Raw genomic sequence first — 57,671 nt, 5'->3', positions numbered from 1 at the left:
GGGATTCCATTCCTACTTTTTTCAAAGCAGCTCCTTTATGCCCAATAATGATTCCTTTTTGAGTTTCACGTTCCACCATAATCAAAGAACGGATTCTGATTATGTTCTCGTCTTCAAAAAACTCTTCTGTAACAATTTCTACAGCGTATGGAATTTCTTTGCTGTAATTCAATAATATTTTCTCACGGATTGTTTCATTAACAAAGAAACGTTCCGGTTTATCTGTTAACTGATCTTTTGGGTAATACGCAGGAGATTCCGGTAACAATTCTATTATTCTTCCAAAAACTTCTGGTACATTAAAATTCTGTAAGGCTGATATTGGGAAAATTTCTGCATTAGGCACTTTCGCCGCCCAAAAAGCAACTTGCTCCTCTAATTGCACTTGGTTTGAAGTATCAATTTTGTTCAATAAAAGAAGAACTGGGATTGTAGCGTGAATAATTTTATTAAAAAAAGCTTCGTCTTTCAAGTCCTGCTCCCCTATTTCAACCATATAAATCAAGACATCAGCATCTTCAAAAGCTGATTTAACGAAATTCATCATCGATTCCTGCATTTCATACGCAGGTTTGATGATTCCTGGCGTATCCGATAAGATCATTTGAAAATCTTCACCGTTTACAATTCCAAGAATTCTATGACGAGTTGTTTGTGCTTTAGATGTAATAATTGACAATCGTTCTCCGACAAATGCATTCATTAATGTTGATTTCCCAACGTTTGGATTCCCTATGATATTTACAAAACCTGCTTTATGTGACATTTTTATTATAATTTATTGTGCAAAGGTAGTTATATCAAGTCAATAGATGAAATAAAACATTTTTAAAAAAATTTATTGGAAATACAGAAATTCGTTGTACATTTGCACCCGAAACAACGCGGGATAGAGCAGTAGGCAGCTCGTCGGGCTCATAACCCGAAGGTCACAGGTTCGAGTCCTGTTCCCGCTACTAAGAATTTTATTGAAATTACAAACGCACATCGCGGGATAGAGCAGTAGGCAGCTCGTCGGGCTCATAACCCGAAGGTCACAGGTTCGAGTCCTGTTCCCGCTACTAGAAAAGCTTCAGAGAAATCTGAAGCTTTTTTTATGCAACAAACTTAAGGTTGAGACGTTACTAATAATTGAACGGTACAAAACATATAAAATGAAATTACCTCCCTACGACTTTTATCCAAGCATTTCAGACGAAAAAATAGTGTTGCGTCAAATTCTGGCTTCAGACATTCAAGACGTTATAGAACTTTCATTTTACAACTCCATTCAAGCAAAGACAATTGAAGAAGCAACTGAAATGCAAAAGAAAATTGACATAGATTATGAGTCCGGTAATTCTATTCACTGGGGCATTGTAGAAAAATCGACAAATAATATTGTAGTGACTTGTGGTTATTATCGTGGCCTTGATAAAGGAATTGGTGAACTTGGTTGCGTTTTATTACCTCAATATAGAGGAAAAGGTTTTATGTCACTTGCTATGCAATTGGCTCTTAACTTCGGACTGGACACAATAGGGATAAAATGCGTTAAGGCAATTACAACTAAACAAAACGAGAAAGCAAAACAACTTCTTAAAAGACTAAACTTTATTAAAATTGCTAACTTACAAGACAACGAGATTGAATATGAACTAAAGTTGAAAGTATAATAGCAGAAATTTGGATCTTATCAAATTATAATTAGTCTGCATTCTGTTCAAAACCTGTTATAAAAACAAAGCTACTTTTAACTATTATTCAACAAAAAAGCCTGTAAGGCATAAATACTTTACAGGCTTCAAACAACTAAATTAATTAAAACTTACTTAAAAAAACTAAAAATTATTAAATCTAATTACTACGAAAACAAGGTTATTTTAACTTCTATTAATCTTCGGAAACTATCGCTTTATCTTTATCTTGATTTACATCTAATAAAACTGTAGCGCCATTATTATTCAACATAGTCATGTTTAGCGTATCTAACTGTACCAAGTTTTTGGACACTTTTCCGTAAAACAAATTATACGAAATATTCATTTCCTTCAAATTATTCAATTTCCCAAGCTCCACTGGAACTTCGCCAATCATTTTATTGTCAAATAAACTTAGGTTCTCAAGAGACTTCAAATTTGCAACTTCAGGTCCCAATTCACCAATAAGTTTATTACTGTTTAAAAGCAATGTTTTCAATGATTTCACACTATATAATGAACTTGGTATTTGACCGGTAATTTCATTATTAAATAAAGAAAGAACTTCTAAATTTTTCAAGTTTCCTATTTGTTCAGGCAATTCACCTGAAAGACCGTTCATATATAGCGCTAACTCTTGTAATTTATTCATTTTACAAACAGAGACCGGAATAGCTCCTGTTAAACTATTAAACGAGATATCTAGTATTTTAAGTTCTTTTAAATTCCCAACAATTGAAGGTATTTCTCCAGATAAATGATTTTTATGCAAATCTAATTCTTGCAAACTAACAAGCTCAGCAATATCATAAGGAATTTCACCAACCAAATTATTATTGGCCAAATTTAGTGAAACCACTTTTTCATCTTGTAATTTAACTCCATACCAAGTAGAAACGGGCTTTGATAAATCCCATTTTGTTACCCATTGACTTCCATTTGTTTTTTCGTATAATTTCACTAATGCATTTCTCTCTGAAGGAGCAACATTAGCCAATATTGAAAAGGAAAACAAAAGGGTTAAAAATAGAGTAGTTATATTTTTCATAAGTAGAAATTTTAACTTTTTACATATCTAAATTTACATACTATTCTCATCAACGACAAATATAATCGACGAAATACATGTAATCATAAGTTACATACCTTAATTTCCTACAAAATTATAAAAATTTTTCTATAATAAAATTTATTATATTTGATTAACTAACCTTTAAAATTAATTTTATGGAAATGAATTTTTATGCTCTATTAGTTGCGGCTTTTTCAACGCTTGTTATTGGATTTATTTGGTATAACCCAAAAGTGTTTGGAACAATCTGGATGAAAGAATCTGGAATGACCGAAGAAAAAATGAAAGGAAGCAATATGCTTCTTACTTTTGGAGTATCATTTATTTATGCCTTGTTAATCAGTTTTATGCTGCAAATCATTACAATCCATCAAACGGGTGCTTTAGGAATGGTGGGAGGAGATGCCAGCATTGCCAAACCCTCTTATGTCGCTTTTATGGCCGATTATGGAATGGCTTTTAGAACCTTTAAACATGGTGCTTTGCACGGATTTTTGGCAGGATTATTTTTAGCCTTACCATTAATTGGAACAAATGCATTGTACGAAAGAAGAAGTTTTAAATATACGCTGGTAACCGGAGGTTTCTGGATAGTATGTTTTATGATTATGGGCGGAATCATATGTGCCTGGAAATAGAAAAATAGTTAAAGTAATCTCGTGCTCTTTTTACAAGAGGACGAGATTTTTTATTTGTACTACTCATAGTTTTGTTGATCAAAAATCATATATCAGCAATTTTTATTATCTTAATGCTTTATATAAAATCTCCACAGGATGCAGAGCCTCTCTACCTGTACCATCAGAAATTTGATGACGGCAACTGGTACCTGACGCAGAAATTAAAGTTGTTTTTTCTTCGGATCTAATTGTAGGGAACAAAACGAGTTCTCCAATATTCATAGAAATTTCATAATGCTCTTTTTCATACCCAAAAGACCCCGCCATACCACAACAGCCGCTTGGAATATTTAAAACTTTATAATTTACAGGAAGAGATAATATTTTTTTTAATGGCACCAATGATGACAATGCTTTTTGAAAACAATGTCCATGCATCCTAATACGCTCTTCATTGTCAGTAAACAAATTTGATGTAATTCTGCCTGCTTCTGTTTCGTTTGCTAAAAACTCCTCTATCAAAAACGTACGCTTCGCTATTTCTTGCGCTTTTATTTTTAAATTTCCTCTACATAAATCTGGATATTCATCTCTAAAAGTTAAAATAGCCGACGGTTCTATTCCTATCAAAAAAGCATTATCGGGCAAATTTTGACTAACGGAGACCACGTTTTTCTCGGCAATTTCTCGAGCTTTTTTTACCATACCTTTAGATAAGTACGTTCTTCCGCTGATTCCTATTGATGGTATTTCTACCTTATAACCTAACCGATTTAGTAATTTAACTGCAGTCTGACCAATAGCAACATCGTAAAAATTCAAAAATTCATCGTTGTACAAGTACACGGTTGGTTTATCAAAATTTCCTACCTGTGAATAGGTTTTCATCCATTTTGAAAAGGTGATTTTGTGCATCATTGGCAAATTACGTTCGTTAGAAAAACCGGTCATTTTCTTTATTACAGTTCCAACAAAACCTTTTGTAGAAAAATTATAAGCTGCCGGAATACTAGAAAATAATTTATTAATCACTGGTGTATTACCAATTAATCTTGAACGGAATTTTATTCCGTTTTTATCATAATATTGCTGCAGGGTTTCCGCTTTTAATTTTGCCATATCTACATTCGAAGGACATTCAGACTTGCAACCTTTACAACTTAAACACAAATCTAAAACTTCCAACAACGCTTCACTATCAAATTTATTTTCCTTGTCAGAATGGGTTATCGTTTCGCGTAACATATTGGCTCGAGCGCGCGTAGTGTGTTTTTCGTTGCGCGTTGCCATATAACTCGGACACATCGTTCCGCCGCTCTTTTCGGTTTTTCGACAATCACCTGATCCGTTGCACATTTCAGCCGCTCGAAGTATCCCATTGTTTTCCGAAAAATCAAAATATGTTTCAGGCATAGGCGTTTCCTGCCCTGCAGTATAGCGCAATGAAGTATCCATAGGCGGAGTGTCAACAATTTTACCCGGATTAAAGACACCCCATGGATCCCATGTGAATTTTACCTCTTTAAACAGTTGGTAGATTTCGTCTCCCAGTATCAATGAGATAAACTCCCCTCGCAATCGTCCGTCCCCGTGTTCGCCACTCAACGACCCTTTGTATTTCTTAACTAAATGGGCAATATCTGTGGCAATGGTTCTAAAAAGCGCCGTTCCTTCTTGTGTCTTCAAATCAAGAATTGGGCGTAAATGAAGTTCACCCGTTGCTGCATGCGCATAATGTACGCAATGCAAATTTCGCTGTTTTAAAATGGCGTTAAAATCTTCAATAAAACCCGGCAAATCATTTACATCAACGGCTGTATCTTCTATTACCGCAACCGCTTTTGCGTCACCGGGAATATTAGACAATAATCCTAATCCTGCTTTTCTTAAATTCCAAACCTTAACCGTATCTTCTCCAAAAACAATTGGAAAATAATTACCCAAATTTTTGGTTCTCATTTGAGCCTCCATTTTGTGGGCTATTTCAATAATTTCTTCTTTAGAATCTCGCAAAAATTCTACAACCAAGATTGCTTTTGGATCGCCTTGCACAAAAAATCTGTTTTTGCTTTGTTCGATATTTTCTTTGGTACAGTCTAAAATATAGTGGTCTATCAACTCAATACTATCAGGTTGAAATTTTAAAGCTTCCAGATTTGCTATTAAAGATTCGTTGATACTATCAAAATGTATACAAACCAAGCCAGAAAAAGGTTTTAGTGCAGCAACAAGATTCAACTTAATCGCAGTAGAAAAAAACAAGGTCCCCTCCGATCCTGCAATTAATTTACAAAAATTAAATTTTTCCGTAAAGTTCCCAAATGGCATACTGTCTCCCAATAAATCAAGCGCATAACCTGTATTGCGACGTGGAATAGATTTTTTGGGATAGTTCTCATCAAATAATTTTCTGTTCTCTTCATTTGACAATATCGTTTTGGCCTGAAGGTAAATATTCTGCTCCAGCTGGCTTATTACATTAATACCATTGCATTTATCTTCAAATTCTTTGTTTGTCAAAGAATTAAATGTAACTTCATTTCCGTCAGCCAAAAAACCTTTAATTTCCAACAAATGTTCTCGTGTTGAACCATAAATTATTGACCGGGCACCACATGCATTATTCCCAACCATTCCGCCAATCATGCAGCGATTACTAGTTGAAGTTTCAGGTCCAAAAAATAATTGGTAGGGCTTCAAATAAAGATTCAACTCATCACGAATGACACCCGGTTGAACCCATACTGTTTTATTCGTTTCGTCTAAGGAAATAATTTTTGTGAAATGTTGCGAAATATCTACCACAATTCCGCTGCCCACCACTTGCCCAGCGAGTGATGTACCGGCAGCGCGAGGAATAACACTGACTTTATTTTCTCTGGCAAATTGAATTATCTTCTGAATGTCGTTTTGGGTTGATGGCATTGCCACTGCTAATGGCATTTCCCGATAAGCACTAGCATCTGTAGCGTATAGCGTGCGCATTGTTTTATCAAAAAATAATTCCCCTTCTAATTGACTCGCTAAACTTTGAAGATTCATTTGGTATTCTTTTTAATTTTCATATCACCTTTTTAGCGCTATGGCTAAAACTGGATAATTGAGTTTTATAATCAAAAAAGTTCTCTTGTAACGAAAAATTTTTACTATATCTTTTTAAATACAAGCAAAATATAAGGTTTTAACTCTGCAATTTGACATCCGTACTTTCAAATATTTTATCGGCAGAAGACGCAACAAATCCTTGATATAAATCTCCGTTTTTCATTGGATAGCGAAGTGCAAATTCATAATAACAAGAAGGTATTTCTTTAGTCCCTTCATCAAATTTGATAGCATTTAAATCGGCTAAAGTACTTGATTGTTCTAATAATTGCGCTGGAGTTCCTTTTATTTCTCCACCAGAAGCATTCATTCTCCAATTGCTTTCTTTTAAAAATGAATTTAATCCTTCTAAGTTGGAAAAATTTGTCAATGCATTTACATTAATTGTAAAATGGTTTGCTCTATAACCATATACATACATCCAAGCAGCATACTCCGATTCATCCAATAACGTGTTATAGGTTTCAAATGAATTTGCATTCCAAACCGCGCCACTTAACACTAAATCTTCCTTTTCAAAAACACTTTGATCGCAAGAATCCAAAAGTTCTTTAACAGATAATTGCAACTTCTGTGAACATTTTTCTAATTCTAACTCCGAAATAAAAATCCTAGGAGCAGATTTATCTGTCTCATGTTCATAATGCCTTGCAAACAATTTTTTTGATTCAAAAACATATTCACCTTTCGATACATATCCAGCTTTTACAAATGGTTTTTCTAGTACGGCAATATTCACGCGCGCATCATTAAACGTCCTGATCGCAATATGATCGTTTTCAATTTTCTCTCCTTTTTCTTCTAATAGGGAATGAATTTTCTTGGCTGACGGGGTAATACTAGTGTACTGTTCCCATAATTTCGATAGTAAAATATCTTTATTCATGATGCTAATATTGATTAGTAAATATGACACAAATTTACCTAGTATAGAATTACATTTACACTATATTAGCATTTTTATAAATTATATGACTATATAACCTGTTTAAAGTGTAAATTTGACAGTGAATTTATATTTTTTTTAATGGATTATAATCAAAACGTTTTTTTCTGTTTTAAAAGGCATACATTCGTTGGTAAAATATGCCGTTTTAAAACAGATAATTAATCAATATAAAGTCAATTTCAATTTTAATTTTCTAATAAAAAACAGTGTTATGGCTCGAAATAACCGCAATGAAAACATTGATTACATTAACCAACAGATCATTAAGATGCTAAGTGCAGATGGTAGAATTGCTTATTCTGAAATTGCCAAAGAATTAAAAATCTCCAATTCATTAGTACATCAGCGCATTCGAAAATTACAAGATTCAGGAATCATCAGCGGCTTTTCGGTTCAATTAAACCCTAAGGAAATTGGATACGAAACTATTACATATACCGGAATAGCCACTAAAGAAGCTCGATTTGCTTATTCAATAGCTGAAAAACTAAAAGAAATTCCAGAAGTAGTAGAATGTCATTTTGTATCTGGAAAATACGCACTATTTTTAAAAATTGTAGCTGCCAACAACGAAGAATTCAGAAAGGTACTTTATGAACAAATACACAATATTGAAGGTGTTGGCAGCACTGATTCATTCATTTCTTTTGGATCAGCTTTCCAAAAAAATATTTCATTATTCTAAAATATAGCTTACGATATCTTGTCAATCGCTTTTGCTAAGTCAAAATCTTTTTCAGTAACTCCATCGGCGTCGTGTGTATTCAATCGAATTGACACTTTATTATAAACATTGAATAATTCCGGATGGTGATTTCTTTTCTCAGCCATCAATCCCACTTGAACGATGAATCCCAAAGCTTGCGTAAAATCTAAAAATTTGAATTTTTTTTCGATTGCATTATCAATAAATTGCCAATCGTTCAGGTCTTTTAATTGGGATTGAATCTTTTCATCTGTATACTTTTCCATACTATTTTTATTTAGTATCTAAAGTTAGTTAATTTCAAATCATATAAAAATACTTTAACTTTATTAACTATTTTTGACAAAATATTAAAATTCAATTTGAATCCATCTTACTCTTATAAAATTTACTCTTTAATAGATGAACTTCCTGTAAATTGGGATGATTTAGCTGCATCAACTATATTTTTATCCAAAAGATATCTGCAAGTATTAGAAAAATCATCTCCTGAAAATATGATTTGTCATTTTATAGGGATTTTTAAAAATGAGCTCTTGGTTGGTATTGCCGTTTCTCAATTTTTAGATTTAAATAAACTGGAATCTTTTGGAGAACGGGACAAATGTATAAAAACCGCCCTAAGAAATTTTGCTTTCAAGAATTTCTGCTCCAATGTTTTATTGATTGGGAACAATATGCTAACGGGACAAAATGCTTTCGCTTTTTCAGAAAAAATTGACAAAAAGCAAGCTATTAAAACCTTAAAAATAGCATCCTCTGCATTAAAAAGAATTTTTGAAACAAAAGGAAAAAAAATACATATCACTTCGTTTAAAGATTTTAACCAAGCGGAACTGAAAAACTTTGACATTTCCAAATTCAAAAACAACTATCAATTTTCTACACAGCCCAATATGGTTTTTACCATAGATAAAGCATGGAAATCAGAGCAAGATTATATTAATTCCCTTTCAAAAAAATACAGGGATCAATATAAAAGAGCAAGGAAAAAAGCGGATGTGATTGAGAAAAGAAAAATGAACCTTGAGGATATTATCGAATATCAAGAAACCATTTATGACTTGTACATTCATGTAGCAAAAAATGCTCCTTTTAACACTTTCTTTCTACCCAAAAATCACTTTAGAACCTTTAAAGAAATCTTTAAGGATAAATTCCTTTTTTATGGTTATTTTATGGATGAAAAACTAATAGGATTCAATACTCTAATTAAAAATGGAGATGTAATGGACACCTATTTTTTAGGTTACGACGAAAGTATTCAGCGTGAAAAAATGTTGTATTTAAACATGTTGTACGATATGATTGCTTATTCAATTAATAAAGGTTTCAAGGAAATTATTTTTGCAAGAACGGCACTGGAGATCAAAAGTTCAGTAGGCGCAAAACCAGTAAAAATGTATGGATTTATAGCTCATAGTAATCCTATCATTAATTCTCAGATGTCTAAAATATTCAGATATTTAGAACCGGAGACTATTTGGCAGGAACGAAATCCTTTTAAATAAAACAAGCTACTAAAACTATTGAATTGCCACTTTCATTTGTTTGTGTAAAATTTCGACATTGTATTCCGTTTCTTTGCCGCAATATTCCCCATCCATTTGAAAACTTACTGGAAAATTAGTTTTTATAAATGCTTGATTGGTTGATATAATTTCTACATCATTAGATTCAATCGGCATATTTCCCGTTATAATTTGTCCAAAAACGTACAGATCCAAGTTTTTCAAAATTACCAATTCAAACATTCCGTCGTTCATTACGCCAAAAGGGTTAATAACAACTCCCGTACCATATTTTTTAGAATTAGCAATAACAATCATTCTAGCAACACAATTTATAGTTTCATTATTGGCGGTTATTGTTGCCGTAAAAGGCCCCTCAAAATCTATTAAAGTGTTTACTGCCTGCAGTGCATAACCCAATTTGCCTCGGACTGTTGCGTTCTCGTAGTTTTTAACGAGCTCTGCATTAAGCCCTAAATCACTCAAATGCAAGCTGATTTTATCATTTATAGTAATAACGTCAATTTCTATATAATCATTGAGAAACGCGATTTTAAGGTTTTCTTCCAGGGTTAAATTCAAATCTAAATCAACTGCCAGACCATTTGCTGAACCTGCAGGCAAAATTCCAAGAATAACATTCTCTTTTTCCATTGCCTCGGCAACCATTTTTATAGTTCCGTCTCCACCAACAACGATGATTCTTTCCGGTGTATATGTATTGTAAAGTGTTTTTATATTTACAATATCATTTGCTCCTGAAGTATTATAAATTACAAGGTTAAGATTTTCTTTTTCAGCAAAAAACAAAGCCCCTTCTGTTAATTCCGCTTTATCAATATCTCCCGAAATAGGATTTACAACCATAATGATATTTTTTCTCAAAATTTAGCTACATTTAGTGATTAAAAAATCCAAGTTACAATCCCATCAAAAGTACAATAAATGAAGCCTATTTTAAAATTATATCGAGGATATGCAAATGAGCAGGAATTAATTGTGATGGGGCATGTTTTTAGACCAACAAGTAACAAAGATTACAATTTTCAGAAAAAAAATTTTAAAAATGCTGCTTCGGTAATCCGAATGTTTCGGATAAAAACACAGGCAAACGCTGATGTGTATTTAGAACACAATAATGTAAAAATCCATACCAAAACGTTGAATGACGGTTATTTTAAATTTTGTGTCCCGTTAGACCAGTACACAAAATATGGATGGATTGATTACACCGTAAGTATCCTTCACGAAAATGAAACTATAGCAACTACAGAAAGCTACATACGCCCACATAAAGGGAATTTAGGAATTATATCTGATATTGACGACACTTTTTTAGTTTCTAATACTGAAAATCCGTTGATGAAATTATACATTCTATTATTTAAAAATATTGACAACAGGAAGGTTTTTGAAGATGTTGTGCCTCATTACCAAGCTTTGAGTTCCGCCGGAAGAAACAATAAAGAAGAGCAGAATGCCTTTTTTTATGTGTCTAGCAGTGAATGGAATTTGTATCGTTTCATCGTAAAATTTACCGAAATTCATCAATTGCCACGCGCGGTATTATTATTAAAGGATATTAAAACCAGCCTTACTGATTTTTTTATGACCGGAAGGGGCAATCATAATCATAAGTTTGATAAAATAAAACACATTTTAGAATTCTATCCTAATTTAGAATATGTACTCCTGGGGGATGATTCGCAACACGATCCTTTCCTGTACGAAGCAATTTGCAAAATATTTCCAGTTACTGTAAAAGCAGTTTATATACGACAAACAGGACTTCACAAAAAAGAAAAAGTGGAAGTCATATTAAAAAACCTAGAGAGCTTAAAAGTATCTGTTTGTTATTTCAAAAACAGTAAAGAAGCCATTGCTCACTCAGAGATGATGGGTTTGATTTAATTGAGAGGCGTCTGATATTGCGATGTATTTCATCATAACGATTACCACACAATGATTTTATTTTAACGAAATACGGTAACAAAAAAGTCAGGTTTCCTGTTTTTAAAAAGAGACCTAAAGAAGCTCTCTTATAAACATTAGAAACGTGACTTTTTTGTAGTTGTGAAATCTCAAAATTAAAACATAAAACTGAATTATCTAAAATTATCAATTTCTTCTTGAACGAGTTCCCAATCCAACAGCAATTTATCTAATTCTGCTTTTTTCTTATTGTACGCCATGAAAAATTTAGCATCTTCAATATGTTTATCATAGTTAGAAGCTAACATTTTATCGTCGTTCTGAATGTCTTTTTCCAATTGCTTGATTTGACTTTCTACTTTGCTCAATTTATTTTGCAATGCTTTCCCCTTTTTCTGATCTTCGTACGACGCCTTATTGCTTTCTTTTGGACCAGAAGCCTTTAGTGCATCTTTTTTCTCAACTTCACGCATATTTTCCATATTACGTTGTTCCAAGAAATAGTTGATGTCGCCTAAATATTCTTTTATTTTTTGATCTTTAAATTCGTAAACTAAATTTGACATCCCTTGCAAGAAATCTCTATCGTGCGAAACCAGCAATAAGGTTCCTCCAAATTTTTGCAAAGCAGCTTTCAAAACATTCTTGGATTTAATGTCTAAGTGGTTCGTAGGCTCATCCATCAATAAAACGTTGATGGGCTGCAAAAGCAATTTACATAGCGCTAAACGATTTCTTTCGCCCCCGGAAAGGACTTTTACCTTTTTATCTACATCATCACCACGAAACAAGAAAGAACCCAGCATATCGCGCACTTTCATTCGGTTTGTATCAACAGCAGCATCTTCCATGGTTTGTAACAAGGTAATTTCACCATCCAAATATTCCGCTTGATTTTGCGCAAAATAACCTAACTGTACGTTATGACCCAACTTTATCGTTCCTTGGTATTCAAATTCGTTTACAATTGCTTTGATAAATGTTGATTTCCCTTGGCCATTTTGTCCCACGAAAGCAATTTTGCTTCCACGCTCGACTAAGAGATTAATATCTTTCAAAATGGTTTTATCACCATAACTTTTGGTTACATTTTCAGCCTCGACAACTACCCTGCCCGGTTCTTTTGAAACAGGAAAAGTGATATTCATCACAGAATTGTCATCTTCATCGACTTCGATGCGTTCTATTTTATCGAGTTTCTTAATCATCGATTGTGCCATCGAAGCTTTAGACGCTTTAGCACGGAATTTCTCGATTAATTTCTCGGTTTCTTCAATTTTTTTTGCTTGATTTTTCTGCGTTGCTAATTGTTTCTCTCTGATTTCATGACGCAACTCTAAATATTGCGAATAGGGTTTATTGAAATCGTATGCTTTCCCAAGTGAAATCTCAATAGTCCTATTAGTCACATTATCCAAAAACATTTTATCGTGTGAAACAATCACCACTACACCAGGATAATTTCGCAAGAAACTTTCCAACCAAATGATACTCTCGATATCCAAGTGATTCGTAGGCTCATCTAGCAGCAATACATCGTTTGCCTGCAACAATAGTTTGGCCAGTTCAATACGCATTCTCCAACCTCCTGAGAAAGTTTCGGTTTGATTGTCAAACACTTCTCTTTTAAAACCTAGACCAAGAAGAATTTTTTCAGTATCTCCAACGTAATTGTAACCGCCTAATAATTCAAAACGGTGGGTGTAGTCAGACAGATCTTCTATGATTTGGCTATACTCTTCGCTTTCATAATCCGTACGAGTGACTAATAAATGATTAATTTCAGCCAGTTTATTTTCTACAATTTTAATATCTGTAAAAGCTTCATAAGCTTCTTCAAGCACCGTTCTCCCTTGCTCAAAATCTATATCCTGACGTAGGAAACCCATTCGAACTTCTTTCTCCTGAGCGATGCTTCCAGAGTCTGGAAGAAAATCTTTGGCTAAAATTTTAAGCATGGTGGATTTCCCAGCACCGTTTTTTCCAACGAGACCAACTCGATCACCAGCACCCAAACGAAAGGTGACTTCTTCAAACAAATAAGAACCTCCAAAAGAAACAGATAAATTGTGTATATTAAGCATAATTTGTGATAATGTTACATTGGTACCTTTTCTAAAAATGTACCTTTGTTAAAAATTTTTGCAAATGTTAAAAAAAGGATCCAAACTAAATAGTATTTTAACAGGAACTTGTCCTAAATGTCAGAATGAGAGTATGTATTTGGATAAAAATCCACTACATCTGAATAAAATTTTAGATATGCATGAAAATTGCAGCCATTGTGGTTTTAAATATCAAATTGAACCTTCCTTTTTTTATGGCGCAATGTATGTGAGTTACGGATTGAATGTCGGCATTGGAATTGCAGCTTTTATTATTTCTTATGTGTTTTTTAGCGCTTCGATAAAAGTGGCTTTTATTTCCATTATTGTATCACTTATTGTACTATTTCCATTCGTTTTACGATGGTCACGAAATATCTACATCAATATGTTCGTTTCTTATGATCCCCAAACAAATCTGAAATAAAACTATTTCTTGCCTTTAGGCAGAAACCGGTTGATATCAATTTCCTTGTCTAAGGGAATTTTCAATTCGATAAATTCAAATAGTGCTTTGGCCATTGCGGGACCTAGCATCACTCCTCTTGTGCCTAACCCATTAAGAATATGAACCCTGTCATAATCAGAATGTGTTCCCACCAATGGCCTTCTGTCTTTGACTGTTGGTCGAACTCCGGCAAAATGTTCCACAATTTCAAAATCACAGGTGATAATCTCTTTAATTCTTTCGATTAATTCTGCTTTTCCTTCTTGCGTTGGAAAATCTGTTTTGTCTTTCCAGTTATATGTCGCACCAACTTTGAATAAATTATTACCCAGAGGAAGAATAAATACACTTGTATTAACGATTACATCCAAATCAAGTCCCGCAGCTTTAATAATAAAAAGTTCTCCCTTTGTACCGTCTAATGGAAAATTTTTGAAGTAGGGATTAGAATGCATTCCAAAACCTTCCGCAAAAACAATATGCCTTGCCTCTATATTTTTATATCTAATACTAATGTCGCCAACCTCCAAAGCATCATAATCAAAAGCTTCTTCTTCAATTAATTTCTCATTATTTAAATATTCTTTGTACTTATCAAGCAGCATCGCCGTATCCACGTAGCCAGTCTGCAGAACTTCACCATAACCATAAGGAGAATCAATTCCCGGAAATTTTTTATGAATCAATTCAGTTGCAAGGAAAGGAGCTAGAGCCACTTTATCGGAGGCAGCAAACCAATTATTTTGTTCTTCAACTGAGAAAAATTTTCTTAAAATTGGCTTCTTAAAATCTATTTTACTTTTCAATTTCTCTTCTAAAACAGAATAAAAATCATTCATGAGTACTAATTGCTCCTGAGCAAGCCATACTTCACTAAAGCGCTTTAAAATAACAGGATTGTATAACCCCCCTGCAATCCTTGAGGAATTTTGTGAATTATTATCAAATACAAAAATAGATTTATCATGTTGCAAAGCTGTTTCTGCAAATGAAATTCCTGCTAATCCCGAACCTATTAATAAATAATCAATCATTTGTAGAGGTACCTTATAAAAGACACAAAGGTAAGATTATTAAAATAAAAAAACTCTTACCGTTATAGCAAGAGTTCCTTTAATATTAAAATATGACAATTAGTAATTCCACATATCTTGTTCAAAATTTCGAATTTTTTCTTTTACTCTTTCCGATTCTAGTAATTGATTCTGAGCATTATCTTTCATGTAATCTTTAATCGCTCTATCTCCATAGATGTTTTCCTCTTTGTAGATTGTACTATTAAAACGCCTTGAATTCAAAATTTGATCGAAAGAAACCGGCATAGCAGAATTTTTATCATTGAAAGCTTTCGCTTCATGCAAAACTTCTCTAGCCGCAGGGAAAAATATCCAAAACAATTCGATATAATCTTTCTCATCGCTATTCATAGTATAAACATCCGGTGTAACAGGACAAATACCTAACAAACGATATTTCAATTCACTTTGACGTTTATCAAAATACCAATATCCTTTGATTTTATATTGAGTAACATCCTGTGCGGTTAAATCTTGTTTCAAGATATTCTCAGCCGCTACTGCTTGACCAGCATTTATTTGTTCTCTACCAACATCGGTAGTGTCAATACGGGAAAGAGAACCTTGAATGTCTTTAAGTGATTTTTTAGTATTAAAATAACTATCGGTATAAACTTCAGTAATTTTACCATTTTTCATTGCTTTTGTCAATACATCGTATAAAGAACGTCTATCAGAACCAATATTTGCGGTATCAATTGGGAAATACAATGAAAAATTAATCTTCTCACTTAAATCAATAATTTCCCAAGTTGTTTTACCCATCAATACATCTCTATCGTGAACATAACCGTATGCCAAAGGCTTGTCATTATCCGAAATAAGTTGCGCAGCGGTTTTTAGGCCAATTTGATCTGGTGTTTTAGCATTCAGCAAATTAGATTGTGCTACAGATGTAAAACTCCACGTGACAGAGATAATAGCTATTAAAAAATTTCTTACATTCATCATTATATCATAATAAGTTATTGAAGTATGTTTTGCTTAAAACGTACTTGCTATTGTATTTCAAAAATTACCGGAGCCGTTCTAGGCAATAAATAACTACCTGCTCCAACAAGTTTAGTTTTAATTTCAGAAATAGTTACCTGATCACCTCTTCCTACTTTAGAAAGAACTGCTTTACATTGCGCATTTAACTTGTTACCGGGAACTACTACAGTAGGTTGACCAGTAACTTTAAAATTAAATCCAACTACATTTAATCCAACTTCAAAATCAAAATCTACCAATTTGGCTCCGATTGTTGCAATTTCTAAGTTTGATTTAGGACCTTTGACCACTCCCATTTCTCCTCTGATTGTTCCAGCAGGACCCGGAATACCTTTAATTCTAAACGATTTTTTATCCGATACTTTAGAACCGTCAGGAAGCGTAGCAGTAACATTAATAACTGTTTCTGTTCCTCCGCCTGGACTCATGTTATATTTTCCTCCACCAGCAGAACTTAAACCTGGCGCAGAAGCTGATACTTTATCAGCTGAAACCCCGGCAAAAGAAATTGTCATAGGATTTACAACACCTCTATAAACCACATTCATTTTATCAGCAGAGATTGTAGCTGATTTTGGTCTTGCTACAACAACGTATTTATCTTTGATCGGTAAACTTACAACCTTACCGTTTTCGTCAAAATTGAAAGAACCGCCTATTGGATGCTCGCCAATGCTTCCCGCTCCGAAAGAGAAATTAGCCTGACCTGCTTGAGCCGCAACACTTGAACCATTTACAATTACTGATTTAGCTTTTAACGATGGATCAAATTTACCTAAAATAATTTTTCCTTTAACTGCTTCACCTTGAAAGAAAACAGATTTTTCAAGAACTACTATCGGTTGGTACGCTGTAAGAGAAGCTGCCGCAACCAAGTCTGATTGAAACATCCCTGTCATAACATCACTTTCAGTAGTTTTTATATCTGCCTGTAATTGAGACAATTTTGTAATTGTAGCAATAAGTGGGTATCCTTTGTAATTGTAATCTATCCAATCTAATTTCGCACCTGCTTTTTCAGAATAAACTGGCTTTGTCGCAAATCTAGCTTCGATTTTTTTCATCTCTGATTCGGCAACTGAGCTTCCTCCAATTTGTTTGATTTGAACAGAATAATTATTTACTTTATCCAAAAACTCCTGACCTTGCTTAGAAACTCTGTCTCCTGTAAAAAACATTCTGTCAATTAAATCTCCCTTATCCATTTGTTCGTAAGGCAAATTTCCTTCTGCATCTCTCACGAATTTTTTAGTAACGGTCGTTTTAATGTTTTCTATGTAATCATTAAACTCTTTAGATACTGCTCTAATCTTCTCTACTTTAGCTTTTTTATCGCCAAATTGACCAGGCTGATCCACCGCTTTTTGAGACAATTGCTCAAAAGAAGATTGATTTCTTGTATCTGTTATAGAGTTAGACTCTACTATTTTATTATTCAAAATTCCAAAGGCGGATAACACTTCTTTGGACATATTTAATGCTAACATCGCGATAAAAACCAAGTACATTAGGTTTATCATCTTCTGTCTAGGGGTTAGTTTTCCTCCTGCCATATTTTCTACTAATTAGTTTATTATTTTATATAGTTTGAAACTAATTATCCTTTGTTATTCATTGCAGAAAGCATTCCGCCGTATACATTATTTAATGATGACAGGTTAGATGTCAAAGACTGCATTTGGTCTTTCAATTTTAAATTATTCTCAGCAACTTCTTCATTTATTTGTGCATTTCTTGAAGCGCTTTGTAACTGAATTTTATATAAACTATTTAAAGATTCCATTTGGGCTGCTGCCAAAGTCAACTCTTCACTGTATTTTTTAGTTGAATTAATCGAATCTACAGTTGGAGCAATCCCTTTTGCAGCTGATTCGAAATTTTTAATACTGCTACCTAAACTAGCCATTAATTCACCATCAATTTTAGCGTCTTTTAGCATTGCATCTAATTTTTGAGATAACAATCCTTGAGCATCAGAAGGAGTTTCTATTTTAGCTTTTTTTGGACCTGCAGATTTACCATTTGCAAGTTCCGGATATACTAAAGTCCAGTCTAAATCGTCATCAACTGGCTCAAATGCAGAAAGTGCAAAAATCGCTGCCTCAACTACCAATCCAATGGTTAACATTAAATTTCCTGTTATAACTCCAAATTCGATATGAGTTATTTTAAATAATGCACCAATGATAACAACTGCTGCTCCCATCCCGTATGCGAAATTCATTTGTTTTTTGCTTAGTAATCCCATGATATTGTTTTTTAGGTTTATTTGATAGATCGATTTGGTCTCTTTATTTTATTTTGCTTTTTTACCGTTTCCAGTAGTCTGTAATCCCATGTAATCTTGAACAGTTCTAAATCCGATAAAACTTCTTGCAGAATCTGCATATTCAAAATCTCTAGTACTTACTTGTAGGAAGTAAGAAACATCTTTCCATGAACCGCCACGAACAACTTTACGTTTATTCGAAGCATCTAATACATTTGGATTCATTGAAGAAACATATTCGTAGGCGTTTGGATCATAAGATGAATCGGTCCATTCAGAAACATTTCCTGCCATGTTATACAAATTATAACCATTTGGCTCGTATGATTTTGCTTCTACAGTATACAAAGCTTGATCTGCTGCGTAATCTCCTCTGTTTGGTTTAAAATTAGCAAGAAAACAACCCCTGTCATTTTTAGTATAAGGACCTCCCCAAGGATAGGTAGCAGACTCTAATCCACCTCTTGCCGAATATTCCCATTCTGCTTCAGTAGGTAATCTAAAAGAATTTATCAAATCATGACCTTTCTTTTTAGATTTTATGTAGGTGTTTTTATTTAGGGTTCTCCAAGCGCAAAAAGCTTTTGCCTGTGTCCATTTAACTCCTACAACTGGATAATCGCCATATGCTTTATGCCAAAAATAGTCATTGTGCATTGGTTCATTGTATGAGTAAGCAAAATCTTTGATCCAAACAGTTGTGTCTGGGTACACATTCACTTCTTCCGTTTTTATAAAATCTTTTCTTTTTCCAACTTTTGCTTTGGCAGCAGCCTGAATATCCATCCAAGAATAGCGGAATTTTAATTTATTCACGTCAATGGTACGCAATCCATTATAAGAAGCTTCTATAGGCAAATACATAGAATCCATCACTTCAGTATAGTACTCATCCGGATACAACTTAGTATCTTTAATTAGTTTTACTTTTTTGTTCAGTTTTCTACCGGCGTAGGGATCATCAGCAGTACCGACACTATAATAGTTATCATACATGTATTTATCATAAGCCGTCATTTTTTCAGGATCTGAATCGTTAAAAGCAAAATCACCAATACTACCGGCATTTTTACCTTTTCCTTTTCCATCACCTGCTTTTTGCCCACTTTCGTCAGCAAGAATTGCCAAACGAACTCTCATCGTTGAATCTTTTACCCATTCTACAAATTGGCGGTATTCACTATTGGTGATTTCAGTTTCGTCCATGTAAAAAGAGCGAACAGTAACTGTTTTTGTTGGAGCATCTTCAACATCAGCTAAATCATCATCTGATTTACCCATAATAAAAGCGCCTCCTGGAACTAAAGTCATTCCATAAGGTTTTTCAGGATGCCATTTTCCTCCATTAACACCAACTAGTTCTCCTTTGTCGCCTGATTTACCACAGCCAATTAATAGGGTCAATATTGCCGTAAATGCAATGAACTTCTTCATATAAATTTGGATTATCTATTCATTATTTTTAAGTGTGTAAACCTATTTATTATTTATTTAAAAAACAATCTTTTCTTACTAAACAACATGTTTTTTATAAAATATCATTAATAAAGCCCCAAAAAACCTATAATATATTTTTCCTTTGTGCTTTCCACCACCTTTCTGGTAATTCTTGATTGCATGCCAATAAATACTCATCGTAGGAACATGGTAATAACGTATTTCTTTTTAGTTTATTATTACCGTTTGAAATAAAAGGAATCTCTATCCACCAGCGGTCCGTTTTGTCACTTTTGTAAAAAACAAGTTCTTCCTCTTCTAATGGAACTATGTATTTAATGTACTTCTCTCTGCTTCCATAAGGATACTCATTGGAACGATAATGAAACCCTTCAATAAAATACCAAATTATTTGCGCTATTATAACCGATTCCTGCGTTGAATTATTATGATTAAATATTCCAAAAGAAGTCACTTTATCACTTATTCCTGCATATCTGGATAACGAACAAATCTCTTTTCCATTAAAACCATTCGGTGCAAACGAAATAAAATTCCCTGAATCAGATGATTTAACAGAATGCAAATCAATACTCACTAAATCTGCGTCCCTAAAAACAGGTTCCGAAAGAGAAATATTATTAGAAATCTCTCCCAACCTGTACGCATCAAAAAATAATTTTTCTATCAAATCTATTTCTTCTTGCGAATTGAAATAGGTTTGATAACCGATATTACAATAGTTAAAAAGATTATTAGGTTCGTCAACTATTATTTTAGTCAAATAAGAAGAAGCTGAAACCTCCTCTTCATCCTTGCCAAAATCAAATCTATTGTCGATAGAAACTAAATTGACCATCTGTTCTAAATCATCATAAGCTCTATAAAGTGCATAAGTCAAATCTTGAGAACCCCCAATAACTATAGGAGTAATTTTTTTCTTGATTAAACTTGCCACAACTTTCTTTAGTGCAAAATAAGTATCAGCAGATGAATTCCCTGCAAGAATATCACCTAAATCAGCAATTGAGGCAGCCCAGTTCCCTGGAAATAATCCGTACAACTCTTTCCTCAGTGGTATTAAATCAACATCAGAAATAGCATTTCTCTCTCCTCTATTTTCTAAAACGCCTATTACGGCAATTTTAATCTTGTTTAAATCCGGAAATTGCTCTTTTGTATGCAAAACAATTTTGCTTCCCAATTGCTGAGAAGTCAATCCACTTATGTAATCAAGGATTTCATTATCTACTGGTTTTAGAAAATCAAATTCCATTTTATTTCTTTTTATCCGCTCCCTGACTCTTTCGCCTAGGCAAAAGAGAAATGAAAATGGAATTAGTTATTGTTTATTACTTTTTTACCGCTGGTTTCTTAACTGCTGGTTTCTTTGCTACAGCTTTCTTTGCTGGCGTTTTTTTAGCTGCTACTTTTTTAGCAGGCGTTTTCTTAGCAATCATTTCCTGAACCTCAGCTAATGTCAATTTTGTTGCATCAACATCCTTACTCAATTCAATTTTGATTTTTCCTTTGGTGATTACTGAACGTCCCCAACGGGCTTTTTCAACTAAGATTCCTTCGTCTTTCCAATTGTGTAAAACCTTATCAATATTTTTCTGCAATTTATCTTCAATCAAAGCTTCAATATCAGCTTGAGACAAATTATCAAAATCATATTTCTTACTTACATTTATAAACAATCCGTCCCATTTGATAAAAGGACCAAAACGACCTACCCCTTTTTGAACGCCTTCACCTTTATAAACCGCAATCGGAGCATCAGCTAATGCTTTTTCGTCGATTAATTCTTTTGCTCTTTCTAAATCTACATCCAAAGGGTTTTCGCCTTTTGGCAAAGAAACAAAAGCCGCTCCGTGCCGAATGTAAGGACCAAAACGACCATTACTTACCTCAACTTCGTCTCCTTTATATTCTCCAAGATTTTTTGGCAACAAAAATAAATTTAAAGTTTCCTCTAAAGTTATATTTCCAATATTTTGATCCGCCATTAAACTGGCAAATTTTTTCTCTTCATCATCTGCAGCCCCAATTTGAGCCATTGGTCCAAACTTTCCTAAACGTACCGAAACTGGCTTACCGGTTTTTGGGTCCGTTCCTAGAATTCTTTCGCCACTTTCTCTTTCTGCATTGGCTTCGACATCTTTTACCGTTGGGTGAAATTTATCGTAAAACTCCTGCATCATTTTTGTCCATTCAATATTTCCTTCGGCAATTTCATCAAAATCTTGTTCGACTTTTGCCGTGAAATTATAGTCCAAAATATTTCCGAAATTCTTCACCAAGAAATCTGTAACAATAGTTCCAATATCTGTAGGAACTAATTTCCCTTTATCAGAACCGGTATTTTCTTTCAGCAACTTCTCTCCTACTTTCCCAGATTGTAGAGTCAATTGCGTATAATTGCGTTCTTGTCCGTCAAGATTTCCTTTCTCCACATAATTCCTGTTGATAATCGTAGAAATCGTTGGCGCATAAGTAGAAGGACGACCGATTCCCAATTCTTCTAATTTTTTTACCAAAGAAGCCTCCGTATATCTTGCAGCTGCACGAGAATATCTTTCCGTAGCCGTGATGTAATTGTTTCCTAATTTTTCGTTGACTTTCATCGCTGGCAACATACCTTCTTGTTCCTCTTCATCGTCATCATGACCTTCCAAATACACTTTCAAGAAACCTTCAAAAAGCAATACTTCTCCAGATGCCGTGAAAATTTCACCGTGATTATTAGCTTCAATTTTTACGTTTGTACGCTCTAATTGCGCATCACTCATTTGCGAAGCCAAGGTTCTTTTCCAAATCAAATCATACAAACGCGCTTGATCTCTGTCTATATTTACGGTGTGACGTGACATATCCGTAGGACGAATTGCCTCGTGGGCTTCCTGTGCTCCTTTACTTTTATTGACAAAAGTTCGAGGTTTAGAAAATTCTTTTCCGTAGGATTTGATAATTTCAGCTTCGGCAGCTTCCATTGCATCTTTAGACAAATTCACACTATCCGTTCTCATATAAGTGATAAGTCCAGCTTCGTATAAACGTTGTGCGAGTTGCATGGTAATTCCAACAGGCAAATACAATTTACGAGCGGCTTCTTGTTGCAAAGTCGAAGTTGTAAATGGACCAGTTGGTGATTTTTTGGTAGGTTTAGTTTCTAAATCCGCTACCTTATATGTAGAACCGGTATTTTTATTTAAAAAATCTTCGGCTTCTTTTTTTGTATTGAAATTTTTTGGAAGTTTTGCTTTGAATGCTTTCCCAGCTTCGTTAGTGAATTCTGCTACAATAGAATACGTAGCCACGGCTTTGAAATTCTGAATTTCTCTTTCCCGTTCCACAATCAAACGAACGGAAACCGATTGTACACGTCCAGCAGAAAGTCCCCCTTTTATTTTTCTCCAAAGTACGGGTGACAATTCATAACCAACCAATCGGTCTAAAACACGACGTGCTTGCTGTGCATTGACTAAATTATAATCGATTTCACGTGGATTATCAATCGCTTTTAAAATTGCTGTCTTCGTAATTTCGTGAAAAACTATACGTTTTGTTTTCTTTTTGTCTAATTTTAATTCTTCGGCAAGATGCCAAGAAATGGCTTCACCCTCGCGATCCTCATCACTTGCTAACCAAACCATTTCGGCATTTTTGGCTAATCCTCTTAATTTGGTAACCAATGCTTTTTTATCAGCAGAAACTTCATATTTAGGTTTGAAACCATTTTCTACATCTACCCCAATTTCTTTGGAAGGTAAGTCGGCAATATGCCCATAACTTGACTCCACTTGGAAATCGCTTCCCAGAAATTTTTCAATTGTTTTTGCCTTTGCAGGTGACTCAACTATAACTAAATTCTTTGCCATGTCCCGATTGTTTATGTCGGCAAAAGTATATGATTTTTTTAAATTTTGAGTTTTTTAAATTTTAAAAGTCAAAATTCTCGTTGAAATGCAGGTTTAAGATGATCTTAATTGAATTGAATTTTGAAGAATTAAATAGCAAATAATAAAAATCTCATCGTACAATTTGTAACAATAATTTTAATTCAAATGCCCTAGCCCCGATTAAAGTGAAAATCCCGGAGTCTCGCTGGCTTACATTTTTTATAACAGCAAAGCGACCAAAGGAAGCTCTTGCGGTTATTTAAAAATGTTGCCCACGAGAGGAAGAATTGTAACGGAAAGCGGGAAATTGCTTTTAAAAATGGAACAGTTTGAAATGACTTAAAACAATGTTAAATCTTCGGCTGACATCTTGTCATATTTATTGAAATTGACTTATCTTTGCACTTTGAAAATATAGGATGGAAAAGATTATTGAAGAAAGCAAACAAGGTGAAAGTCTTGTACTAGAAAATAAACCCGAGAACACGAAGAAACTTTTTATAGAGAGTTACGGTTGCGCGATGAATTTTTCGGACAGCGAAATTGTAGCTTCTATATTATCTGGAAACGGATATAATACGACGCAAATTCTGGAAGAAGCCGATTTAGTTTTGGTGAATACCTGTTCGATTCGGGACAAAGCGGAACAAACTATTCGCAAACGTCTAGAGAAATACAATGCTGTGAAGCGTATTAATCCAAAGATGAAAGTGGGCGTTTTAGGCTGTATGGCGGAACGATTGAAAAGTCAGTTTCTGGAAGAAGAAAAAATTGTAGACCTAGTTGTAGGTCCTGATGCGTATAAAGATTTGCCAAACCTTTTACAAGAAGTCGAAGAAGGACGGGATGCTATTAACGTGATTTTGTCGAAAGACGAAACCTACGGCGATATTTCACCAGTGCGATTGATGAGCAACGGAATTACGGCTTTGGTTTCTATTACGCGTGGTTGCGATAATATGTGTACGTTTTGCGTGGTGCCTTTTACCCGCGGACGCGAACGCAGCCGGGAACCGCAAAGTATCATGAAGGAAATTCAGGATTTGTGGGACAAAGGTTTTAAGGAAATTACGCTTTTGGGCCAGAATGTGGATAGTTATTTATGGTACGGCGGTGGATTGAAAAAAGATTTCGAAAATGCGACCGAAATGCAAAAAGCAACAGCGGTAGATTTTGATCAGTTGTTAGAAATGGTGGCTATTGGTTTTCCAAAAATGAGAATCCGATTTTCGACTTCAAATCCCCAAGACATGCACGAAAGTATTTTGCACGTGATTGCGAAATATCCTAATATATGCAAGCACATTCACTTACCGGTTCAGTCTGGAAGCAACCGAATTTTAAAGGAAATGAATCGTTTGCATACCCGTGAAGAATACATGACTTTGATTGATAAAATCAGATCGATTATTCCAAATGGTTCGATTTCACAAGATATGATTGCTGGTTTTCCAACAGAAACGGAACAAGATCATCAAGACACAATGAGTTTGATGGAATACGTGAAATATAATTTCGGTTATATGTATTCGTATTCTGAACGTCCGGGAACATTGGCAGGAAGAAAAATGGAAGATGATGTTACTGAAGAAACAAAGGCAAGAAGATTGCAGGAAATTGTCGATTTACAACAAAAACATGCTTGGTTGCGCTCTGAAGAATTCATTGGTCAAACCGTAGAAGTTTTGGTAGAAAAAGTTTCCAAAAAATCTAAAGAAGAGTTTTCTGGAAGAAATTCACAAAGTATTACCGTTGTTTTTCCAAAGGAGAATTATAATATAGGAGATTTTGTAAATGTCAAAATTTTGAGTTGTACCAGCGGAACTTTGAAAGGAGAAGCAATTGGGTTTAGTGAAATGAATTAAAAAAATTATCTGAAATTTAAATTCATAACCAAAATTTTAAAAGAGTAAAATGTTAAAAAAAAATATAATAATTGGTTTAGTCACTTTTATAATTGGATTTGGAGCTACATTCTATATCATCAGAACCTATTTCCCAAAACAAAAAGTTGAGAAAACAGTCCCTTTACAAGACACCTTAACCAAACCGCAATAATTATTACGAATCGAATACATTATTTAAACAGCAAAATCAGTTTTAATAATTTGCGAAATTCGTGTAAAATTAAAAATATATGGAATCAGTTCAAGCTATAAAACAACGATTTGAGATTATTGGGAATGACCCAAAGCTCAATCGTGCCATAGAAAAAGCCATTCAAGTTGCTCCTACTGATATTTCGGTACTGGTAGCTGGTGAAAGTGGCGTTGGAAAAGAGAATATTCCTAGAATTATTCATTCGCTTTCTCATAGAAAACATGGAAAATACATTGCTGTAAACTGTGGCGCGATTCCTGAAGGAACTATTGACAGTGAACTTTTTGGACATGAAAAGGGCGCTTTTACGGGTGCAACAAACACACGCGAAGGGTATTTTGAAGTGGCTGACGGTGGAACCATTTTCCTGGATGAAGTTGGTGAATTGCCGTTGACTACTCAAGTACGATTGTTGCGTGTATTAGAAAATGGGGAATTCATAAAAGTTGGTTCTTCTCAGGTGCAAAAAACGGATGTGCGAATTGTAGCTGCTACCAATGTTAATTTATTTAATGCCATCGAAAAAGGAAAATTTCGTGAAGATTTGTATTATCGATTAAGTACCGTAGATATTACTTTGCCTCCGTTGCGAGAGCGAAAAGAAGATATTCATTTGTTATTCAGAAAATTTGCCTCAGATTTTGCGCATAAATACAAAATGCCTCCATTAAAATTAGAAGAGAGTGCTGTTCTTGTTTTGCAAAAATTCCGCTGGAGTGGTAATATTCGTCAGTTGAGAAACGTCGCGGAACAAATTTCAGTATTAGAAACAAACCGCGAAATTTCGGCTGCAACTTTACAATCTTACTTGCCTGCTGAAGGAAGTAATTTGCCATCGGTAATCAAAGACAAGAAAAGCGACAGCGACTTTAGTAACGAAAGAGAAATTTTGTACAAAGTACTTTTTGATATGAAAAGTGACTTGCATGACTTGAAAAAACTTACTTTAGAATTAATGGAAAACGGCAGTTCAAAAGTGCAGGAAACTAATAAAAACTTAATTACAAAAATATACGGATCTAAAGAGAATGACAGCGAAATAGATTTTGAAGAAGAACCAAGAACCGCTTTGATTGCAGCTCAAAATAAAGAAGAACGTTATCAAGAAAATGATGATAACAACTATTTACTTGCAGAAACTGTCGAAGAGGAAGAAGAAATATTGAGATTAGAGCAGAAAGAAATTGAAATGATCAAAAAATCATTGGAAAAAAATAAAGGAAAACGAAAAGCCGCTGCCGATGAATTGGGAATTTCCGAAAGAACTTTATATCGGAAAATAAAACAATTTGATTTGTAGTTATTGTACACCAATCAAATAGACAATAATGTTTTGATTGAAAATGAATATATTTGACCCAAGCGTTAGCGAAGTGGCGAAGCAATTTTTAAAATAGAAAATGAAACACATAAAACTTATTCTTCTTGCAACAATTATATTCAGCATCAACAGTTGCTCTGTTTATAACTTCACAGGAACAGGAAAAATTGATGCAAAAACTTTTCAAGTCAATTTTTTTCAAAATAACGCGGAACTGATTGAGCCTGGAATAGACCGAACTTTTACACTTGCTTTACAAGACATAATCCAAAATCAAACTAATTTAAATTTGGTTAAAAACGGAGCTGATTTAACGTACGAAGGAGAAATTGTAGATTACAGGATAAGCCCAATGACGGCAACAGCCGACCAAAAAGCGGCTCAAAACCGTTTGAAAATAAGAGTAAATGTTCGATTTTCCAATAAAAACAAAGAGGTAGATAATTTTGAAAAAACATTTGAGTTTTATTATGATTATCCAGCGGAACAACAATTGGTAGGATCTACATTAAACAGTGCTTTGAAAGAAATTTTTGAAAGAATAACCCAAGATATCTTTAATGAATCTTTAGCTAAATGGTAAATGAGGTGTTGATTCGGTAATTTGTTGATTCGGTTAATCGAGAACAAATAAAAGAATAACCAAACAAACGAATAACCTTTATGAATGTAACTGATTATACTTATCTGATTAATAAACCAAATGCTATCAATGAGAAGCAAACGGCAGCATTGGAAAAAGTACTGGATGAATTCCCTTATTTTCAAAGCGCCAGGGCTTTAACATTAAAAGGACTTTACAACCTAAATAGTTTTAAATATAATTTTGCCCTTAAAGTTACGGCAGCACATACCACCGACAGAACCGTTTTGTTTGATTTTATTACATCAGACACTTTTACTGCAATACAAAAAGATTTTTACGATAAAAAAACAATTGAGCTACACAACATCAATGTAATCGATAGTGAAATAATTATTCACGAAGAAAAATTGGAGTACAAAACAAATACTTTAGAGCAATCTATTCTTACCTCTATAAAAGAAGCTTTACCAATAGAATCTGATGATACAGCTAAGATATTTGAAGAAAAATTAGCCATTGGCCAACCTTTGGATTTTTCTGTAAATGAAAAACATTCTTTCCAAGAATGGTTACAATTATCCCGAACACTCCCAATTGATCGAGAAACCGAAAATACGATTAGTCCTAAAACGTTACCAATAGACGACAACAAAAAGAAAAAAGCGGAGCTAATTGACAAGTTTATAGAAACCAGCCCAAAGATTCCGCCTGTAAAATACGGCGTGACATCCACAGTGACTTTCGACCTAAATAAAGATGACAATTCATACCTCATGACCGAGACTTTAGCAAGAGTATATTTGGAACAAAAAAAATATCTAAAAGCGATTCAAGCTTATCAAATATTAATTTTGAAATATCCAGAAAAAAGTAGTTTCTTTGCAGACCGTATCTCAGATATTAAGATTTTACAACAAAATAATTATAACAATTAAGCAATGAGCACATTTTCAATTTTTTTAGTTTTAATAACTATCGTTTGTTTCCTATTAATCGTAGTAATAATGGTTCAAAACCCTAAAGGCGGCGGATTATCTTCTACAGTAGGTGGTTCACAAATGCTAGGTGGTGTACAAAAAACAACTGATTTTTTAGACAAAAGTACTTGGACACTTGCTACTATTTTAATTGTATTGATACTTCTTTCAAGCTTAAGCTTTACAGGAGCATTAAGTGATAATGATTCAAAAATTATTGAGCCAACAGAAACTACTGCACCAACAACTGCTGCACCAACTTCTCCAGTTCAAAACACACCTGCTGCGACAAATCCAGCAAAATAAATTATTACACCTTATTCTAAATGCCAGCCTGTCAAAGCTGGCATTTTTTATAAGAAAATATGTCAGTTTAAATAGGTTGGCATAATTTCTGAAATCTTATAAGCAATCGTTAAAAAAAACAATTAAAAAATAAAATCATGGCTTTAAACATTAAACCACTTTCAGACAGAGTTCTTATCGAACCAGTTGCTGCTGAAACCAAAACTGCGTCAGGGATCTTTATTCCGGATACCGCCAAAGAAAAACCACAAAAGGGAACTGTAGTTGCTGTAGGGAATGGCACAAAAGATCATACAATGACAGTTAAAATTGGAGATTCAGTTCTTTATGGGAAATATGCTGGTACGGAATTAAAACTGGAAGGAAAAGATTATTTGATAATGAGAGAAGATGATATTTTAGCAATCATATAGCTTTAAGCTATAGGCAATAAGCTTTAAGCAAATGAGAGACTTCAAAAAATATGAGGTTTGGCAACAAAGTCACGCTTTTACATTAGAAATATATAAAATTACTTCTGTTTTTTCTAAAGACGAATTATATGGTTTAACCAGTCAAATTCGCAGAGCATCTTCTTCAATTCCAACAAACATTAGTGAAGGATGTGGCAGAAACAGTGACAAAGAATTTAATCAATTTCTTAATATTGCTTTAGGCTCAGCTTGTGAAACAGAATATTTACTGATTCTTTCAAAAGATTTAAAATATATTAACATCGAATTATTTGAGCGTCTCGAAAAAGAGGTTAATATTATAAAAAGTAAAATTTACAAATTAAAATTGGCTTTAAGTCCAAAGCTTTAAGCTAGAAAAACATAATACTAATTGCAGTTCGGTTTTAGCGTAAAGCATAAAGCCTTCTGCGTAAAGCTAAATAAAAATGGCAAAAGATATAAAATTCGATATAGAAGCACGTGACGGATTAAAACGTGGTGTTGATGCATTAGCAAATGCAGTAAAAGTAACACTTGGACCAAAAGGTCGAAATGTAATTATTGGTAAATCTTTCGGAGGTCCAACAGTTACTAAAGATGGTGTTACCGTTGCAAAAGAAATAGAGTTAAAAGATCCATTAGAAAATATGGGCGCTCAAATGGTTAAAGAAGTTGCTTCTAAAACTAATGATTTAGCCGGTGATGGAACAACAACTGCTACTGTTTTAGCTCAAGCGATTGTGAAAGAAGGTTTGAAAAACGTTGCTGCAGGAGCAAATCCAATGGATTTGAAACGAGGTATTGACAAAGCGGTTGAAGCTATTGTTGCTGATTTGGCAAAACAAGCTAAAGTAGTAGGAAGTGATTCTGAAAAAATCAAACAAATTGCTTCAATTTCAGCTAATAATGATGAAGTAATTGGCGAATTAATCGCTGCAGCTTTCGCAAAAGTTGGAAAGGAAGGTGTGATCACTGTGGAAGAAGCCAAAGGAACTGACACTTATGTAGATGTTGTGGAAGGAATGCAATTTGACAGAGGATATCTTTCTCCATACTTTGTTACCAATCCAGAAAAAATGGAAGTGGAATTGGAAAATCCATACATCCTTTTGTATGATAAAAAAGTTTCTTCCTTAAAAGAATTATTACCAGTTCTTGAGCCAGTTGCTCAATCTGGAAAACCATTATTAATTATTGCTGAAGATGTTGATGGGGAAGCATTATCTACATTGGTGGTAAATAAATTACGTGGTGCCTTGAAAATTGCTGCAGTAAAAGCTCCTGGTTTTGGGGACAGAAGAAAAGCAATGCTTGAAGATATTGCAATCTTAACTGGAGGTACTGTAATTTCAGAAGAAAGAGGTTATACTTTAGAGAACACAACTATCGAAATGTTAGGGACTGCTAAAAAAGTGACTATCGATAAAGACAACACGACTATTGTAAGTGGTGCTGGTGAAGCTGATATGATCAAAAATCGTGTCAACCAAATCAAAGGTCAAATGGAAGCTACAACTTCTGATTATGACAAAGAAAAATTACAGGAACGTTTGGCTAAATTAGCTGGTGGAGTTGCTGTTCTTTACGTAGGCGCTGCTTCTGAAGTAGAAATGAAAGAGAAAAAAGACAGAGTTGATGATGCACTTCATGCTACTCGTGCTGCTGTTGAAGAAGGAATTGTTGCTGGAGGTGGTGTTGCTTTACTTAGAGCTAAACTTGTACTAAGCACTATCAAAGCGGACAATGCTGACGAAGCTACAGGAATCCAAATTGTATCTCGTGCTGTAGAATCTCCTTTGAGAACTATTGTTGAAAATGCAGGTCTTGAAGGCTCAGTAGTTGTTGCAAAAGTTGCTGAAGGTTCAGGTGACTTTGGATACAATGCTAAAACTGACGAATACGTTGATATGCTAAAAGCAGGTATTATCGATCCTAAGAAAGTAACTCGTGTTGCTTTAGAAAATGCAGCATCAGTTGCCGGAATGATATTAACTACCGAATGTGCTTTGATTGACATTAAAGAAGATAATGGTGGCGGAAACCCAATGGGTGGAGGTATGCCAGGAATGATGTAATTCACTCCCTTTTTAAAACAAAAAAACTCCGTTTCTCAATTGAAACGGAGTTTTTTTGTTAATAAGTAATGATTGATTATTTTATATGTACTCTTTTCTTCAAAAGCTTAAATAAAACTGGAACAGTAGTAATAAGTACAATAATTATTATAATGTATTCGATATGTTCTTTTAAATCAATTCCAAAATTTTCTAAAAAGACACCATATAAATAATGTCCAGAAAAAATTAAAATAAAAGACCATAGAAAAGAACTTAAAACATTAAAAAACATAAATTTACTTTTATCCATGGACACAATTCCAGCCACGATCGGCGCAAAGGTTCTGAAAATCGGTAAAAAACGCGCAAATATGATTGCTTTCCCGCCATACTTTTCAAAGAAATCTTTCGACTGCAATAGGTATTTTTTCTTGAACCAAAAAGTATCTTCTTTTTTAAATAAATAATACCCGCTTTTTGCTCCAAACCAATAACCAACAGTGTTACCCACAATTCCTGCAGCGGCAACCAACAACGACAATAAAGTAACATTAATAAAATCGCTATCTATCGTAATCATATTTTGGATCAAATCTTTACTGTAAATCCCTGCAAGGAAAAGCAAACTGTCTCCGGGAAGAAAAAAACCGGCAAAAAGACCAGTTTCAGCAAAAATTATAAATAAAACTATATACAAACCTATTTGAACTTCTCCTATTTGAAGGTTGATATAAAATTCCGGATTAAGTAATTGCGTCCAATCAAAATTATTCATAAAAACGATTTGTAATTAAATTTATTGGTCGTGAAAGTAAGAATAATTTAGCTCAACCGCAATTTATTGCTTGACTTTAAAGTTTAATTAACGCTACAAAGCATTCATGCAACCCTATAAACACAATTATAAATACTTTCTAAATCTTATCATTTAAACAAAATTAAAAACCCAAAGTTTTCACTTTGGGTTTCAAAATTATTTTCGCTCATACAGACAACAAGTATGGAGATTTTGATAATCACAATTCAAATTCTTGCCCCATTAAAGGAATTTTGCAATCGAAATGGTATTTTTCATTGATTTTTATGCATAGATCATCAAGTGGTTTGTTTTCACCATGAACTAAAAACACCGTAATAGGTTTATTTTCTAAGGCTGAAAGCCAGCTTAGCAAATCTCTTTGATCTCCGTGAGCGGATAAACTTTCTATTTCCAGTATATTTGCCAATACTTGATAATATTTACCGTGAATTTTAATTTCTTTGGCTCCCTCTAACAATTTTCTTCCACGAGTTCCTTCAGCTTGAAAGCCAATAATGATTACTGTCGTCTCCGGCAAACCTATATATCGTTCTAAATAACTCAGCACTCTCCCCCCTGTAATCATTCCGCTAGCGGCAATAACCACTTTGGGTTGTTTGTCAAATATAGTTGCAATAGTTTCTTGATAATCAGTAATCATCGAAAACATTTTACACATACCAATATATTCATGTTCTGGTAATTTATGCCATTTTCTATTATTTTCAAAAATATCCAAAACACTTATTCCCATTGGTGTATCAATAATATAAGGAATATTGGGAATTCTTTCTTCTTCTTTGAGTTGCCATAATAAATACATGACTGTTTGTGCACGCTCTACGGCAAAACTGGGAATAATGATTGTTCCGCCTTTCGCAACCGTATTATTAATGTACATTTCCAGTTCCGCTTTGACATCCGTATCGGGATGAAGACGATCGCCGTACGTACTTTCCAAAAATATATAATCGCCTCTTTTGGGTTTTGTTGGCGCATACATTAATACATCGTTATCACGACCAATATCTCCAGAAAAAACTAAAACCTTATTTTCAAGTTGCAATTCTATCGTACAAGCTCCCAAGATGTGTCCTGCATTAGAGTAAACTGCAGTAATTTCAGCATCCAATGATATAGCTTCATTTGTTTTAATAACTCTAAAATGCGGGAAAACTTTTTCAGCTTGGGCAACGGTATATAGTGGCTGGGCGATTTCGTGTTTAGAAAATTTTCCTTTATTGGCTGTGCTCGCCTCCTCTTCCTGAATTTTAGCACTGTCTAAAAGAATTAGTTTTGTTATATCTTTTGTTGGACTTGTGCAATAAATTTTGCCTGTAAAACCCTGATCAACTAATCTGGGTAACCAGCCACAATGATCCAAATGTCCGTGAGTCAACAAAACAAAATCTATTGTTGAAGGTAAAATGGGTAATGGCTCCCAATTGAGCTCTCGCAATGGCTTAATACCCTGAAATTGCCCACAGTCTATCAAAATCCTAACACCGTTGCTTTCAATTAATGTTTTCGAACCCGTAACAGTTCCTGCTCCACCAATAAATTTGACTTTCATTTTACCAGATTTAAGATTAAACAAATCAGCAACATCTATTTTAAATGTACCTACATAATTCAGAAGCTTCTTTCAAAACATTCTTTATCCGATTTGAACTCAACCCTATTCTATCTAAAGAATCAGAATTGTTTATTATTTCTTTTACCAATATTACGTCCAAAATCAACAGTTTGTCTTTTTCAGCGAGGGTCAAAGTGGTCAAACAAGTCACCGGATAAAGATTAGCAGTGTCATTTTTTGTTTTTAAATTATTATTCGGGGGATAATTCCAACTTAATAAATTCAATCCGCAACACTTTGCAAAATCAACAGCATCTGAGGTAAACCGATTATTAGTTACAATCCAACATCCTAAAACCGAATCTTTTTGAGTAAAAATAGGATGATGCCTGTCTATAATATCATTATACCGCGATAAGATATACATAGGAACTTTCACATCAGTTGCTGCATCTCGACCAAAATGATATTTACACTCCACCATAGAAATTATTTCATCCTTTTTTATTAAAACATCTATTTCATGAGAGACGCATTTTCCAAACAAAGTCAAATTAGTCACTGTTACATACTGTTCTGCTGCAAAAATCCTGGCAATATATTTTTCGAAGAAAAACCCCGCCGGACCTAGTAAACGGATTGCCTCTCTTAAATTATAACGTGCTGCATGAGAATTAGCTGTTTTTTTTAATAATGCAAATGCCATTTTATAAATCTCTTTAGTTGAAATTCCCTCATAGATTCCACTTTGAATCGATTTAAGAATACTTTCGACTACACTACTACTCGCTCCAGATTTGAGCAACGAAGTTTTGAGTTTATCAGGATTAAAATCTACAATATTTCCAGAATGCTTGACTATCTTCATATCGTTATTTAATTGATAATAAATAAATTACACCAAATAAAGATAACGAAAAAAGACTTCTTATTTTTGTTTTTGATAATAAAATGCGGGAACAAACAACAACAAAAAAATAGGTTGAATTAGAAATCTACGAACATAGAAAAGTGCTAAATTATTATGCCCCTTAACGTAGTAGATGATAAAGAAAAAAGTAATAATTAAGATCATGAAGAAAAAATAATACAGAACAAGGGCAAATTTTACCATTTGAACATCTTTAAATAGCAAATAGATAATCCCTAATGACAGAACGGTATTCATAGTGAAACGGAACAGCAGTCCAAAAAATAATTGAAACGGAATAAAATTAGGCAAGGGTAAATTAGCAAAATCATTTTTGAAATAATCCAAAAAAGGGTCATAAAACAATTTATCTTCAAAAGCTCGGATAAGAATTAACAATCCGACCAAAAAAAGAAATTGAGCTAATCTAATTTTATTACTAAGTATTTTTCGAAGCATATTTTGAAAATTTACGTACCCATATTACCCACAAAATAAAAACCACTCCGTAAATAAACAACGGAAAAAGTACTCCGTGTAAAAACTTCTCCTGTTTTTGAAAATAAAACATCAGCACACATAACAATGCTATTCGAATCACATTTAAAACATAAATAAGCAGGCTTCCGCCGAAAATAAAAAGTAAAGTAGGCTTTAGCTTTCCCGAAAATGACACTACAAAAGAAACAAACAAAATGATCATACTGACCGCATTACAACCTTCAATAATTCGAGCTACATACTTTTGATTAAAAATCAACTTAATAAAGGAATGCGATTGATTCTCCTGAATTTTAAAATTAAAACCAAAAAGATGCAAAAATTGACTTGTATTCGTAGCCACCATTCTAGTTATGGAGTCCAGTTTATTTTCCCCAAAGCTATTTAGATATTCTTGATAAAGAACAGTCAGGACTATGTAAGTAAAAAAAAAGGCAAGCAGAAAAAACAAAAAAGGTTTGTAGAGAATAAAATATTTTTTCAAAATCAATTTTTTAACAAATTTATATAATTTTCGAAACCTGCTTTAAATTACTTTTGTATAAATATAAATAAAAACCATGACATTTCAAGAATTACAACCAAAAATAACCGAAATTACAACAAATACAACTCTTTCAAGAGACGAAAAGCTTTTAACTATTTGCCAACTTTTGAGCGGCTCTATTGACTATTATAACTGGGTAGGATTTTATTTTGCTAATCAGGAAACTAAAACTTTACATCTGGGACCCTATGTGGGAGCAGAAACAGACCATACAGTAATTCCTTTTGGAAAAGGTATATGCGGACAAGTAGCAGTTTCTAATGAGAACTTTGTAGTGCCAGACGTTTCGGCACAAGACAATTACATCGCTTGCAGTTTTACTGTAAAATCAGAAATCGTAGTCCCTCTTTTTGTAAATGGAGAAAATATTGGACAAATAGACATTGACAGTCATGTTATTGATCCATTTACCGAAGCTGACGAAAAATTTTTAGAATTTGTAAATCAGGAAATTGCGAAAATATTTACAGTATAATACGCTGAAAATTAAATTCTTAAAGCTTAGACAAATTTTCTCTTGCCTTTTTAAAAATAAAGATTATCTTTGCACCCGTCTTACAATGGATGTATGACATACATAAAAATCATTAAACAAATATTGGAATGTATTTAACTAAAGAGATTAAAGAAGAAATTTTCGCTAAACACGGAGATGTTACAAACACTGGAAAATCAGAAAGTCAAATTGCTTTGTTCACTTTCAGAATTAGCCACTTAACTGAGCACTTGAAAAAAAATCGTCATGATTATAACACAGAGCGTTCATTAGTATTGCTAGTTGGAAAAAGAAGATCTTTGTTGGATTACTTGAAGAAAACAGAAATCAACAGATATCGTGAGATTATCAAAGTATTGAATATCAGAAAATAATCAATACAAAAGAGGTGCGAAAGTGCCTCTTTTTGTTTTTATATACAATAATAAAAAAAGTTTGGTTTTTCATTGGGTTTTAGGCATTAACTACGCACAACAACAACTACAACACAACTAGAACCCATGTTTAACTAATAAATTAAATTTATGATTCCACAATTATTTGTAGAAAGTATCGATTTAGGTGATGGCAGAAACATCACAATCGAGACAGGTCGTTTAGCCAAACAAGCGGATGGATCTGTAGTAGTAAGAATAGGTAAAACTGTTATTTTAGGAACAGTTGTATCTTCAAGAAAAGCAAGTCCTGGTATCGATTTTCTTCCGCTTACGGTAGATTATCGTGAAAAATTTGCTGCAGCGGGACGTTTCCCAGGTGGTTTCTTTAAGAGAGAAGCAAGACCAAGTGATAACGAAGTATTAACAATGCGTTTAGTTGACCGTGTTTTACGTCCACTTTTTCCAGATGATTACCATGCAGAAGTTCAGGTAATGATCCAATTAATGTCTCATGACGAAGACGTAATGCCAGATGCATTAGCAGGTTTAGCAGCATCAGCAGCTTTAGCTTTGTCTGACATCCCATTTGAAACATTAATCTCTGAAGCTAGAGTTGGTAGAGTTGACGGAAAATTCATTATCAATCCAAGTCGTGCTCAATTAGAATTGTCAGACATCGATATGATGATTGGAGCTTCTATGGATTCTATCGCAATGGTAGAAGGTGAGATGAAAGAAATTTCAGAAGCAGAAATGCTTGAAGCAATAAAATTTGCTCACGAACATATCAAAAATCAAATTTCTGCTCAACTACGTTTACAAGCTGCTTTTGGAAAAAAAGAAACTCGTACTTACGAAGGAGAGAGAGAAGACGAAGCAATTTACGCTAAAGTAAAAGCCGCATCTTACGATATGTGTTACGCTATCGCAAAACAAGGTACAGCCAAACAAGAAAGAACAGCTCAATTTGCAGCAGTAAAAGAAGAAGTAAAAGCGTTATTTACAGAAGAAGAATTGGCTGAAAATGGCGATTTAGTTTCTAAATACTTTTACAAAGCTAACAAAGAAGCAGTTCGTAATGTAACACTAGATTTAGGAACACGTTTAGACGGAAGAAAAACTACAGAAATCAGACCAATCTGGTGTGAAGTAGATTACTTACCATCTGTACACGGATCTGCATTGTTTACACGTGGAGAAACTCAAGCATTGGCAACAGCCACTTTAGGAACCTCTAGAGAAGCAAACCAAATTGACTCTCCATCTCAACAAGGTGAAGAGCGTTTCTACTTACACTATAACTTCCCTCCTTTCTCAACTGGTGAAGCTCGTCCTTTAAGAGGAACTTCAAGAAGAGAAGTTGGTCACGGAAATTTAGCGCAAAGAGCATTAAAAAACATGATTCCTGCTGATTGTCCTTATACAATTCGTGTAGTTTCTGAAGTTTTAGAATCTAACGGTTCATCTTCTATGGCAACAGTTTGTGCTGGAACATTAGCATTAATGGACGCAGGTATCCAAATGATTCGTCCCGTTTCTGGGATTGCAATGGGATTGATTACTGACGGAGAACGTTTTGCAGTATTGTCTGATATTCTTGGTGACGAAGATCACTTAGGAGATATGGACTTTAAAGTAACTGGAACTTCCGAAGGAATTACAGCTTGTCAAATGGACATCAAGATTGACGGATTGAAATATGAGATTATGGAAGCAGCATTGGCGCAAGCTCGTGACGGTCGTTTACATATCCTTGGAAAATTAATTGAAACTTTGGCATCGCCTAAAGAAGATGTTAAAGCGTATGCGCCAAAAATTATTACAAGAAGAATTCCTAATTCATTTATTGGTGCGTTGATTGGACCTGGTGGAAAAGTGATTCAAGAATTACAAAAAACAACAGGAACAACAATTGTTATCAATGAAGACCCAACTACTGAAGAAGGTGTTATTGAAATCTTAGGAACAGATCCTGCTGGAATTGAAGCAGTATTGGCTAAAATCAAGTCAATCACTTTCAAACCACAAATGAATGAAGCCTATGATGTGAAAGTAATCAAAATGCTTGATTTTGGTGCAGTAGTAGAATACTTAGAAGCTCCTGGAAATGAAGTATTACTTCACGTATCTGAGCTTGCATGGGAACGTACTGAAAACGTTTCTGACGTAGTGAAAATGGGTGATGTTTTTCAAGTGAAATACTTAGGTATGGATCCAAAAACAAGAAAAGAAAAAGTGTCAAGAAAAGCACTTTTGCCAAGACCTCCACGTGAGGAAAGAAAAGAGTAATCAGATCTTAGTTTACTAAAGGTTTATTTATAGAAAACCCCAATTCATGAATGTGAATTGGGGTTTTTCGCTTTTAATAAAATTATTTTTAAAACAATTGTAACTTTTTTGAAACTCCCTACGTATAATCATTTGTACACTTAAAAAATTGAGGAGACAAAAACATGAGACAACTTAAAATCACCAAGCAGGTTACGAATCGTGAAACTGCATCATTAGACAAATATTTACAAGAAATTGGAAAAGTTGACCTTATTACCGCTGACGAAGAAGTAGAATTAGCACAAAAGATTAAAGCTGGGGATCAAAAAGCCTTAGAAAAATTGACAAAAGCTAATTTACGTTTCGTAGTTTCGGTAGCAAAACAATACCAAAATCAAGGACTTACACTTCCTGATTTAATTAATGAAGGAAATTTAGGATTGATAAAAGCAGCACAACGTTTTGATGAAACACGTGGTTTCAAATTCATCTCCTATGCCGTTTGGTGGATTCGTCAATCTATATTACAAGCATTGGCTGAACAATCCCGTATCGTTCGATTGCCTTTGAATAAAATTGGATCTATCAATAAAATCAACAAAATGTACGCTTTATTAGAGCAATCTAACGAGCGTCCACCATCTGCTGAGGAAATTGCAAAAGAGCTTGACATGACCGTAAATGACGTGAAAGAGAGTATGAAGAACTCTGGTCGTCACTTATCAATGGATGCTCCCCTTGTTGAAGGAGAAGATTCTAACCTTTACGATGTATTACGTTCTGGCGAATCTCCAAATCCAGACAGAGAATTAATCCATGAATCATTGCGTACTGAAATTGAGCGTTCATTAGAAACATTGACTCCAAGAGAAGCTGATGTAGTTCGTTTGTACTTTGGTCTTGGCGATCAACACCCAATGACATTAGAGGAAATCGGAGAAACTTTCGATTTAACTCGTGAGCGTGTGCGTCAAATCAAGGAAAAAGCAATCCGTAGATTAAAACACACTTCTAGAAGTAAAATACTAAAAACATACCTTGGATAATATCCAAAATAAATTTCAAATCCCAATCTTTTGGGATTTAAAATTTTACAGTAAACAACAGTTTGATTGACTGTTCGTTTTTTGATTGATGATTGAAACTCCGGCTGATTACCGGAGTTTTATTTTTTGTTATTGCGAGGAACGAAGCAATAACATTATTATTTTTTGGGCGTAACCCTCCGTAAAAACTTCGGGTCAGGCTATACGCTTGTAGTCCTCGTTCGTTCCTCTCTGTGGGCTACCGCTTCTATCCTTCACGCAAACAACCTAAAATCATAAAAACGTATACAACTTTGTGAAACAACTTTGTGCGAATTGTGGTTAAAAAAACTACTTTTGCACAAACAACGCACTTGTAAAGACGCACTTCAGTGCGTCTCAACGTAACAACTACACAATGAAAAATACATTAATTGCACCATCAGTACTTGCTGCTGATTTTGCTAATCTGCAACGCGACATCGAAATGATCAACAGCAGCGAAGCCGATTGGTTTCACATTGATATCATGGATGGTGTTTTTGTTCCCAACATTTCTTATGGAATGCCAGTTTTAGAAGCTATTACAAGACATGCTAAAAAAATAGTCGATGTACATTTAATGATTATTGATCCGGACCGTTACATCAAAACTTTCGCTGAATTGGGCGCTAATATTCTAAGTGTACACTATGAAGCTTGCACACACCTTCACAGAACGCTACAAGCAATAAAAGCCGAAGGAATGAAAGCTGGAGTTGCCATTAATCCACATACCAATATTGACTTATTAGAGGACGTTATTAACGATATCGACTTGGTATGTATAATGAGTGTGAATCCAGGTTTTGGAGGACAATCATTTATTGAAAACACGTATGCAAAAGTTAAAAAATTAAAAGATTTAATCAATAGAAAAGGGGCGACTACACTTATAGAAGTTGACGGTGGCGTTACTAATAAAAATGCAAAACAACTTGTTGAAGCAGGAGCTGATGTTCTTGTAGCTGGAAGTTTTGTTTTCAAAGCCGAAAATCCCACCCAAACCATACAAAATTTAAAGAAGCTAACAAGCTTCTAAAGAAAATGGCGCTTTGAGCCTACAGTGTGGACACAAAAATTAGATTAGATATTAAACACGAATTTCACTAATTTGCACGAATTTAATTCGTGCAAATTAGTGAAATTCGTGTTTAATTTTTTAATATCAACTTAAAAATCAGTGTGAATCAGCTTAATCAATGTTATCTGTATCCTATTTTAAACTTATGTTCAGACGATAGACCTTGAGCGCCATTTTTTATTTAAAATATTCTTCATTGAAATTAATCATCACCACAATGTGTGCGTATAATTCTGGATTCGTTGCTTTAAATACATGAGGTGTTTCAAAAAAATGCTCCAAGATTACCGATAAAAATTCAAATTGATTTCCATAAGCATACAACCTAAAGTATCCTTTCTGCTTTAGCACATTATTTAAATTTGGGTCAGTGTAATATTTTATGACTTCTTTAAATTCATCAAAAAAGATAATGGCACTTGGGTCGTTACTTTTTAAGCAATGAAAATGCAACACATGAGAAAACTCATGTAAACCAAGATTAATATTGTCGTTTGATGTAGAATGACCCAATAAGAAATCTTCCCACGAAAAAACGATTGCTTTAATTTTTGGATTGAATTCTCCTTTATGATATTCTTGATTTACCGTAGAAAAATAACAAGAAGGGTAGATAATTATTTTATCAAACAAACGAATAAGATAATTTCGCATTCCGAAAGTTAACATCACATAAGTTCCAGCAATCAGCATTTGCATTTGATCCGTAATAACGATCTCTTTGCCAATAAAAGAATAGTTACCAATAAACTCCTTCACCCGATGCTCAAAATACGCTTTTCTTTCGTGAGAAAGCCTATTATAAAACGGGAAATCATTTACTAAAATTTGGCGTTGGCTTAATTTTAATTTCTTTGCAAAAGGATACCAATGAATGTAAATAGGTTTGTTGAATAAAAGCAAGTAAGCTGGCTCTATGACTTTGAAAATGAAAATCACAAGAAATAGTACCCCAAAAAGTATCGTAATAAAAAGTTGAAGAGACATATTTTACAACGTTTTAAAATGAAAAATGCTCCAAAACATTTCAAGCAAACTTGATTTTTTTGAAGCATTTCTATATGTGTTTGTGGCCGCGACAGGGTTCGAACCTGCAACCCTCAGAGTCGAAATCTGATATTCTATCCAGTTGAACTACGCAGCCTTATTTTAATTACGAATTTCAAATTACAAATTATACAAACGTAATTCGTAATTTGAAATTAACAATTATTATACTAATAGTTTTTTCACTATTGTAGAAATAGTTTTTCCTTCGGCAGTTCCGCCTAATTGTGCAGCTGCTAATCCCATTACTTTTCCCATTGACGCAATTCCTGATGCTCCTGTTTCTGCAATGATTTTTGCAATCACCGCTTCTACTTCTGCTTCGCTTAATTGTGCTGGTAAGAATTTTTCGATTACTGCTATTTGCGCCAATTCTGGTTCCGCTAAATCCATACGGTTTTGCTCCGTAAAAATTCTAGCACTTTCCTTACGGGTTTTCACTAGTCTTTGTAGCAATTTAATCTCGTCATCTTGTGTTATTTCTTCTTTCGACCCTGTAGCAGTCTGCGCTAACAGAATTTCAGATTTAATAGCTCTTAACGCTTCAAGTGCAACGGTATCTTTGGCTCTCATGGCGGTTTTCATTTCGTCCATGATTTGTACTGATAAACTCATATTCTTTATTGTTAATTTAGTTAATCAATTATTCGTTTAATCGATTGTTGAAATAGTATAAAAACGCCTACTTTTTTTAAATGCCCCAGATGATAGTAAAAAGCCTTTTTGGGAGAAAATGTATTTTTTCTTGGGCTTAAAAAGCGACTGAAGGAAGCTCTTTTAAGGGCTTAGAAAAAAGCATTTTCGAGAAAAAGCTTGAAACGACAGCTGGATTAAGGCTCCGCAAATTTAAAGAAATTTACTTGAATTAACAATAGATTACTTTCTTCTCTCTACACAAAAAAATAACCCGAAAATTAAATTGAATTTTCGGGCTATATCATTTTGGTTTGAGTTCGTTAATCTACATTATCATGCAAATACGAGTTATTAGAACGCAACTGTAAATCATTGTTGCTGTCTGTTCCAACTGAAATTCTCGAATTTGTATTGTTTGGTTGATTATTTGAAATATCGATTCCTAATCTTTTGTATGCAGGCTCTTTTTCATACTCATCAATTTTAGAAACATTATTATGAAACTTGTAATTGAATTCTTTTAATTTTTTTCTTCTTTCATCAGCTCTAAGCTTCAAAGTTTCTTCAATTGTCATTTCCATTGGAGAAATATTTTCAAAATGAGTTGGTGCATTTGTAGTTGCATCTACTTGTTTCATTGTAATATTTAACTCGGCAGGAACAAGAACTTCAACTACTTTTGCAATTGGTTTAGCTGCAAAATCAGTATCTGCTTCCATGTACTCCTCAAGAGAATATTTGATAATTCCTCTATCAGATAATTCTGTTACCGGAACAAATTGAACTGCTTCGTTTACTTTGATATCGCGAGTTTCATTTGTTAGTTCAAATAAAACTTTACTTTCCTCAACGGGAGTAACTGGTTCCGATTTAAAAAGTGGCAAATCAAAAGAGAAAGCCGTTTGTTCTTGTCTTTCGATAATTTTTGGCTGCACTGCTTTTACCGCTTTAACTTCTGGTCCGGTAAAAGTAAATTCACTATCATTAATTGGAGAAACGATTTCAAAAGTCACATCTAAATTTTTTATAAATTCAGACATAACCATCAACTCTTCTTTATTGATTGTTGGCTCTGGTACTGTTACAACAGGCTCAGGAGCCACTACTGTTGTATCTTCTAATAAATCGAAAATTATTCTTTCGTTAGAATTAGACACCGGTGTTACGTTATTTAAATCGAATGCAGCAACAGTTCTATTACTTAGATTATGAACACTTCTTTGCTCGTCCTCTAGGGTGTGAATTATTTTTTTAGGCTCAGTATTAACAATTTCATTTTGTTGTTCAATATCAAATCCCGTAGCGATTATGGTAACTGCAATTGCATCTCCAAGTGATTCGTCTTCACCAACCCCCATAATAATATTTGCATTATGACCTGCTTCAATTTGAATATGATCATTGATCTCTCCTATTTCGTCAATTGTAATTTCATTAGTTCCAGAAACGATAAGCAACAATACGTTTTTGGCACCTGTAATTTTATTATCATTTAACAAAGGAGAATCTAAAGCTGCAACAATTGCCTCTTTAGCTCTATTCTCACCTGAAGAAACAGAAGATCCCATAATAGCCGTTCCGCTGTTATACAACACTGTTTTAGCATCTCTTAAATCGATATTTTGTGTGTAGTGATGAGTAATTACTTCGGCAATACCTCTTGAGGCTGTTGCCAAAACTTCATCAGCTTTAGAAAACCCGGCTTTGAATCCAAGATTTCCGTATACTTCTCTTAATTTATTGTTGTTGATAACAATTAATGAGTCGACTTGTTTACGTAATTTATCGATACCAATTAAGGCTTGTTCCTGACGCACTTTTCCTTCAAATAAGAAAGGCAAAGTCACAATTCCTACCGTAAGAATATCTCTTTCTTTAGCCAATTGCGCAATCACCGGCGCAGCTCCTGTTCCAGTTCCACCACCCATTCCCGCAGTGATGAAAACCATTTTAGTATTGCGATCCAACATTTTTTCAATCTCGGCAATACTTTCAATAGCGGACTGCTGTCCAACATCTGGGTTTGCTCCAGCGCCAAGCCCTTCAGTTAAATGCACTCCTAACTGAATTTTATTAGGCACAGAACTACTCTGTAAGGCTTGAGAATCCGTATTACAAACGATGAAATCAACGCCTTTAATACCTTGTTTGAACATGTGATTAATGGCATTACTTCCGCCTCCACCTACACCAATTACTTTTATAACATTTGATTGATTTTTTGGTAAATCAAATGAAATACTTCCAAATTCTGAGTTGCTCATCATTTTATTTGGTTTTAAAATTCTTGTTTAATTCTTTTTTTCTTCTTAAAGCGTGGGGCAAAAAGGAGAATGAAATATTTATTATTTATTAACTATTCTGCGTTATCCAGGAAATCCTTAATCTTATCAACATACCTGTCAAAAAATGATCTTTGTATTTTATCTCCCGTAGATACTTGTTTTTCACCAAAGTTTTGTGCGTCTACTTCGGCTTCTGTTACCGGCACTACCACCTCTTGAATTTGCGTAACCGGCGCTCTGTAAACTGTAGCTTTTGGAGGCTCAATAGCATCCATTCTTACAGCACTTTGAGAATTATTTTGAATACTATTCATTACTAGTCCTACAGCGGTAGCATATAAAGGACTCGAAATCTCTTCATCAGAATTTCCCGCTAAATGCTCGTTTGGATATCCAATTCTAGTATCCATTCCTGTAATGTATTCCACTAACTGCTTGATATGTTTCAATTGCGCTCCACCACCAGTAAGTACTATACCAGCAATCAGCTTCTTACGAGGATCTTCATGACCATACGCCTTTACTTCGGTAAAAACCTGATCTATAATTTCGACAACACGAGCGTGAATTATTTTCGAAAGATTCTTTAACGAAATCTCTTTTGGCTCTCTGCCTCTTAATCCGGGAATAGAAACAATTTCGTTGTCTTTATTTTCACCTGGCCAGGCAGAACCAAATTTAACTTTTAATAACTCCGCTTGCTTTTCAATGATCGAACAGCCTTCTTTAATATCATCAGTAATTACATTTCCTCCAAAAGGAATTACAGCAGTATGACGAATAATACCATCTTTGAAAATGGCCAAATCCGTTGTGCCGCCACCTATATCGATAAGCGCAACACCTGCTTCTTTTTCTTCTTGGCTCAAAACGGCATCAGCTGAGGCTAATGGCTCCAATGTCAAACCTGACAATTCTATCCCTGAGCTTTGAATACATCTTCCAACGTTACGTATCGATGAGGCCTGCCCTACTACAACATGAAAACTTGATTCTAATCTTCCGCCATACATTCCTATAGGCTCTTTGATTTCCGATTGTCCGTCAATTTTAAATTCTTGTGGCAGTACGTGTATAATTTCCTCACCTGGTAACATGGCCAATTTATTTACCTGGTCAATCAAAAGCTGTATATCATTCTCCCCAATAACTTCTTCGGGATTATTTCTGCTAATATAATCTGTGTGTTGAATACTGCGTATGTGTTGACCAGCTATTCCAACCACTACGTCTTTAATCTTATAACCTGAATTATTTTCCGCTTCTTGAATTGCTTGTTGGATAGATTGAATAGTTTGAGTGATGTTATTCACAACACCTCTTGCAACTCCTAAGCTTTTGGATTTTCCAATTCCCAAAATCTCTAATTTCCCATACTCATTTTTCTTGCCTATCATGGCAACAATTTTGGTTGTCCCAATATCTAGACCTACTGCAATATTCTCTTTTTCCATTATCTATTATTTAGTGCAAACTACTTGTTCCGTAAATCTGAGATCTATTTTTTTATATTTATACAACGTACTATCTAAAACCGCCTTTTGAAAAAAAGCTTTATAATTTTTGAATTTACGCTCTACATTTATCATTCTGCCAAAATCAATTTGATAATCAAAATTTCTATTGAGCATTATTAAGCTACCATTCGGCATAATTTGTATTCCGATAATGTTTTTTTTCAAAAAAGCATCGTCATATATTATGCGAAATAAATCAGCTAAATCTTCGTTATTTTTTTTATTAATCCCCCCTAAAACAAGTGGAACTCGAGCTGTAAAATTTGCTGACAATGGCATTCTATTACCTTTGTAATCAATATAGAAAGAACCTCCTTCATCAAAAACCCTAGCTATTGGAGTCTTTTGTTTCACTACTGCTTTTAAAACACCATCGATACTCACAAATACATCTGACTTTTCAATCATTTCTTGTGCATCTAGTATTTTTTCCAGCTTATTCAAATCTAAATTAACTTTTTGAATGCTCGATGCATCTTTTTTATTTTCTATTAACAATTTATTAACCGTTTCTTGCCTTAAAAATGGAGAGACATCTCCTACAAAAACAACGGTAGATTTAATTAATTTTCTGTTTGCATTTCGATTTGACGTGAATGAAAACAAAAAAACAACTAATGTAAACATCAGTACTAATCGAATATTTGACCAATTAAAGAGTTTCATTTATCGCTTTTTTAATTGTGGGAACCAATTCTCCAATATCACCTGCTCCAATTGTAACAATCACTGTAGCATCAGATGCAAGAATTGTTGGAATTAAATCATTTTTCTGGACCAATTTTTTATCCCTATTCGTCATTTTATCCATCAACCATTTAGAAGATATTCCTTCCATCGGTAACTCACGGGCAGGATAAATATCGAGCAAAACAACTTCGTCAAAAGCAGATAAACTTTTGGCAAAATCATCTGCAAAATCTCTGGTTCTACTAAACAAATGAGGTTGAAAAATAGCCAAAACTTTTTGATTTGGGTACAATTCTCTAACCGCCTGATGCACGGCATTTATTTCCGTTGGATGATGCGCATAATCATCTATATAAACTAATCTATCTGTTTTTATTTGATAGGAAAACCTTCTTTTTATTCCTTTGAATGATGCTATGGCTTTTGCAATGGCATCGGTTGGGGTGCCGAATAATTTTGCCATTGCGATAGCCATTAAAGCATTCATTAAATTATGTTTTCCAGGTAATCTAAACTGTAAATCTTCTATTATTTCAGTTGGCGTTTGTACATCAAACGTATAACTGCCATTCCCAACTCTAACATTAAACGCCTTGAAGACAGCATCTTCATTTACCGCGCAGGTAACTCCTTCAATTGGTAATTCTTTCGTTATAAAAAGATTACTTTTATCTTCAACTTTTGAAGCAAATTCAATAAATGATTCTTCTATGGCTTGACTAGTCCCATAAATATCCAAATGATCCGCATCCATTGATGTAATGCAAGCAATATTGGGATGCAAATGCAAGAATGAACGGTCAAATTCATCTGCTTCAACAACAGTAACTGTTTTACCGCTTCCTATTAAATTCGAATTGTAATTTTCTACAATTCCGCCAATAAAAGCAGTTACATCAGCACCACTTTCATATAAAATATGACCCAAAATACTTGAGGTAGTAGTTTTACCATGAGTTCCGGCAACTGCAAAACAAAAAGTATCTTTAGTTATTATCCCTAAAACTTCAGCTCTTTTTTTAACCTGATACTCTCTTTCCAAAAAGAAATTCCATTCAGAATGATTTTTAGGTACCGCTGGAGTAATAATAACCAATGTGTTTTCTATATAATAATCTTTTGGAATCAAATCAATATTATCTTCAAAATGAATTGAAATACCACTTTCTATTAATTCATCTGTAAGCATCGTAGGTGTTTTATCATAACCCGAGACTTGCTTACCTATATTTTTGAAATAACGAGCCAAAGCACTCATGCCGATGCCTCCAATTCCTATAAAATAGACGTTATGTATTTGATTTAAATTCATATTCTTTATACTTTTCGCGTTTATTGTCTATTTAATTAACTTCACGATTTCGTCAACAATTTGTTTCGTTGCTTCCGGTTTGGCCAATTGTTCTATATTCTCACTTAATTGATTCTGTTTTCCCTGATCCTTCAGCAAGGCTTCAAAAACAAGACCAAATTGCGAATCCAACTCAGATTCTTTCAACATAATTGCTCCTTTTCTATCTACAATTGCCTGAGCATTTTTAGTTTGATGATCCTCAGCTACATTAGGAGAAGGAATAAAAATCACAGGTTTCCCCACAATGCACAATTCCGAAACTGATGACGCACCTGCACGGGAAATGACAATATCAGTGGCAGCATAAACTAAATCCATTTTTTCAATAAAAGCCATTACTTGTACATTCCCTTCATTATATCTTTTATAATCTTCTAAATATAATTTTCCGCATTGCCAAATGACCTGAACATTTTGAGAAAGTAAATTTTTCAACTCCTTTTCAATAAGTTGATTTACTCTTCTTGCTCCCAAACTTCCACCAAGAACCAACAACGTTTTCTTGTTAGAATCTAAATTAAAAAATTGAATTCCTTCGGCTCTTTTACTTTGAATATCAATTAAATCTTGTCGAACCGGATTTCCTGTCAATATCATTTTATTTTTTGGAAAAAAAAGCTCCAAATTTTCATAAGCAACACAAATTTTATTTGCTTTTTTGCTTAACCATTTATTTGTAATTCCGGGATACGAATTTTGTTCTTGAATTATAGTTGGGATTCCGGCGATTGCAGCCACCTGTAATAAAGGTCCGCTTGCAAAGCCGCCTGTTCCTATAACTACATCGGGTTTAAACTCTCTTATTATAGTTCTTGATTTTAATAAACTTGCCAGAAGTTTGAGCGGAAAAAGGGAATTATCAAATGTCAACCTTCGTTGAATACCAGAAATCCAAAGCCCTTTTATTTTATACCCGGCCTGAGGAACTTTTTGCATTTCCATTTTATCCTGAGCTCCTACAAAAAGAAATTCAGCATTTGGAAAACGTGCTTTTAATTCATTGGCAATCGCAATGGCAGGATAAATATGTCCTCCAGTTCCGCCACCGCTTAATATGAATTTGTATTGTTTCATTTTTTATAATGTTACTGAGTTCCTCTGTTTTCAAAAATTATTTAATCTTAAAAGCGATTACTTATTTAAAACTGCATTCATTGGATTCTTAGCTTTATCCTCAATAGAATAATCATTATCAATACTGTATTCCTCTTCTAATTGTTTGTCAATTAATTTTTGAAGCGCTTCTTCTCTTTTGGCAGCGTCTTTTAATTCTTGGGCGATTTCTTCCTCTTTTTTAGTCACACTGATGATAATCCCAAGTGCAAAACAGGTCATCCAGATAGAACTTCCTCCACTACTTATCAAGGGTAATGTTTGTCCTGTAACAGGCAATAATTCTACGGCAACAGCCATATTAATCATTGCTTGAAATATCATGGGAAAACCTAACCCTATAACAACTAATTTCCCAAATAATGAATTGGCTTTATGAGAGGCTACGACAAATCGGAACAACAATAATAAATACAAAGCCAGAACACCTAAACCACCTATAAGCCCATATTCTTCAACAATAATGGCATAAATAAAATCGGAAGAAGATTGAGGCAAGAAATTCTTTTGAACGCTTTTTCCAGGACCTAATCCATATATTTTACCGGAAGCAATTGCAATTTTAGCCTTCTCAATTTGATAATCATCTTCATCTGGTTTATCTGTACTAAAATTCTCGATTCTGCTTTCCCATGTATGCACTCTGCTAAAAAATCTAGAATCAGGAAAAGCTTTGGATAGAAGAACAAAAAAAGCAAGAAATAATATTCCTGATCCTACAATGATTCCAATATATTTTAATGGGTATTTACCAATAAAAGTCAACATTAATATCATCGAAAAAATCAGTGCTGTTGTAGAGAAATTAGCAGGTAAAATTAGTATCAAAGTGAAAAACACTGGTAACCAAAGCTCCCACAAAGAGGCCTTGAATGTAATAGGTTCTTCTCTGGTTTTAGACAAATAACGTGCTACAAACATAAATAACACTATAGACGCTAATGTCGATGTTTGAAATGTTATTCCAATAAATGGCACTTGAATCCATCTACTGGCGTTTGCACCGGCGATGACAGTACCTTTAATTAAAGTGTATGCTAATAAAATCCAAACCACCGGCAATCCTACTTTAGAAATAGCTCTAAAATAATGATACGGGACTTTATGAATCCAATAAATAATTGCGAAACCAATACAAATATGAGCCAAATGTTTTACCAAATACCCTAATGTATTTCCGTTTCCTTGTCCAATATAAGCCAAATTACTACTTGCACTAAAAACAGGCATAAACGAAAACAAGGCTAATAAGGCCACGAATGACCATATCCCTTTATCTCCTTTTAAATTGTTTATTAGTTGTTTCATTTTTTTATTTAAGATTTTCAATTTAGCAATTAGGATTTCGCGTTTGGAATACAATTCCTAAATCCTAATTCGTAATTCCTTATTTTATAAATTCTTAACTGCTTGTTTAAATTGGTTTCCTCTGTCTTCATAGTTTTCAAACAAATCAAAACTAGCACAAGCCGGCGACAATAAAACCGTATCTCCTTTTTCGGTTAAACGCTGTGCCATTCTCACGGCATCATTCATATTATCAACTTCGACCATCATATCTACCACATTCCCAAAAGCATCTATTATTTTTTTATTATCAACTCCGAGGCAAATAATTGCTTTTACTTTTTCACGAACTAACGACATCAATTCATTGTAATCATTTCCTTTATCAACACCACCCACAATCCAAACTGTAGGTGTATTCATACTATCTAATGCAAAAAAAGTGGCATTTACATTGGTTGCTTTGGAATCATTGATATATTGTACATTTTGGATTTTCAAAACTTTTTCAAGACGATGCTCTACTCCTTGAAAGTTAGACAAGCTTTCGCGTATTGTCAACTTTCTAATTTGCATCAATTTTGCCACAGAAGTTGCTGCCATTGCGTTTTTCATGTTATGTTTTCCTTCCAAGGCAATATGCTCTGTATCCATTGTAAACTCTTCTTGATTAATTGAAATTTCCATTTTGTTATTTTTTATATAAGCTCCTTCGCTGAGTGTTTTTGTCAATGAAAAAGGAATTAATTTAGCTTTAGTTGTGTGCGTTTTAAGCCATTCTGCAATGGCTTCATCATCTGCGTCATATATGAGGTAATCGTCCTCGGTTTGATTCATTGTAATTCTAAATTTTGAATCAATGTAATTTTCATATTTATAATCGTATCGATCTAAATGATCCGGACTAATATTCGTAATAATAGCAATGTGCGGTTTGAAATTCACAATTCCATCCAATTGAAAACTACTCAACTCCAGCACATACGAATCATAATCATTATCTGCTACCTGCCAAGCAAAACTTTTACCGATATTCCCTCCTAATCCTACATTCAAACCGGCTGATTTTAACAAATGATAAGCAAGCATTGTAGTAGTGGTCTTTCCGTTGCTGCCGGTAATTCCAATTATTGTAGCGTTTGTATAAGGGGCTGCAAACTCAATTTCTGATAGCACTGGAATTCCTTTCTCCAGCAGTTTTTTGACAATTGGAGATTTTTCTGGAATTCCCGGGCTTTTCATCACCAAATCACCATTCAAAATCAAATCTTCGGTGTGCTTTTCCTCTTCCCAGGCAATTTCATTAATGATAAGAACCTCTTTATAATTTTCTTTTATCTTTCCAAAATCAGACACAAATACATCAAATCCTTTCTTTTTACCAAGAATAGCAGTTCCTATACCGCTTTCTCCACCGCCTAAAATTACTAGCCTCATACTATTTCAATTAAAAATTGAGAATTAAAAATTAAAATTTTTGAATAGTGATTAACTGAATTTTGAGTAGTTCTAATTCCTCATTTTCAATTTTTAATTCTCAATTAATTATTTAATTATTTTTTCTACATTTTCCCCTTTAAGGTTATTATAATTTTCGCCAATATTTTACAAATTTCTTCGGCTTCAACACATATACTTTCAAATTCAATAATTGAAATATAATCTGTTTCTTTTAATAATTTTAACCAATAAATTGTTTCTCTTGCTTCTTTGTATGAAATCTCCAGTTTAAATAAAAACTCTTTATTAGAACGCCCACCTATTGATTCTTCTACGTTTGCACCAATAGATGTTCCACATCTTAAAATTTGTTTACTCAAAACAAACTCCTTTTTTTTATTTGTTAAATTTTTGTATAAATTAATTATCCTAACGGCAAAAAGAAATGATTTTTGTTGAATAATATTTTCTTTCATTCCGAGAATTTTTAATTTTTAATTCCTGATTTTTAATTAAAACTTATCTTAATTTTAAAGTAACAATTGACAATATGGCCAGCATGATCGCAACAATCCAGAAACGGGTTACAATCTTACTTTCGTGATAACCTTTTTTCTGATAATGATGATGTAAAGGGGACATAAGAAAGATTCTTCGACCTTCGCCAAAGCGTTTCTTTGTATATTTAAAATAAGAGACTTGCAAAACGACTGAAAAATTTTCGACAAGAAAAATTCCACATAATAAAGGAATCAGCATTTCTTTTCGAACTGCGATTGCCAAAACAGCAATGATTCCTCCAATAGTCAAACTACCTGTGTCTCCCATAAAAACAGATGCAGGATAGGAATTATACCAAAGAAACCCAATTAATGCTCCCACAAAGGCAGCGATAAAAACCGTCATTTCCCCTGAATTAGGGATATACATTATATTTAAGTAATTAGAGAAAATGATATTTCCGGAAACGAACGTAAATATTCCCAATGCCAGTACCGAAACAGCTGAAGTTCCTGCAGCAAGCCCATCAATACCATCCGTTAAATTAGCACCATTAGAAACCGCAGTAATAATAAAAATAACAACTGGAATAAAAATCAACCAAGCCCATTTTTCATATCCTTCACCTGTCCAAGCTAATAATTCAGCATAATCAAATTCATTGTTTTTAAAGAAAGGAATTGTCGTTGCAGTAGATTTTTCTTCGACTGGGGCTTGAACAATTACATTTTCTGTAGGTGTTTTAAAAATATCCGATTTCGCAGTATCAGTTCTAACAGTTACAGCAGGACTAAAATAAAGAACTGTTCCAACAATTAATCCCAAACCTACTTGCCCAAAAACTTTAAATATTCCTTTTAGACCTTCTTTATCTTTTTTGAAAATTTTAATATAATCATCTATAAACCCAATAGTTCCCATCCATAGCGTAGTAACTATCAATAAAACGATGTAGATATTATGCAGTTTTGCAAAAAGGACGACAGGAACTAAAGTGGCAAATATGATAATCAAGCCTCCCATAGTTGGTGTACCTGCTTTTTCATTTTGACCCGCCAAACCAAGTTCACGGACCGTTTCCCCTACTTGTTGTCTTTGCAGAAAACTGATAATTCTTTTTCCATAAATCGTAGATAACAGCAAAGAAAGCATCAATGCCAATGCAGATCTAAAAGTAATGTACTGAAAAACACCTGTTCCAGGAACATCTAATATTTTGTCTAAATATTGAAATAAGTAGTATAGCATATTTGTCTATTTATGGAGTTGTTCTAATAATTCTTTAACAATTTTCATGTCGTCAAAATCATGACGAACACCATTTATTTCCTGATAAGTCTCATGACCTTTTCCAGCAATTAATATAATATCATTTGGCTGAGCTAATTGACAAGCGGTTTTTATAGCCTGTTTTCTATCGGTTATAGTCAATGTTTTTTTATAATTTTGCGGGGCAACACCTTGTTCCATTTCTGTAATAATAACTTCCGGGTCTTCATTTCTTGGATTATCGGAAGTTAATATTGCTTTATCACTAAGCTCTGACGCAATCCCAGCCATGATTGGGCGTTTTGTTTTGTCTCTATTCCCACCACAACCTACAACAGTTATCAATTGCTCATTTTTTGTACGGATATTATTGATTGTTTTCAGCACATTTTCTAATGCATCTGGCGTATGCGCATAATCTACAATAGCTGTAATATTTGAGGCCGAAACAATAAATTGAAAACGTCCCGAAACACTTTCTAAATCTGATAATAAGCGAAGTACCTCCAGGCTTTCCATTCCTAATTGAACTGCCGTTCCGTATATCGCCAATAAATTGTAAGCATTAAATGTTCCAATAAGTTTCACCCAAACTTCATTTCCATTTATTTTCAACAACAAACCGGACAATTGATTTTCTAGGATTTGTGCTTTATAATCAGCATAGGATTTTAAAGCATACGTCAGTTTTTTTGCTGCAGTATTCTGCAACATCACTGGTCCGTTTTTATCATCAATATTTACTAATGCAAAAGCAGATTTTGGCAAATTGTCAAAAAAAGATTTTTTTACATCTCTGTACTCTGCAAATGTTGGGTGATAATCCAAATGGTCGTGAGACAAATTGGTGAAAATACCGCCTACAAAATGCAATGCTTCCGTTCTTTTTTGATGAATTCCATGCGAACTCACTTCCATAAAACAATATTCAACACCACTCTCCGCCATTTCTTTTAGATAGTGGTTTATTGTAATTGAATCCGGAGTGGTGTGAGTCGCTTTATATTCTTTCTCGTCAACTAAAATTTTCACTGTAGAAAGTAATCCAACTTTAAACCCTGCTTTTTTAAACAATTGGTATAATAAAGATGCAATGGTAGTTTTACCGTTTGTTCCTGTAATACCAACCAATTTCATTTTTTCAGAAGGATCTCCAAAATAATTTGCAGCCATAAATGCCAAGGCCGAATTAGTATCTTTGACCTGAACATAGGTGATTCCTTTTGTGGTAGTCTCCGGAAAAGTATCGCATACAATTGCAACAGCTCCCTGTTGAATTGCCTTTTCTATAAAATCATGACCGTCAGAAATAGAACCACGAATAGCTATAAAAACATCGTTTTTTTCGATTTTTCTTGAGTCGAAGTCCATTTTGTCTATAGTAATATCCGTCGAACCTTTTACGGCTTCGATTGCTACTTTGTATAATATGTCTTTTAATACACTCATGATAATTCCAATAGTATAGTTGTGTTTTTCACAATGTTTTGACCCGCTTGGAGCGATTGTTTTTTTACCTTTCCTATTCCGGTAACTTTCACTTTTAAACCTAAGTTTTCTAATAAAGCCAATGCATCCATCCCTGACATTCCTTTTACATTAGGAATTGATGGCGACTTCACTTGTGATTTTACAAAATAAGAATCATAATTATTTTCTTGTTTTGGAATCTTTCTGTTTAAATTTTTAATTTTATTAGTTGAAGGAGCATCTGTAAAAATCTTTTGGGCAATACGTTTGAAAACGGGACCTGCCACATCAGCACCATAATAATTGTTATTTACCGTACTCGGCTTATGAACGACAACTATACAAGAATATTTTGGGTGATCTGCTGGAAAATAACCCACAAATGAAGAGGCATAATATTTACCTGATCCGCCATCTTTTGCATAATTCACCGCAGCCGTTCCTGTTTTTCCTGCCATAGAAAAATCTTTAGAATACAATTTTGATGCTGTGCCTTTTTTGACAACATTTAATAAGATTGCTTTTAATTTCAAAATAGTTCCTTGCGAACATATTTTAGGATTCAAAACCTCTTTATCATACTTTTTAATTGTTTTATTCCATTCTTTAATTTCAGAAACAAACTGCGGTTTAACCATTTCTCCATTATTGGCAACAGCATTATAAAAAGCTAATGTTTGCATTGGCGTAATAGAAACTCCATATCCAAAAGCCATCCAAGGCAGTGAAATATTTGACCAGTGTTTATCACTTGGCTGTGGAACATAGGGACGACCTTCCCCTTTAATCGAAAGTCCTAAAGGTCTATTTAATCCAAAATTGTTAAGGTGATTTACAAATTTTGAAGGCTCCTTTTTATAATTATTATAAACGGCTTGAACCATGACCGTATTCGACGAAAGTTCAAAACCTCTTGCTAAAGAAATTTTACCATACCCACCTACATGGGAATCGCGTACTTTCCTTCCTGAGTAAACTACTACACCACCATTGCTGTCATAAACAGCACTAGTATCTACTTTTTTATCTTCAAGAAGCGCCATTAAATCGGCTAGTTTATAGGTAGAACCAGGCTCGTGAGATTCGGCAACGGCATAATTCGTAGTTTCAAAATACGTTCCATCCGTAGCTCTTCCCAAATTTGATATTGCTTTAACATGACCGGTACTAGTTTCCATAACTACCACGCAACCATGATCTGCCTGGTAATCTTCTAATTGTTTCAACAAAGCATGATGGGCAATATCTTGAATAAAAACATCAATGGTCGAGATCACATCGTAACCGTCCTGCGGATCCACTTCGTTGATGTCACGCAACGGTTTCCATTGTCCTTTTGCTATTTTTTGCTTTAAAATATTCCCGTCTTTACCGTTAAGATATTTACGATAAGCCCATTCGATACCTTTCCCATCTGAAGTTCCATTTGAATTACTTCTTTCATAGCCAATGGTACGTTCTGCAATTTTCCCTATCGGATGTTTCCTAACCGTTTCTTGTTCAATGATTATTCCGCCTTTATTACTACCCAAATTGAACAGTGGAAACCCTTTGATTTTAAAATATTCTGTATAGCTTAAATTTCGAGCAATTAGATAATATCTGTTTTTGTTTGCTCTTGCTTTTCTTAATTCATTTTGAAAATAGCTGGACGGTTTCCCTAAGACTGAAGCCAATGAATCAGACAAAGTCTTCACATTTTTTTCGAATGATTCCGCTTTTGGAGTAACAGCATCAAAACGTATTTCATAGTTTGGAATAGAGGTTGCCAAAAGGCTTCCGTCAGCAGAATAAACATTTCCTTTATTGGCTGGAATTACAAAATTTCTAACCGTTCTTTCTTTGGCTAATT

Annotated in this window: 52 protein-coding genes and 3 tRNA genes (2 of these 55 only partly in view); 22 read left to right on the top strand and 33 right to left on the bottom strand. The window is 34.0% G+C overall.

All coding sequences use genetic code 11. From position 1 onward, the window contains the following. Window positions 1-766 carry the 5' portion of a GTPase Era gene (era, locus tag ACFX5F_RS02605; protein ID WP_379849615.1) on the bottom strand. The gene continues 116 nt to the left of window position 1, outside the view, so only the first 766 of its 882 coding nucleotides appear in the window; it begins with the start codon at window positions 764-766; its stop codon lies off the left edge, out of view. Between the two features lie 117 nt (window positions 767-883). Between era and ACFX5F_RS02600 the strand changes: the two genes are divergently transcribed. The 3 genes from ACFX5F_RS02600 to ACFX5F_RS02590 all read left to right on the top strand — a co-directional run bounded on the left by ACFX5F_RS02600 (window position 884) and on the right by ACFX5F_RS02590 (window position 1,655). Continuing rightward, window positions 884-956 (top strand) — tRNA-Met (locus tag ACFX5F_RS02600). Window positions 957-988: 32 nt separating this feature from the next. Next, a tRNA-Met gene (locus ACFX5F_RS02595) sits at window positions 989-1,061 on the top strand. Between the two features lie 93 nt (window positions 1,062-1,154). Continuing rightward, on the top strand, window positions 1,155-1,655 hold the full coding sequence (locus tag ACFX5F_RS02590) for a GNAT family N-acetyltransferase (protein WP_379849613.1): 501 nt from the start codon (window positions 1,155-1,157) through the stop codon (window positions 1,653-1,655). 217 nt (window positions 1,656-1,872) lie between these two features. On the opposite strand, the gene ACFX5F_RS02585 is transcribed toward ACFX5F_RS02590, so the two are convergent. Then, complete coding sequence (locus ACFX5F_RS02585; RefSeq protein WP_379849611.1) at window positions 1,873-2,727, bottom strand: leucine-rich repeat domain-containing protein; 855 nt, start codon at window positions 2,725-2,727, stop codon at window positions 1,873-1,875. Window positions 2,728-2,906: 179 nt separating this feature from the next. On the opposite strand from ACFX5F_RS02585, the gene ACFX5F_RS02580 reads away from it, so the two are divergent. Further along, window positions 2,907-3,389: a DUF1761 domain-containing protein gene (locus ACFX5F_RS02580; protein WP_379849609.1), complete on the top strand. Its 483-nt coding sequence runs from the start codon at window positions 2,907-2,909 to the stop codon at window positions 3,387-3,389. A gap of 105 nt (window positions 3,390-3,494) precedes the next feature. On the opposite strand, the gene ACFX5F_RS02575 is transcribed toward ACFX5F_RS02580, so the two are convergent. After that, window positions 3,495-6,413, bottom strand: a complete 2,919-nt coding sequence (locus ACFX5F_RS02575; protein ID WP_379849607.1) for an FAD-binding and (Fe-S)-binding domain-containing protein — start codon at window positions 6,411-6,413, stop codon at window positions 3,495-3,497. Window positions 6,414-6,552: 139 nt separating this feature from the next. Further along, complete coding sequence (locus tag ACFX5F_RS02570; RefSeq protein WP_379849605.1) at window positions 6,553-7,362, bottom strand: DUF1338 domain-containing protein; 810 nt, start codon at window positions 7,360-7,362, stop codon at window positions 6,553-6,555. Window positions 7,363-7,636: 274 nt separating this feature from the next. Here ACFX5F_RS02570 and ACFX5F_RS02565 point away from each other — a divergent pair, with 274 nt between their 5' ends. Further along, the gene (locus ACFX5F_RS02565; RefSeq protein ID WP_379849603.1) at window positions 7,637-8,110 is read left to right on the top strand and encodes an Lrp/AsnC family transcriptional regulator; all 474 of its coding nucleotides are present in this window, start codon (window positions 7,637-7,639) and stop codon (window positions 8,108-8,110) included. An 8-nt stretch (window positions 8,111-8,118) separates the two neighbouring features. Here ACFX5F_RS02565 and ACFX5F_RS02560 read toward each other — a convergent pair whose 3' ends face one another. Beyond that, window positions 8,119-8,397: a 4a-hydroxytetrahydrobiopterin dehydratase gene (locus ACFX5F_RS02560; RefSeq protein ID WP_379849601.1), complete on the bottom strand. Its 279-nt coding sequence runs from the start codon at window positions 8,395-8,397 to the stop codon at window positions 8,119-8,121. 96 nt (window positions 8,398-8,493) lie between these two features. Between ACFX5F_RS02560 and ACFX5F_RS02555 the strand changes: the two genes are divergently transcribed. After that, window positions 8,494-9,642 (top strand): 8-amino-7-oxononanoate synthase, encoded by a 1,149-nt coding sequence (locus ACFX5F_RS02555; protein WP_379849599.1) that lies wholly within the window; start codon window positions 8,494-8,496, stop codon window positions 9,640-9,642. A 15-nt stretch (window positions 9,643-9,657) separates the two neighbouring features. On the opposite strand, the gene ACFX5F_RS02550 is transcribed toward ACFX5F_RS02555, so the two are convergent. After that, window positions 9,658-10,527 carry a diacylglycerol/lipid kinase family protein gene (locus tag ACFX5F_RS02550; protein WP_379849598.1) on the bottom strand — a complete coding sequence of 290 codons (870 nt, stop codon included), beginning with the start codon at window positions 10,525-10,527 and terminating at the stop codon, window positions 9,658-9,660. A 60-nt stretch (window positions 10,528-10,587) separates the two neighbouring features. Here ACFX5F_RS02550 and ACFX5F_RS02545 point away from each other — a divergent pair, with 60 nt between their 5' ends. Then, complete coding sequence (locus ACFX5F_RS02545; RefSeq protein ID WP_379849596.1) at window positions 10,588-11,553, top strand: App1 family protein phosphatidate phosphatase; 966 nt, start codon at window positions 10,588-10,590, stop codon at window positions 11,551-11,553. 194 nt (window positions 11,554-11,747) lie between these two features. Here the strand turns inward: ACFX5F_RS02545 and ACFX5F_RS02540 are convergent, their stop codons facing one another. After that, window positions 11,748-13,658 (bottom strand): ABC-F family ATP-binding cassette domain-containing protein, encoded by a 1,911-nt coding sequence (locus ACFX5F_RS02540; protein WP_379849594.1) that lies wholly within the window; start codon window positions 13,656-13,658, stop codon window positions 11,748-11,750. A 64-nt stretch (window positions 13,659-13,722) separates the two neighbouring features. Between ACFX5F_RS02540 and ACFX5F_RS02535 the strand changes: the two genes are divergently transcribed. Beyond that, window positions 13,723-14,106 carry a DUF983 domain-containing protein gene (locus tag ACFX5F_RS02535; RefSeq protein ID WP_379849592.1) on the top strand — a complete coding sequence of 128 codons (384 nt, stop codon included), beginning with the start codon at window positions 13,723-13,725 and terminating at the stop codon, window positions 14,104-14,106. Window positions 14,107-14,108: 2 nt separating this feature from the next. Here ACFX5F_RS02535 and ACFX5F_RS02530 read toward each other — a convergent pair whose 3' ends face one another. The 7 genes from ACFX5F_RS02530 to topA form a co-directional block, all read right to left on the bottom strand. Beyond that, the gene (locus tag ACFX5F_RS02530; RefSeq protein WP_379849590.1) at window positions 14,109-15,161 is read right to left on the bottom strand and encodes an NAD(P)/FAD-dependent oxidoreductase; all 1,053 of its coding nucleotides are present in this window, start codon (window positions 15,159-15,161) and stop codon (window positions 14,109-14,111) included. 99 nt (window positions 15,162-15,260) lie between these two features. Then, a complete protein-coding gene (gene porN, locus ACFX5F_RS02525; RefSeq protein WP_073204763.1) occupies window positions 15,261-16,151 on the bottom strand; it encodes a type IX secretion system ring subunit PorN/GldN in 891 nt (296 codons plus the stop codon). 50 nt (window positions 16,152-16,201) lie between these two features. Beyond that, a complete protein-coding gene (porM, locus tag ACFX5F_RS02520) occupies window positions 16,202-17,749 on the bottom strand; it encodes a type IX secretion system motor protein PorM/GldM (protein ID WP_073203864.1) in 1,548 nt (515 codons plus the stop codon). Window positions 17,750-17,793: 44 nt separating this feature from the next. Continuing rightward, window positions 17,794-18,444 carry a type IX secretion system motor protein PorL/GldL gene (porL, locus tag ACFX5F_RS02515; protein ID WP_379849588.1) on the bottom strand — a complete coding sequence of 217 codons (651 nt, stop codon included), beginning with the start codon at window positions 18,442-18,444 and terminating at the stop codon, window positions 17,794-17,796. 48 nt (window positions 18,445-18,492) lie between these two features. Beyond that, window positions 18,493-19,899, bottom strand: a complete 1,407-nt coding sequence (porK, locus tag ACFX5F_RS02510) for a T9SS ring complex lipoprotein PorK/GldK (RefSeq protein ID WP_379849586.1) — start codon at window positions 19,897-19,899, stop codon at window positions 18,493-18,495. Window positions 19,900-20,026: 127 nt separating this feature from the next. After that, window positions 20,027-21,178 carry a formimidoylglutamase gene (locus ACFX5F_RS02505; RefSeq protein ID WP_379849584.1) on the bottom strand — a complete coding sequence of 384 codons (1,152 nt, stop codon included), beginning with the start codon at window positions 21,176-21,178 and terminating at the stop codon, window positions 20,027-20,029. A gap of 76 nt (window positions 21,179-21,254) precedes the next feature. Beyond that, window positions 21,255-23,783 (bottom strand): type I DNA topoisomerase, encoded by a 2,529-nt coding sequence (gene topA, locus ACFX5F_RS02500; protein ID WP_379849582.1) that lies wholly within the window; start codon window positions 23,781-23,783, stop codon window positions 21,255-21,257. A gap of 440 nt (window positions 23,784-24,223) precedes the next feature. On the opposite strand from topA, the gene miaB reads away from it, so the two are divergent. The 9 genes from miaB to groL all read left to right on the top strand — a co-directional run bounded on the left by miaB (window position 24,224) and on the right by groL (window position 31,603). Beyond that, on the top strand, window positions 24,224-25,669 hold the full coding sequence (gene miaB, locus ACFX5F_RS02495) for a tRNA (N6-isopentenyl adenosine(37)-C2)-methylthiotransferase MiaB (RefSeq protein ID WP_379849580.1): 1,446 nt from the start codon (window positions 24,224-24,226) through the stop codon (window positions 25,667-25,669). 49 nt (window positions 25,670-25,718) lie between these two features. Continuing rightward, a complete protein-coding gene (locus tag ACFX5F_RS02490) occupies window positions 25,719-25,862 on the top strand; it encodes a hypothetical protein (protein ID WP_379849578.1) in 144 nt (47 codons plus the stop codon). Window positions 25,863-25,941: 79 nt separating this feature from the next. Continuing rightward, a complete protein-coding gene (locus ACFX5F_RS02485) occupies window positions 25,942-27,204 on the top strand; it encodes a sigma-54 interaction domain-containing protein (RefSeq protein ID WP_379849576.1) in 1,263 nt (420 codons plus the stop codon). A 100-nt stretch (window positions 27,205-27,304) separates the two neighbouring features. Further along, a complete protein-coding gene (locus ACFX5F_RS02480) occupies window positions 27,305-27,808 on the top strand; it encodes an LptE family protein (RefSeq protein WP_379849575.1) in 504 nt (167 codons plus the stop codon). 80 nt (window positions 27,809-27,888) lie between these two features. Further along, the gene (locus ACFX5F_RS02475) at window positions 27,889-28,746 is read left to right on the top strand and encodes a DUF8458 domain-containing protein (RefSeq protein WP_379849573.1); all 858 of its coding nucleotides are present in this window, start codon (window positions 27,889-27,891) and stop codon (window positions 28,744-28,746) included. 3 nt (window positions 28,747-28,749) lie between these two features. Next, window positions 28,750-29,094: a preprotein translocase subunit SecG gene (gene secG, locus ACFX5F_RS02470; RefSeq protein ID WP_379849571.1), complete on the top strand. Its 345-nt coding sequence runs from the start codon at window positions 28,750-28,752 to the stop codon at window positions 29,092-29,094. 137 nt (window positions 29,095-29,231) lie between these two features. Further along, a complete protein-coding gene (locus ACFX5F_RS02465; RefSeq protein ID WP_035670228.1) occupies window positions 29,232-29,507 on the top strand; it encodes a co-chaperone GroES in 276 nt (91 codons plus the stop codon). A gap of 31 nt (window positions 29,508-29,538) precedes the next feature. Beyond that, window positions 29,539-29,898, top strand: coding sequence for a four helix bundle protein (locus ACFX5F_RS02460; RefSeq protein ID WP_379849569.1), 360 nt, complete (start codon window positions 29,539-29,541; stop codon window positions 29,896-29,898). 76 nt (window positions 29,899-29,974) lie between these two features. Continuing rightward, on the top strand, window positions 29,975-31,603 hold the full coding sequence (groL, locus tag ACFX5F_RS02455) for a chaperonin GroEL (RefSeq protein WP_103998812.1): 1,629 nt from the start codon (window positions 29,975-29,977) through the stop codon (window positions 31,601-31,603). Window positions 31,604-31,679: 76 nt separating this feature from the next. On the opposite strand, the gene ACFX5F_RS02450 is transcribed toward groL, so the two are convergent. The 5 genes from ACFX5F_RS02450 to xrtF all read right to left on the bottom strand — a co-directional run bounded on the left by ACFX5F_RS02450 (window position 31,680) and on the right by xrtF (window position 35,855). Then, on the bottom strand, window positions 31,680-32,360 hold the full coding sequence (locus ACFX5F_RS02450; protein ID WP_379849567.1) for a DedA family protein: 681 nt from the start codon (window positions 32,358-32,360) through the stop codon (window positions 31,680-31,682). A gap of 241 nt (window positions 32,361-32,601) precedes the next feature. After that, on the bottom strand, window positions 32,602-33,957 hold the full coding sequence (locus tag ACFX5F_RS02445) for an MBL fold metallo-hydrolase RNA specificity domain-containing protein (protein ID WP_379849565.1): 1,356 nt from the start codon (window positions 33,955-33,957) through the stop codon (window positions 32,602-32,604). A gap of 40 nt (window positions 33,958-33,997) precedes the next feature. Then, window positions 33,998-34,828, bottom strand: coding sequence for an ATP cone domain-containing protein (locus ACFX5F_RS02440; protein ID WP_379849563.1), 831 nt, complete (start codon window positions 34,826-34,828; stop codon window positions 33,998-34,000). 60 nt (window positions 34,829-34,888) lie between these two features. Beyond that, window positions 34,889-35,329: an exosortase F system-associated membrane protein gene (locus ACFX5F_RS02435; protein WP_379849561.1), complete on the bottom strand. Its 441-nt coding sequence runs from the start codon at window positions 35,327-35,329 to the stop codon at window positions 34,889-34,891. After that, complete coding sequence (xrtF, locus tag ACFX5F_RS02430; protein ID WP_379849559.1) at window positions 35,310-35,855, bottom strand: exosortase family protein XrtF; 546 nt, start codon at window positions 35,853-35,855, stop codon at window positions 35,310-35,312. Before xrtF ends, ACFX5F_RS02435 begins: the two co-directional genes overlap by 20 nt. Window positions 35,856-35,931: 76 nt before the next feature. On the opposite strand from xrtF, the gene ACFX5F_RS02425 reads away from it, so the two are divergent. The 5 genes from ACFX5F_RS02425 to rpe all read left to right on the top strand — a co-directional run bounded on the left by ACFX5F_RS02425 (window position 35,932) and on the right by rpe (window position 41,168). After that, window positions 35,932-36,393: a GAF domain-containing protein gene (locus ACFX5F_RS02425; RefSeq protein WP_379849557.1), complete on the top strand. Its 462-nt coding sequence runs from the start codon at window positions 35,932-35,934 to the stop codon at window positions 36,391-36,393. 128 nt (window positions 36,394-36,521) lie between these two features. Continuing rightward, window positions 36,522-36,788 carry a 30S ribosomal protein S15 gene (rpsO, locus tag ACFX5F_RS02420; protein ID WP_073203920.1) on the top strand — a complete coding sequence of 89 codons (267 nt, stop codon included), beginning with the start codon at window positions 36,522-36,524 and terminating at the stop codon, window positions 36,786-36,788. A gap of 150 nt (window positions 36,789-36,938) precedes the next feature. Continuing rightward, on the top strand, window positions 36,939-39,080 hold the full coding sequence (locus ACFX5F_RS02415; protein ID WP_379849555.1) for a polyribonucleotide nucleotidyltransferase: 2,142 nt from the start codon (window positions 36,939-36,941) through the stop codon (window positions 39,078-39,080). A 164-nt stretch (window positions 39,081-39,244) separates the two neighbouring features. After that, window positions 39,245-40,108 carry a sigma-70 family RNA polymerase sigma factor gene (locus ACFX5F_RS02410; protein WP_007137700.1) on the top strand — a complete coding sequence of 288 codons (864 nt, stop codon included), beginning with the start codon at window positions 39,245-39,247 and terminating at the stop codon, window positions 40,106-40,108. 397 nt (window positions 40,109-40,505) lie between these two features. Then, on the top strand, window positions 40,506-41,168 hold the full coding sequence (gene rpe / locus ACFX5F_RS02405; protein WP_379849553.1) for a ribulose-phosphate 3-epimerase: 663 nt from the start codon (window positions 40,506-40,508) through the stop codon (window positions 41,166-41,168). 219 nt (window positions 41,169-41,387) lie between these two features. Here rpe and ACFX5F_RS02400 read toward each other — a convergent pair whose 3' ends face one another. The 14 genes from ACFX5F_RS02400 to ACFX5F_RS02335 all read right to left on the bottom strand — a co-directional run. Next, window positions 41,388-42,197: a zinc-dependent peptidase gene (locus ACFX5F_RS02400; protein WP_379849551.1), complete on the bottom strand. Its 810-nt coding sequence runs from the start codon at window positions 42,195-42,197 to the stop codon at window positions 41,388-41,390. A gap of 83 nt (window positions 42,198-42,280) precedes the next feature. Then, window positions 42,281-42,354 (bottom strand) — tRNA-Arg (locus ACFX5F_RS02395). Between the two features lie 68 nt (window positions 42,355-42,422). After that, window positions 42,423-42,872, bottom strand: coding sequence for a GatB/YqeY domain-containing protein (locus ACFX5F_RS02390; RefSeq protein ID WP_379849549.1), 450 nt, complete (start codon window positions 42,870-42,872; stop codon window positions 42,423-42,425). A gap of 341 nt (window positions 42,873-43,213) precedes the next feature. Further along, on the bottom strand, window positions 43,214-45,160 hold the full coding sequence (gene ftsZ / locus ACFX5F_RS02385) for a cell division protein FtsZ (protein ID WP_379849547.1): 1,947 nt from the start codon (window positions 45,158-45,160) through the stop codon (window positions 43,214-43,216). Window positions 45,161-45,249: 89 nt separating this feature from the next. After that, complete coding sequence (gene ftsA / locus ACFX5F_RS02380) at window positions 45,250-46,632, bottom strand: cell division protein FtsA (RefSeq protein WP_379849545.1); 1,383 nt, start codon at window positions 46,630-46,632, stop codon at window positions 45,250-45,252. 6 nt (window positions 46,633-46,638) lie between these two features. Beyond that, window positions 46,639-47,361, bottom strand: coding sequence for a cell division protein FtsQ/DivIB (locus ACFX5F_RS02375; protein WP_379849543.1), 723 nt, complete (start codon window positions 47,359-47,361; stop codon window positions 46,639-46,641). Beyond that, window positions 47,348-48,697, bottom strand: a complete 1,350-nt coding sequence (gene murC, locus ACFX5F_RS02370; RefSeq protein WP_379849541.1) for a UDP-N-acetylmuramate--L-alanine ligase — start codon at window positions 48,695-48,697, stop codon at window positions 47,348-47,350. Before murC ends, ACFX5F_RS02375 begins: the two co-directional genes overlap by 14 nt. A 27-nt stretch (window positions 48,698-48,724) precedes the next feature. Next, window positions 48,725-49,813 (bottom strand): undecaprenyldiphospho-muramoylpentapeptide beta-N-acetylglucosaminyltransferase, encoded by a 1,089-nt coding sequence (gene murG, locus ACFX5F_RS02365; protein ID WP_379849540.1) that lies wholly within the window; start codon window positions 49,811-49,813, stop codon window positions 48,725-48,727. Window positions 49,814-49,870: 57 nt separating this feature from the next. Next, window positions 49,871-51,160 carry an FtsW/RodA/SpoVE family cell cycle protein gene (locus ACFX5F_RS02360; RefSeq protein ID WP_379849538.1) on the bottom strand — a complete coding sequence of 430 codons (1,290 nt, stop codon included), beginning with the start codon at window positions 51,158-51,160 and terminating at the stop codon, window positions 49,871-49,873. Between the two features lie 84 nt (window positions 51,161-51,244). Further along, window positions 51,245-52,576 carry a UDP-N-acetylmuramoyl-L-alanine--D-glutamate ligase gene (gene murD, locus ACFX5F_RS02355; RefSeq protein WP_379849536.1) on the bottom strand — a complete coding sequence of 444 codons (1,332 nt, stop codon included), beginning with the start codon at window positions 52,574-52,576 and terminating at the stop codon, window positions 51,245-51,247. 125 nt (window positions 52,577-52,701) lie between these two features. After that, entirely contained in the window at window positions 52,702-53,055 is a 354-nt protein-coding gene (locus ACFX5F_RS02350; RefSeq protein WP_379849534.1) for a four helix bundle protein, read from the bottom strand. Window positions 53,056-53,098: 43 nt separating this feature from the next. Continuing rightward, a complete protein-coding gene (gene mraY, locus ACFX5F_RS02345; protein WP_379849532.1) occupies window positions 53,099-54,328 on the bottom strand; it encodes a phospho-N-acetylmuramoyl-pentapeptide-transferase in 1,230 nt (409 codons plus the stop codon). A 6-nt stretch (window positions 54,329-54,334) separates the two neighbouring features. After that, window positions 54,335-55,798, bottom strand: a complete 1,464-nt coding sequence (locus ACFX5F_RS02340) for a UDP-N-acetylmuramoyl-L-alanyl-D-glutamate--2,6-diaminopimelate ligase (protein ID WP_379849530.1) — start codon at window positions 55,796-55,798, stop codon at window positions 54,335-54,337. After that, window positions 55,795-57,671: the 3' portion of a penicillin-binding protein gene (locus ACFX5F_RS02335; protein ID WP_379849528.1), read on the bottom strand. The gene runs 127 nt beyond the window's last position; only the last 1,877 of its 2,004 coding nucleotides appear in the window; its start codon lies off the right edge, out of view; it ends in the stop codon at window positions 55,795-55,797. Before ACFX5F_RS02335 ends, ACFX5F_RS02340 begins: the two co-directional genes overlap by 4 nt.

This window comes from Flavobacterium zhoui, assembly GCF_042787235.1.
GTDB classification, from domain to species: domain Bacteria; phylum Bacteroidota; class Bacteroidia; order Flavobacteriales; family Flavobacteriaceae; genus Flavobacterium; species Flavobacterium zhoui.
This window is presented reverse-complemented; position numbering and strand designations above follow the sequence as displayed.

Excerpts from the sequence above, each read along its gene's own strand:
- ACFX5F_RS02590 (WP_379849613.1), top strand. The coding sequence starts at position 1,155 with ATGAAATTACCTCCCTACGACTTTTATCCAAGCATTTCAGACGAAAAA.
- ACFX5F_RS02585 (WP_379849611.1), bottom strand. The coding sequence starts at position 2,727 with ATGAAAAATATAACTACTCTATTTTTAACCCTTTTGTTTTCCTTTTCA.
- ACFX5F_RS02580 (WP_379849609.1), top strand. The coding sequence starts at position 2,907 with ATGGAAATGAATTTTTATGCTCTATTAGTTGCGGCTTTTTCAACGCTT.
- ACFX5F_RS02575 (WP_379849607.1), bottom strand. The coding sequence starts at position 6,413 with ATGAATCTTCAAAGTTTAGCGAGTCAATTAGAAGGGGAATTATTTTTT.
- ACFX5F_RS02570 (WP_379849605.1), bottom strand. The coding sequence starts at position 7,362 with ATGAATAAAGATATTTTACTATCGAAATTATGGGAACAGTACACTAGT.
- ACFX5F_RS02565 (WP_379849603.1), top strand. The coding sequence starts at position 7,637 with ATGGCTCGAAATAACCGCAATGAAAACATTGATTACATTAACCAACAG.
- ACFX5F_RS02560 (WP_379849601.1), bottom strand. The coding sequence starts at position 8,397 with ATGGAAAAGTATACAGATGAAAAGATTCAATCCCAATTAAAAGACCTG.
- ACFX5F_RS02545 (WP_379849596.1), top strand. The coding sequence starts at position 10,588 with ATGAAGCCTATTTTAAAATTATATCGAGGATATGCAAATGAGCAGGAA.
- ACFX5F_RS02540 (WP_379849594.1), bottom strand. The coding sequence starts at position 13,658 with ATGCTTAATATACACAATTTATCTGTTTCTTTTGGAGGTTCTTATTTG.
- ACFX5F_RS02535 (WP_379849592.1), top strand. The coding sequence starts at position 13,723 with ATGTTAAAAAAAGGATCCAAACTAAATAGTATTTTAACAGGAACTTGT.
- ACFX5F_RS02530 (WP_379849590.1), bottom strand. The coding sequence starts at position 15,161 with ATGATTGATTATTTATTAATAGGTTCGGGATTAGCAGGAATTTCATTT.
- porN (WP_073204763.1), bottom strand. The coding sequence starts at position 16,151 with ATGAATGTAAGAAATTTTTTAATAGCTATTATCTCTGTCACGTGGAGT.
- porM (WP_073203864.1), bottom strand. The coding sequence starts at position 17,749 with ATGGCAGGAGGAAAACTAACCCCTAGACAGAAGATGATAAACCTAATG.
- porL (WP_379849588.1), bottom strand. The coding sequence starts at position 18,444 with ATGGGATTACTAAGCAAAAAACAAATGAATTTCGCATACGGGATGGGA.
- porK (WP_379849586.1), bottom strand. The coding sequence starts at position 19,899 with ATGAAGAAGTTCATTGCATTTACGGCAATATTGACCCTATTAATTGGC.
- ACFX5F_RS02505 (WP_379849584.1), bottom strand. The coding sequence starts at position 21,178 with ATGGAATTTGATTTTCTAAAACCAGTAGATAATGAAATCCTTGATTAC.
- topA (WP_379849582.1), bottom strand. The coding sequence starts at position 23,783 with ATGGCAAAGAATTTAGTTATAGTTGAGTCACCTGCAAAGGCAAAAACA.
- miaB (WP_379849580.1), top strand. The coding sequence starts at position 24,224 with ATGGAAAAGATTATTGAAGAAAGCAAACAAGGTGAAAGTCTTGTACTA.
- ACFX5F_RS02490 (WP_379849578.1), top strand. The coding sequence starts at position 25,719 with ATGTTAAAAAAAAATATAATAATTGGTTTAGTCACTTTTATAATTGGA.
- ACFX5F_RS02485 (WP_379849576.1), top strand. The coding sequence starts at position 25,942 with ATGGAATCAGTTCAAGCTATAAAACAACGATTTGAGATTATTGGGAAT.
- ACFX5F_RS02480 (WP_379849575.1), top strand. The coding sequence starts at position 27,305 with ATGAAACACATAAAACTTATTCTTCTTGCAACAATTATATTCAGCATC.
- ACFX5F_RS02475 (WP_379849573.1), top strand. The coding sequence starts at position 27,889 with ATGAATGTAACTGATTATACTTATCTGATTAATAAACCAAATGCTATC.
- secG (WP_379849571.1), top strand. The coding sequence starts at position 28,750 with ATGAGCACATTTTCAATTTTTTTAGTTTTAATAACTATCGTTTGTTTC.
- ACFX5F_RS02465 (WP_035670228.1), top strand. The coding sequence starts at position 29,232 with ATGGCTTTAAACATTAAACCACTTTCAGACAGAGTTCTTATCGAACCA.
- ACFX5F_RS02460 (WP_379849569.1), top strand. The coding sequence starts at position 29,539 with ATGAGAGACTTCAAAAAATATGAGGTTTGGCAACAAAGTCACGCTTTT.
- groL (WP_103998812.1), top strand. The coding sequence starts at position 29,975 with ATGGCAAAAGATATAAAATTCGATATAGAAGCACGTGACGGATTAAAA.
- ACFX5F_RS02450 (WP_379849567.1), bottom strand. The coding sequence starts at position 32,360 with ATGAATAATTTTGATTGGACGCAATTACTTAATCCGGAATTTTATATC.
- ACFX5F_RS02445 (WP_379849565.1), bottom strand. The coding sequence starts at position 33,957 with ATGAAAGTCAAATTTATTGGTGGAGCAGGAACTGTTACGGGTTCGAAA.
- ACFX5F_RS02440 (WP_379849563.1), bottom strand. The coding sequence starts at position 34,828 with ATGAAGATAGTCAAGCATTCTGGAAATATTGTAGATTTTAATCCTGAT.
- ACFX5F_RS02435 (WP_379849561.1), bottom strand. The coding sequence starts at position 35,329 with ATGCTTCGAAAAATACTTAGTAATAAAATTAGATTAGCTCAATTTCTT.
- ACFX5F_RS02425 (WP_379849557.1), top strand. The coding sequence starts at position 35,932 with ATGACATTTCAAGAATTACAACCAAAAATAACCGAAATTACAACAAAT.
- rpsO (WP_073203920.1), top strand. The coding sequence starts at position 36,522 with ATGTATTTAACTAAAGAGATTAAAGAAGAAATTTTCGCTAAACACGGA.
- ACFX5F_RS02415 (WP_379849555.1), top strand. The coding sequence starts at position 36,939 with ATGATTCCACAATTATTTGTAGAAAGTATCGATTTAGGTGATGGCAGA.
- ACFX5F_RS02410 (WP_007137700.1), top strand. The coding sequence starts at position 39,245 with ATGAGACAACTTAAAATCACCAAGCAGGTTACGAATCGTGAAACTGCA.
- rpe (WP_379849553.1), top strand. The coding sequence starts at position 40,506 with ATGAAAAATACATTAATTGCACCATCAGTACTTGCTGCTGATTTTGCT.
- ACFX5F_RS02400 (WP_379849551.1), bottom strand. The coding sequence starts at position 42,197 with ATGTCTCTTCAACTTTTTATTACGATACTTTTTGGGGTACTATTTCTT.
- ACFX5F_RS02390 (WP_379849549.1), bottom strand. The coding sequence starts at position 42,872 with ATGAGTTTATCAGTACAAATCATGGACGAAATGAAAACCGCCATGAGA.
- ftsZ (WP_379849547.1), bottom strand. The coding sequence starts at position 45,160 with ATGATGAGCAACTCAGAATTTGGAAGTATTTCATTTGATTTACCAAAA.
- ftsA (WP_379849545.1), bottom strand. The coding sequence starts at position 46,632 with ATGGAAAAAGAGAATATTGCAGTAGGTCTAGATATTGGGACAACCAAA.
- ACFX5F_RS02375 (WP_379849543.1), bottom strand. The coding sequence starts at position 47,361 with ATGAAACTCTTTAATTGGTCAAATATTCGATTAGTACTGATGTTTACA.
- murC (WP_379849541.1), bottom strand. The coding sequence starts at position 48,697 with ATGAATTTAAATCAAATACATAACGTCTATTTTATAGGAATTGGAGGC.
- murG (WP_379849540.1), bottom strand. The coding sequence starts at position 49,813 with ATGAAACAATACAAATTCATATTAAGCGGTGGCGGAACTGGAGGACAT.
- ACFX5F_RS02360 (WP_379849538.1), bottom strand. The coding sequence starts at position 51,160 with ATGAAACAACTAATAAACAATTTAAAAGGAGATAAAGGGATATGGTCA.
- murD (WP_379849536.1), bottom strand. The coding sequence starts at position 52,576 with ATGAGGCTAGTAATTTTAGGCGGTGGAGAAAGCGGTATAGGAACTGCT.
- ACFX5F_RS02350 (WP_379849534.1), bottom strand. The coding sequence starts at position 53,055 with ATGAAAGAAAATATTATTCAACAAAAATCATTTCTTTTTGCCGTTAGG.
- mraY (WP_379849532.1), bottom strand. The coding sequence starts at position 54,328 with ATGCTATACTACTTATTTCAATATTTAGACAAAATATTAGATGTTCCT.
- ACFX5F_RS02340 (WP_379849530.1), bottom strand. The coding sequence starts at position 55,798 with ATGAGTGTATTAAAAGACATATTATACAAAGTAGCAATCGAAGCCGTA.